The 56,135-nt window shown below is 69.3% G+C and carries 56 protein-coding genes, 2 tRNA genes and 1 riboswitch (2 of these 59 cut by a window edge); of the genes, 42 read left to right on the top strand and 16 right to left on the bottom strand.

Annotation, left to right across the window (positions count from 1 at the left end; translation table 11 throughout):
* The 3 genes from dprA to CXY76_RS17290 form a co-directional block, all read left to right on the top strand.
* Window positions 1-117, top strand: partial view of a DNA-processing protein DprA gene (dprA, locus tag CXY76_RS17300; RefSeq protein ID WP_104166697.1) — the 3' portion only. 1,164 nt of this gene lie to the left of the window's left edge; only the last 117 of its 1,281 coding nucleotides appear in the window; the start codon falls outside the window, past its left edge; the stop codon is at window positions 115-117.
* A gap of 196 nt (window positions 118-313) precedes the next feature.
* A complete protein-coding gene (locus CXY76_RS17295) occupies window positions 314-1,288 on the top strand; it encodes a phosphodiesterase (RefSeq protein WP_199190348.1) in 975 nt (324 codons plus the stop codon).
* Between the two features lie 110 nt (window positions 1,289-1,398).
* On the top strand, window positions 1,399-2,379 hold the full coding sequence (locus tag CXY76_RS17290; protein WP_104166693.1) for a tyrosine recombinase XerC: 981 nt from the start codon (window positions 1,399-1,401) through the stop codon (window positions 2,377-2,379).
* Window positions 2,380-2,459: 80 nt separating this feature from the next.
* Here the strand turns inward: CXY76_RS17290 and CXY76_RS17285 are convergent, their stop codons facing one another.
* Complete coding sequence (locus CXY76_RS17285; RefSeq protein ID WP_233199978.1) at window positions 2,460-3,239, bottom strand: M23 family metallopeptidase; 780 nt, start codon at window positions 3,237-3,239, stop codon at window positions 2,460-2,462.
* Between the two features lie 324 nt (window positions 3,240-3,563).
* Here CXY76_RS17285 and rpsB point away from each other — a divergent pair, with 324 nt between their 5' ends.
* The 9 genes from rpsB (at window position 3,564) to CXY76_RS17240 (ending at window position 10,330) form a co-directional block, all read left to right on the top strand.
* Window positions 3,564-4,490: a 30S ribosomal protein S2 gene (rpsB, locus tag CXY76_RS17280; protein WP_104166691.1), complete on the top strand. Its 927-nt coding sequence runs from the start codon at window positions 3,564-3,566 to the stop codon at window positions 4,488-4,490.
* Window positions 4,491-4,501: 11 nt separating this feature from the next.
* Window positions 4,502-5,329, top strand: a complete 828-nt coding sequence (gene tsf, locus CXY76_RS17275; RefSeq protein WP_104166689.1) for a translation elongation factor Ts — start codon at window positions 4,502-4,504, stop codon at window positions 5,327-5,329.
* A 161-nt stretch (window positions 5,330-5,490) separates the two neighbouring features.
* Entirely contained in the window at window positions 5,491-6,207 is a 717-nt protein-coding gene (gene pyrH / locus CXY76_RS17270) for a UMP kinase (protein ID WP_088456458.1), read from the top strand.
* 31 nt (window positions 6,208-6,238) lie between these two features.
* Window positions 6,239-6,793, top strand: coding sequence for a ribosome recycling factor (frr, locus tag CXY76_RS17265; protein ID WP_104166687.1), 555 nt, complete (start codon window positions 6,239-6,241; stop codon window positions 6,791-6,793).
* A gap of 14 nt (window positions 6,794-6,807) precedes the next feature.
* Window positions 6,808-7,788: a phosphatidate cytidylyltransferase gene (locus CXY76_RS17260; RefSeq protein ID WP_104166685.1), complete on the top strand. Its 981-nt coding sequence runs from the start codon at window positions 6,808-6,810 to the stop codon at window positions 7,786-7,788.
* Window positions 7,789-7,834: 46 nt separating this feature from the next.
* A complete protein-coding gene (locus CXY76_RS17255; protein WP_104166683.1) occupies window positions 7,835-8,383 on the top strand; it encodes a DivIVA domain-containing protein in 549 nt (182 codons plus the stop codon).
* A 104-nt stretch (window positions 8,384-8,487) separates the two neighbouring features.
* On the top strand, window positions 8,488-9,198 hold the full coding sequence (locus tag CXY76_RS17250) for a lytic transglycosylase domain-containing protein (RefSeq protein WP_233199976.1): 711 nt from the start codon (window positions 8,488-8,490) through the stop codon (window positions 9,196-9,198).
* Window positions 9,199-9,253: 55 nt separating this feature from the next.
* Complete coding sequence (locus CXY76_RS17245) at window positions 9,254-9,553, top strand: hypothetical protein (protein WP_104166681.1); 300 nt, start codon at window positions 9,254-9,256, stop codon at window positions 9,551-9,553.
* Window positions 9,554-9,601: 48 nt separating this feature from the next.
* Window positions 9,602-10,330, top strand: a complete 729-nt coding sequence (locus tag CXY76_RS17240; RefSeq protein ID WP_104166679.1) for an alpha/beta hydrolase — start codon at window positions 9,602-9,604, stop codon at window positions 10,328-10,330.
* Window positions 10,331-10,406: 76 nt separating this feature from the next.
* Here the strand turns inward: CXY76_RS17240 and CXY76_RS17235 are convergent, their stop codons facing one another.
* Both CXY76_RS17235 and CXY76_RS17230 read right to left on the bottom strand, forming a co-directional pair.
* Window positions 10,407-11,456 (bottom strand): AI-2E family transporter, encoded by a 1,050-nt coding sequence (locus CXY76_RS17235; RefSeq protein WP_104166677.1) that lies wholly within the window; start codon window positions 11,454-11,456, stop codon window positions 10,407-10,409.
* 69 nt (window positions 11,457-11,525) lie between these two features.
* Entirely contained in the window at window positions 11,526-13,139 is a 1,614-nt protein-coding gene (locus CXY76_RS17230) for a hypothetical protein (protein ID WP_104166675.1), read from the bottom strand.
* A gap of 266 nt (window positions 13,140-13,405) precedes the next feature.
* On the opposite strand from CXY76_RS17230, the gene CXY76_RS17225 reads away from it, so the two are divergent.
* Window positions 13,406-15,214: a hypothetical protein gene (locus CXY76_RS17225; RefSeq protein WP_104166673.1), complete on the top strand. Its 1,809-nt coding sequence runs from the start codon at window positions 13,406-13,408 to the stop codon at window positions 15,212-15,214.
* Entirely contained in the window at window positions 15,211-16,176 is a 966-nt protein-coding gene (locus CXY76_RS17220) for a tetratricopeptide repeat protein (protein ID WP_104166671.1), read from the top strand. The genes CXY76_RS17225 and CXY76_RS17220 overlap by 4 nt, the downstream gene beginning before the upstream one ends.
* 72 nt (window positions 16,177-16,248) lie before the next feature.
* Here the strand turns inward: CXY76_RS17220 and glgB are convergent, their stop codons facing one another.
* On the bottom strand, window positions 16,249-18,465 hold the full coding sequence (glgB, locus tag CXY76_RS17215; RefSeq protein WP_104166669.1) for a 1,4-alpha-glucan branching protein GlgB: 2,217 nt from the start codon (window positions 18,463-18,465) through the stop codon (window positions 16,249-16,251).
* The gene (locus CXY76_RS17210; protein ID WP_199190347.1) at window positions 18,462-20,540 is read right to left on the bottom strand and encodes a maltotransferase domain-containing protein; all 2,079 of its coding nucleotides are present in this window, start codon (window positions 20,538-20,540) and stop codon (window positions 18,462-18,464) included. The genes glgB and CXY76_RS17210 overlap by 4 nt, the downstream gene beginning before the upstream one ends.
* A gap of 92 nt (window positions 20,541-20,632) precedes the next feature.
* Between CXY76_RS17210 and glgP the strand changes: the two genes are divergently transcribed.
* Window positions 20,633-23,221 (top strand): alpha-glucan family phosphorylase, encoded by a 2,589-nt coding sequence (gene glgP, locus CXY76_RS17205; protein WP_104166667.1) that lies wholly within the window; start codon window positions 20,633-20,635, stop codon window positions 23,219-23,221.
* Between the two features lie 9 nt (window positions 23,222-23,230).
* Here the strand turns inward: glgP and ybaK are convergent, their stop codons facing one another.
* Both ybaK and glgX read right to left on the bottom strand, forming a co-directional pair.
* Window positions 23,231-23,725, bottom strand: coding sequence for a Cys-tRNA(Pro) deacylase (ybaK, locus tag CXY76_RS17200; RefSeq protein ID WP_104166665.1), 495 nt, complete (start codon window positions 23,723-23,725; stop codon window positions 23,231-23,233).
* The gene (gene glgX / locus CXY76_RS17195) at window positions 23,722-25,779 is read right to left on the bottom strand and encodes a glycogen debranching protein GlgX (protein WP_104166663.1); all 2,058 of its coding nucleotides are present in this window, start codon (window positions 25,777-25,779) and stop codon (window positions 23,722-23,724) included. Before glgX ends, ybaK begins: the two co-directional genes overlap by 4 nt.
* A gap of 89 nt (window positions 25,780-25,868) precedes the next feature.
* On the opposite strand from glgX, the gene CXY76_RS17190 reads away from it, so the two are divergent.
* The 11 genes from CXY76_RS17190 to CXY76_RS17140 all read left to right on the top strand — a co-directional run bounded on the left by CXY76_RS17190 (window position 25,869) and on the right by CXY76_RS17140 (window position 38,559).
* Window positions 25,869-27,077: a cysteine desulfurase family protein gene (locus CXY76_RS17190; RefSeq protein WP_104166661.1), complete on the top strand. Its 1,209-nt coding sequence runs from the start codon at window positions 25,869-25,871 to the stop codon at window positions 27,075-27,077.
* Between the two features lie 21 nt (window positions 27,078-27,098).
* Entirely contained in the window at window positions 27,099-28,280 is a 1,182-nt protein-coding gene (gene mnmA, locus CXY76_RS17185; RefSeq protein ID WP_104166659.1) for a tRNA 2-thiouridine(34) synthase MnmA, read from the top strand.
* Window positions 28,273-30,594, top strand: coding sequence for an NAD-dependent DNA ligase LigA (gene ligA / locus CXY76_RS17180; RefSeq protein ID WP_104166657.1), 2,322 nt, complete (start codon window positions 28,273-28,275; stop codon window positions 30,592-30,594). The genes mnmA and ligA overlap by 8 nt, the downstream gene beginning before the upstream one ends.
* Window positions 30,595-30,683: 89 nt before the next feature.
* Window positions 30,684-31,688 (top strand): NAD-dependent epimerase/dehydratase family protein, encoded by a 1,005-nt coding sequence (locus CXY76_RS17175; protein WP_104166655.1) that lies wholly within the window; start codon window positions 30,684-30,686, stop codon window positions 31,686-31,688.
* A gap of 144 nt (window positions 31,689-31,832) precedes the next feature.
* The gene (locus CXY76_RS17170) at window positions 31,833-32,063 is read left to right on the top strand and encodes a hypothetical protein (RefSeq protein ID WP_104166653.1); all 231 of its coding nucleotides are present in this window, start codon (window positions 31,833-31,835) and stop codon (window positions 32,061-32,063) included.
* A 198-nt stretch (window positions 32,064-32,261) separates the two neighbouring features.
* The gene (locus CXY76_RS17165) at window positions 32,262-33,722 is read left to right on the top strand and encodes an alpha/beta hydrolase (protein ID WP_104166651.1); all 1,461 of its coding nucleotides are present in this window, start codon (window positions 32,262-32,264) and stop codon (window positions 33,720-33,722) included.
* A 36-nt stretch (window positions 33,723-33,758) separates the two neighbouring features.
* Window positions 33,759-34,055 (top strand): Asp-tRNA(Asn)/Glu-tRNA(Gln) amidotransferase subunit GatC, encoded by a 297-nt coding sequence (gene gatC / locus CXY76_RS17160; RefSeq protein WP_088456438.1) that lies wholly within the window; start codon window positions 33,759-33,761, stop codon window positions 34,053-34,055.
* A gap of 4 nt (window positions 34,056-34,059) precedes the next feature.
* Complete coding sequence (gene gatA, locus CXY76_RS17155) at window positions 34,060-35,607, top strand: Asp-tRNA(Asn)/Glu-tRNA(Gln) amidotransferase subunit GatA (RefSeq protein WP_104166649.1); 1,548 nt, start codon at window positions 34,060-34,062, stop codon at window positions 35,605-35,607.
* Window positions 35,607-37,142, top strand: a complete 1,536-nt coding sequence (gatB, locus tag CXY76_RS17150; protein ID WP_104166647.1) for an Asp-tRNA(Asn)/Glu-tRNA(Gln) amidotransferase subunit GatB — start codon at window positions 35,607-35,609, stop codon at window positions 37,140-37,142. The genes gatA and gatB overlap by 1 nt, the downstream gene beginning before the upstream one ends.
* Window positions 37,142-37,453: a hypothetical protein gene (locus CXY76_RS17145; protein WP_104166645.1), complete on the top strand. Its 312-nt coding sequence runs from the start codon at window positions 37,142-37,144 to the stop codon at window positions 37,451-37,453. Before gatB ends, CXY76_RS17145 begins: the two co-directional genes overlap by 1 nt.
* Window positions 37,450-38,559: a VIT1/CCC1 transporter family protein gene (locus tag CXY76_RS17140; RefSeq protein ID WP_199190346.1), complete on the top strand. Its 1,110-nt coding sequence runs from the start codon at window positions 37,450-37,452 to the stop codon at window positions 38,557-38,559. Before CXY76_RS17145 ends, CXY76_RS17140 begins: the two co-directional genes overlap by 4 nt.
* A gap of 103 nt (window positions 38,560-38,662) precedes the next feature.
* Here the strand turns inward: CXY76_RS17140 and CXY76_RS17135 are convergent, their stop codons facing one another.
* Window positions 38,663-39,298, bottom strand: a complete 636-nt coding sequence (locus CXY76_RS17135) for a TIGR03086 family metal-binding protein (protein WP_233199972.1) — start codon at window positions 39,296-39,298, stop codon at window positions 38,663-38,665.
* A 191-nt stretch (window positions 39,299-39,489) separates the two neighbouring features.
* On the opposite strand from CXY76_RS17135, the gene CXY76_RS17130 reads away from it, so the two are divergent.
* From CXY76_RS17130 to CXY76_RS17090, 9 genes are all read left to right on the top strand, one after another.
* Window positions 39,490-40,524, top strand: a complete 1,035-nt coding sequence (locus tag CXY76_RS17130; protein ID WP_233199970.1) for an LLM class flavin-dependent oxidoreductase — start codon at window positions 39,490-39,492, stop codon at window positions 40,522-40,524.
* 28 nt (window positions 40,525-40,552) lie between these two features.
* Window positions 40,553-41,173 carry a hypothetical protein gene (locus CXY76_RS17125; protein ID WP_104166639.1) on the top strand — a complete coding sequence of 207 codons (621 nt, stop codon included), beginning with the start codon at window positions 40,553-40,555 and terminating at the stop codon, window positions 41,171-41,173.
* An 85-nt stretch (window positions 41,174-41,258) separates the two neighbouring features.
* Window positions 41,259-42,542, top strand: a complete 1,284-nt coding sequence (gene dinB / locus CXY76_RS17120) for a DNA polymerase IV (protein WP_104166637.1) — start codon at window positions 41,259-41,261, stop codon at window positions 42,540-42,542.
* 9 nt (window positions 42,543-42,551) lie between these two features.
* Window positions 42,552-42,878 carry a hypothetical protein gene (locus CXY76_RS17115; RefSeq protein WP_104166635.1) on the top strand — a complete coding sequence of 109 codons (327 nt, stop codon included), beginning with the start codon at window positions 42,552-42,554 and terminating at the stop codon, window positions 42,876-42,878.
* A 615-nt stretch (window positions 42,879-43,493) separates the two neighbouring features.
* A riboswitch (TPP riboswitch) is annotated at window positions 43,494-43,604 on the top strand.
* Window positions 43,605-43,635: 31 nt separating this feature from the next.
* Window positions 43,636-44,304, top strand: a complete 669-nt coding sequence (locus tag CXY76_RS17110) for an ECF transporter S component (RefSeq protein ID WP_104166633.1) — start codon at window positions 43,636-43,638, stop codon at window positions 44,302-44,304.
* Window positions 44,301-45,848, top strand: coding sequence for an ABC transporter ATP-binding protein (locus tag CXY76_RS17105; protein WP_199190345.1), 1,548 nt, complete (start codon window positions 44,301-44,303; stop codon window positions 45,846-45,848). The genes CXY76_RS17110 and CXY76_RS17105 overlap by 4 nt, the downstream gene beginning before the upstream one ends.
* A complete protein-coding gene (locus tag CXY76_RS17100; RefSeq protein WP_369826174.1) occupies window positions 45,845-46,639 on the top strand; it encodes an energy-coupling factor transporter transmembrane protein EcfT in 795 nt (264 codons plus the stop codon). Before CXY76_RS17105 ends, CXY76_RS17100 begins: the two co-directional genes overlap by 4 nt.
* Window positions 46,626-47,243: an ATP-binding protein gene (locus CXY76_RS17095; RefSeq protein WP_158253929.1), complete on the top strand. Its 618-nt coding sequence runs from the start codon at window positions 46,626-46,628 to the stop codon at window positions 47,241-47,243. Before CXY76_RS17100 ends, CXY76_RS17095 begins: the two co-directional genes overlap by 14 nt.
* Window positions 47,244-47,252: 9 nt before the next feature.
* Window positions 47,253-47,513, top strand: coding sequence for a hypothetical protein (locus CXY76_RS17090; RefSeq protein WP_104166629.1), 261 nt, complete (start codon window positions 47,253-47,255; stop codon window positions 47,511-47,513).
* A 25-nt stretch (window positions 47,514-47,538) separates the two neighbouring features.
* Here CXY76_RS17090 and CXY76_RS17085 read toward each other — a convergent pair whose 3' ends face one another.
* The 4 genes from CXY76_RS17085 to orn form a co-directional block, all read right to left on the bottom strand.
* Complete coding sequence (locus CXY76_RS17085; RefSeq protein WP_233200067.1) at window positions 47,539-48,786, bottom strand: D-alanyl-D-alanine carboxypeptidase family protein; 1,248 nt, start codon at window positions 48,784-48,786, stop codon at window positions 47,539-47,541.
* A 94-nt stretch (window positions 48,787-48,880) separates the two neighbouring features.
* A complete protein-coding gene (locus CXY76_RS17080) occupies window positions 48,881-49,231 on the bottom strand; it encodes a metallopeptidase family protein (protein ID WP_104166625.1) in 351 nt (116 codons plus the stop codon).
* A 67-nt stretch (window positions 49,232-49,298) separates the two neighbouring features.
* Window positions 49,299-49,374 (bottom strand) — tRNA-His (locus tag CXY76_RS17075).
* A gap of 46 nt (window positions 49,375-49,420) precedes the next feature.
* Window positions 49,421-50,041: an oligoribonuclease gene (gene orn, locus CXY76_RS17070; protein ID WP_104166623.1), complete on the bottom strand. Its 621-nt coding sequence runs from the start codon at window positions 50,039-50,041 to the stop codon at window positions 49,421-49,423.
* A gap of 62 nt (window positions 50,042-50,103) precedes the next feature.
* Between orn and CXY76_RS17065 the strand changes: the two genes are divergently transcribed.
* The 4 genes from CXY76_RS17065 to nadE all read left to right on the top strand — a co-directional run bounded on the left by CXY76_RS17065 (window position 50,104) and on the right by nadE (window position 51,655).
* Window positions 50,104-50,322 (top strand): SCO4848 family membrane protein, encoded by a 219-nt coding sequence (locus CXY76_RS17065; RefSeq protein ID WP_104167361.1) that lies wholly within the window; start codon window positions 50,104-50,106, stop codon window positions 50,320-50,322.
* A gap of 8 nt (window positions 50,323-50,330) precedes the next feature.
* Window positions 50,331-50,591, top strand: a complete 261-nt coding sequence (locus tag CXY76_RS17060; RefSeq protein ID WP_088456422.1) for a thioredoxin domain-containing protein — start codon at window positions 50,331-50,333, stop codon at window positions 50,589-50,591.
* A 54-nt stretch (window positions 50,592-50,645) separates the two neighbouring features.
* Window positions 50,646-50,718, top strand: a tRNA-Arg gene (locus CXY76_RS17055).
* A gap of 115 nt (window positions 50,719-50,833) precedes the next feature.
* Window positions 50,834-51,655 (top strand): ammonia-dependent NAD(+) synthetase, encoded by an 822-nt coding sequence (gene nadE, locus CXY76_RS17050; RefSeq protein ID WP_104166621.1) that lies wholly within the window; start codon window positions 50,834-50,836, stop codon window positions 51,653-51,655.
* Window positions 51,656-51,718: 63 nt separating this feature from the next.
* Here the strand turns inward: nadE and CXY76_RS17045 are convergent, their stop codons facing one another.
* From CXY76_RS17045 to CXY76_RS17030, 4 genes are all read right to left on the bottom strand, one after another.
* On the bottom strand, window positions 51,719-52,405 hold the full coding sequence (locus tag CXY76_RS17045) for a hypothetical protein (RefSeq protein ID WP_104166619.1): 687 nt from the start codon (window positions 52,403-52,405) through the stop codon (window positions 51,719-51,721).
* A 148-nt stretch (window positions 52,406-52,553) separates the two neighbouring features.
* On the bottom strand, window positions 52,554-53,363 hold the full coding sequence (locus CXY76_RS17040; RefSeq protein WP_104166617.1) for an EI24 domain-containing protein: 810 nt from the start codon (window positions 53,361-53,363) through the stop codon (window positions 52,554-52,556).
* 21 nt (window positions 53,364-53,384) lie between these two features.
* On the bottom strand, window positions 53,385-53,708 hold the full coding sequence (locus CXY76_RS17035) for a hypothetical protein (RefSeq protein ID WP_104166615.1): 324 nt from the start codon (window positions 53,706-53,708) through the stop codon (window positions 53,385-53,387).
* Between the two features lie 81 nt (window positions 53,709-53,789).
* Window positions 53,790-54,797 (bottom strand): aldo/keto reductase, encoded by a 1,008-nt coding sequence (locus CXY76_RS17030; protein WP_104166613.1) that lies wholly within the window; start codon window positions 54,795-54,797, stop codon window positions 53,790-53,792.
* A 198-nt stretch (window positions 54,798-54,995) separates the two neighbouring features.
* Between CXY76_RS17030 and CXY76_RS17025 the strand changes: the two genes are divergently transcribed.
* The 3 genes in view from CXY76_RS17025 to ettA are tightly spaced (at most 46 nt apart) and all read left to right on the top strand, a layout consistent with a single transcriptional unit that may run on beyond the window.
* Window positions 54,996-55,490, top strand: coding sequence for a single-stranded DNA-binding protein (locus CXY76_RS17025; protein WP_104166611.1), 495 nt, complete (start codon window positions 54,996-54,998; stop codon window positions 55,488-55,490).
* A gap of 46 nt (window positions 55,491-55,536) precedes the next feature.
* Complete coding sequence (locus tag CXY76_RS17020) at window positions 55,537-56,037, top strand: hypothetical protein (RefSeq protein ID WP_233199968.1); 501 nt, start codon at window positions 55,537-55,539, stop codon at window positions 56,035-56,037.
* Window positions 56,038-56,042: 5 nt separating this feature from the next.
* Window positions 56,043-56,135, top strand: partial view of an energy-dependent translational throttle protein EttA gene (gene ettA, locus CXY76_RS17015; protein ID WP_104166609.1) — the 5' portion only. Its footprint extends 1,590 nt past the window's final position; the window shows 93 of its 1,683 coding nt (coding positions 1-93); it begins with the start codon at window positions 56,043-56,045; its stop codon lies beyond the right edge, outside the window.

Genomic DNA, 56,135 nt, shown 5'->3' with positions numbered 1-56,135 from the left:
GCCGACATCGCCCGGCGCTCCGGCCTGTCGACCGTCGCTGTGCTTGGGGCGCTGGGAACCCTCGACCTCGAGGGCTCGGTGCGGGAGCGGGCGACCGGCTGGGTGCGGGTCACCTGAGCGGCGGGCCGGCGTCGTCGGTCAGCGCAACTGTTGCCGCACCGGACAAATGGCGCCGGCACACCGGGCGCAATTGTCCGCAACGGCAACAGTTGCACGGGGCATGCCGGGCCGGTCAGGCCGGGTCCGGTCGGTGATTGCGCTTAGGGTGATTCGTGACGGCGCGACAAGCGTCCGCGAATGTGAGGGGTCAGCCATGACGGGAACAACACCGACCGACAGGCAGAAAGCGGCCCTGCCGGGTCCTCCGGCGCAGATGGGCCAATACCCGCGGGCCTCCCACCTCATCGCTCACCTCAGCGACACCCATTTCCTCGGCACGGGCCCTGACGGCTCCGGGCGGCTGTTGTACGACGCCGTCGACACCGACAGCACCGTGCATCGGGCGATGGCGCAGCTGGAGGCCTCCGGGCTGGCCATCGACGCCCTCGTCTTCACCGGCGACATCGCCGACCGCGGTGAGCCGGACGCGTACCGCCGGGTGCGCGACATCGTCGAGGCATCCGCCGAGCGGATGGGCGCCGCGCTGGTCTGGGTGATGGGCAACCACGACGAACGCTCGGCGTTCCGCACCGAACTGCTGCGCCTTGAAGCCCACGATGCCCCCGTCGACAGAGTCGTCGACATCAACGGGCTACGGGTGATCTCCCTGGACACCAGCGTGCCCGGCTACCACCACGGCGAGGTCACCGCCGGCCAACTCGCCTGGCTGCGCGACGTGCTGAGCGAACCGGCCGAGCACGGTTCCCTGCTTGCCCTGCATCACCCACCAGTGCCCACTGCCCTGCCCCTGATGACCATTCTGGAACTGCGCGACCAGCCGGCGCTCGCCGAGGTGCTCGGGGGCAGCGATGTGCGCGCGATCCTCGGCGGTCACCTGCACTACGCCACCACGGGCCTGTTCGCCGGGATCCCGGTGTCCGTCGCCGCGGCCACCTGCTACACGATCGACGCGGCGGCCCCGCCACGCCAGCTCACCGGCGTCGGCGGCGGCCAGTCGATCAATCTTGTGCACGTCTACGCCGACCAAGTGGTGCACTCGAATGTTCCCCTGGGCGCCTTCGACGTGGTCACCCGCTTCGACCCGGCCTACCTCGACCGGATGGAGGCACTCAGCCCGACCGACCGCCTGGAGGCGTTCTCCCGGCACGCTGCACAACCCGCAGGGTAGCCAAGACCGGGGGACTTGCAGAACGAGTGTGCCCAGCGGGAGCGCGGGCGAATGACACCGTTTCCCGCGTCGGTGCCGGCATCCTGCCCGGCTCGCGACATGCTGGAGACATGCATCTCGACCCGGCGATCGACGGCTTCGCCCGCTATCTCGCCACCGAACGCGGTTTCTCCGTGAACACGGTGCGCGGGTATTGCGCCGACCTGTCCGGGTTGGCCACCTTCGCCGAAGACCAAGGGGTGGACACCGTCGACGGCCTGACCCTGGAACTCCTGCGCGACTGGCTGTGGACGGGAACGCAGGCCGGGCTGGCGCGAGCCACCATCGCCAGGCGCTCCGCCTCGGCACGCGGGTTCACCGCCTGGCTCACCCGGGACGGGGTGCTGCCCAGCGACCCCGCCGTGCGGCTGCGGTCGCCGAAACCGGGCCGTACCCTGCCCCGGGTGATCAATCGCAACCAGATGCAGGAGCTGCTGGACCGGCTCGAGGCCGCTGCGGCCACCGATGATCCGGGAGCCGTGCGCGACCTTGCCATCATCGAACTGCTCTACGCGTCCGCACTGCGCGTCTCCGAACTCGTCGGACTCGATGTCGGGGACGTCGACCTGTCCCGCTTGACCGTGCGCGTCACCGGTAAGGGTGACAAGGAACGCGTCGTACCGTTCGGCGTGCCGGCGCAGGCCGCCATCGTGCGGTACCTGCGTGCGGCGCGTCCGGCGCTGGCCACCGCTGCCGCAACTGGGTCGCCTGGGTCGAAATCCGCTCAGTCCGGGGCGCCGGCGGGCGGGCCGGCCGGTCCACGGGCCACCGACCCGCACGCCCTCTTCCTCGGCAGCCACCGGCAGCGCCTCGGGGTGCGTGCCGTGTACCGACTGGTCGCGGCCCTGCTCGAGTCGATGCCCGGCACCGGTCCCGCCGGCCCGCACGCCCTGCGTCACACCGCGGCCACGCACCTGCTCGACGGCGGCGCCGACCTGCGTGCCGTGCAGGAGATGCTCGGCCATGCCAGCCTCGGCACCACCCAGATCTACACCCACGTCTCGGCAGAGCGCCTGCAACAGAGCTACCGGCTCGCGCACCCCCGCGCCTGACGTCCGCGAACCGTGAGAAAAGCACCTAAAACTCGCGGTTTTAGGTGCTTAAGTCACAGTTCGCGAAGGGGCGTGCGGCGTCAGCGGGCGGGGTGTGGCACCGGACCGGTCGGCGGGAGGGGCAGTAGCACCGCGCGCGCCAGTCCGCCGAGGAAGAGCATCGGCGAGATGTATTGGCCGTGGCGGCGCACCCCGAAGTGCACACACCGCGCCGTGCAGTGCGAACCCGTCGCCACGATGCCAACGACCTGACCTGCCAGCACCCGATCGCCCTCGCTCACGGTGGCGGTGACCGGCTCGAAGCTGGAGATCAGGTCCTCGCCGTGTTGGATCGAGAGAACGGGCCGGTCCACGACCCTGCCCACGAAGGTGACCACGCCGTCGGCGGGGGAGCGAACCGGGTGGCCCTCGCCGGCAACGAGGTCGATGCCGCGGTGCCCAGCCGCATACCGGCTGGCCGGCGCCTCGAAGGGGCCCACCACCTCGCGCGGTGGCCCGACGGGCCAGGCCCAACCGGCGGCCGCAGCAACGGGCGCACCGGGCGCCGCCGCAACCGGCGCCGGTACAACCGGCGCCGCCGCAACGGGTGCCCCTGCAACAGCCGCCGCCGCAACCGGCACCGCCGCAACGGGCAACGCCGCAACGGACAGTCGTGCTGAGGCCGGCGGCGCAGGAATGGACGCCGGAACCGGCGAGCCGGGCGAGCCCGTGGCGCCGGTGAGCATCGCGGCCACGACGGCACACACCGGCACCGCCGCGAAACGGAATCGGGCCGGCGCCGGGCCCCGGCGGGGCCGGAACCAGTGCAGGCGAAAACGGGTGGGGGCGAGGTGTCCGTCGGGGCGTCCTGTCCGTGTCATGGCTCCACCATCGATCGGTGTCGAGGTCGGGAGGCGCGCCACCGGACCGGCTGTGCCAAACGCGGAGCAGAGCCGGCTGTGGAGGAGCGGCTGCGGGGCAGCGCAGTGGTCAGCGGGCGGGGTCGGCCGGGTGCTAGAGTTCTCTGAGCAGCGCTTTGTGCGCTGACTACGCGTGCCCATTCGGCCAACACATCCACTCGGTCCTGACTTTTCACGAAGTCGGGCGGTTGTGCGCCGGGCACCAGGAGTAGTGATCATCCGATCACGACACAAACCGATGGGCGTTTTCTGCTGTGCAGAAACGTCGGATAAGGAGTACGGCTCATGGCCGTCGTAACCATTCGCCAGCTGCTCGACAGCGGCGTGCACTTCGGGCACCAGACCCGCCGTTGGAACCCGAAGATGAAGCGCTTCATCTTCACCGAGCGTTCCGGCATCTACATCATCGACCTGCAGCAGTCGCTCGGGTTCGTTGACAAGGCCTATGACTTCGTCAAGGAGACGGTTGCCCACGGCGGCACCATCCTCTTCGTCGGAACCAAGAAGCAGGCGCAGGAATCGATTTCGGAGCAGGCGCAGCGCGTCGGCCAGCCGTACGTCAACCAGCGCTGGCTCGGTGGCCTCCTCACCAACTTCCAGACCGTCTCCAAGCGTCTGGCCCGCATGAAAGAGCTCGAAGAGCTCGACTTCGAGGACACCGCCAAGAGCGGTTTCACGAAGAAGGAAATGCTCATCAAGAAGCGCGAGCTCGTCAAGCTGCACAAGAGCCTCGGCGGAATCCGCAACCTGACCAAGACGCCGTCCGCGCTCTGGGTTGTCGACACCAACAAGGAGCACCTCGCCATCGACGAGGCGCGCAAGCTCGGCATCCCCGTCATCGCGATCCTCGACACCAACTGCGACCCCGACGACGTTCAGTACCCGATCCCGGGTAACGACGACGCCATCCGCTCCGTTGGCCTGCTCACCCGCATCATCGCGGACGCCGCAGCCGAGGGCCTCATCCAGCGTCACCAGAAGCCGGAAGAGGGCGCCGAAGTCGAGCCCCTCGCCGCATGGGAAGCCGAGCTGCTCGCAGCTCCGGCCGAGACCACGCCCGAGCAGTCCTCCGCTGACACCGAGAAGGTCGCCGACGAAACCGTCGCCACCGAGCAGGTTGCAGAAGAGACGCCCGCAGCAGCAGAGCCCGCAGCGGCCGAAGCCGCAACCGAAGAGGTTGCAGCCGACGCTCCCGTAGCTGACACCAAGTAAGGACAACAGGTATGGCAAACTTCAACCTCGAATCCGTCAAGATCCTGCGCGAGCGCCTCGGCACCGGCATGGTCGACACCAAGAACGCACTCGTCGAAGCTGATGGCGACATCGAGCGCGCGGTCGAGATCCTGCGTCTCAAGGGTGCAAAGGGCAACGCCAAGCGCGCTGACCGTTCCACCTCTGAGGGCCTCGTCGCCGCCAAGGTGATCGGCAACACCGCTTACCTGCTGGAGCTCGCGTGCGAGACCGACTTCGTCGCCAAGGGCGAGAAGTTCGGCGCTCTCTCCGAGAAGGTTCTGGACGCGGTTTCCGCAGCCGGCGCCACCACCGTCGAGGAGGCGCTTGCCGCCCCCGCCGACGGCCAGACCGTGGGTGAGCTCATCAACGGCGAAGCCGCGATCATCGGCGAGAAGTTCGAACTTCGCCGTGTCGCAGCCGTCACCGGTGACAACTTCGAGATCTACCTGCACAAGACCAGCAAGGACCTGCCCCCGCAGGTCGGCGTTGTTCTGGGCTACACCGGTGAGGATGCCGCGACCGCTCGCAGCATCGCTCAGCACATCTCGTTCGCGAACCCGGAGTACCTGGCTCGCGAAGACGTTCCCGCAGAAGCCGTCGAGGCCGAGCGTCGCATCGTCACCGAGATCTCCGAGAACGAAGGCAAGCCGGCCGCCGCGCTGCCCAAGATCGTCGAGGGTCGCATTCAGGCGTACTTCAAGCAGGTTGCCCTGCTCGAACAGGACTACGCCAAGGACAACAAGTTGTCCGTCAGCAAGGTGCTCGCTGACGCGGGCCTGACCGTCACCGGCTTCGCCCGGTTCAAGGTCGGCGCGTAACCAGCATCGCAGCATGAGACAGAAGGAGATCGGATCGCCTCGGCAATCCGGTCTCCTTCTTCTCTGCCCGGCTCCAGGCGGGCCGCGGCAGGGGTATAGCCCACCGGTGCTCAACCGGTAGTTTTAGAATCACGATCCACAACGGAAGGACGCTCACGGGCATGTCAGATACAGGTACCAAGCGCAGAGTCCTCCTCAAACTGTCGGGCGAAGCATTCGGGGCAGGAAGCCTCGGCGTCAACCCCGACGTCATCAGCAGCCTGGCCCGGGAAATCGCCGAGGCCGCCAAGAGCGTCGAGATCGCCATCGTCGTCGGCGGAGGTAACTTCTTCCGCGGCGCAGAGCTCTCCCAGCGCGGCATGGACCGCGGACGCGCCGACTACATGGGCATGCTGGGCACCGTGATGAACGCCCTGGCCTTGCAGGACTTTCTGGAACAGGCCGGCGCGGAGACCCGCGTGCAGTCCGCCATCGCCATGACCCAGGTCGCCGAGCCGTACATCCCGCGCCGCGCCGAGCGTCACCTCGAAAAGGGCCGCGTCGTCATCTTCGGCGCCGGCGCCGGACTGCCCTATTTCTCCACCGATACCGTGGCCGCCCAGCGCGCCCTCGAAATCGGTGCCGAGGTCGTCCTGGTCGCCAAGAACGGCGTCGACGGTGTCTACTCCGACGACCCGCGCACGAACCCCGACGCACACAAGATCCACAGCATCACCTACCAGGATGCGCTCCAGCGCGGACTCAAGGTCGTCGACTCGACGGCGTTCAGCCTGTGCATGGACAACAGCATGCCCATGCGCGTGTTCGGGATGGCTCCGCACGGCAACGTGACGGCCGCCATTCTCGGCGCCGAACTGGGAACCCTCGTCTCCAACTAGGATTATTGAAGCCACCGAAGAAGGAGTCACCGTGATTGCGGATGTCCTGTCCGATACCACTCAGCGCATGAACCGCGCGCTCGAGGCCGCCAAAGAAGACTTCGCCACCGTGCGAACGGGTCGAGCGAACCCCCAGATGTTCCAGAAGATCCTGGTCGACTACTACGGCACGCCCACGCCGCTCGGCCAGCTGGCGTCGCTGCAGAACCAGGAAGCACGCACGCTCCTGATCACCCCGTACGACAAGAGCGCCCTGCGCGACATCGAGAACGCCATCCGGGACACCCCGAACCTCGGCGCCAACCTCGGTAACGACGGCATCGTCATCCGGGCATCACTGCCCGAACTGACGAACGACCGCCGCAAGGAGTACGTCAAGATCGTCAAGACCAAGGGCGAGGACGCAAAGGTCTCGGTGCGAAACCTGCGCCGCAAGGCCAAGGACGAACTCGACGCGCTCAAGAGCGAGGTCGGCGATGATGACGTTGCCCGCGGCGAGAAGGAGCTTGAGCAGATCACGAAGACTCACATCGACGCGATCGACGACGCTCTCAAGCGCAAGGAAGCCGAACTCCTCGCTATCTAGCGGAGGCTAAGCGAATGACGGACCAGCCAGGGCCCACCCAGCCACCCCAACGGGGTCGCGGCACCGGCCGCGCCGAGTTTCGGGCACAGGTGCAGTCCACCAAGGCTGACATCGAACGCCAGGTGCAGGCCACCAGGGCGCAGCTGGATGCGACGAACGAACGCATCGAGGCGCGCACGGGGCGCAACCTGATTCTGGCGACCCTGATCGGTCTGGTCCTGGGCGGCGCGATGCTCGTGAGCCTCATCTTCATCAAAGAGCTGTTCATGATCGTGGCCTTCGTGGTCGTGGGCTTCACGGCCTTCGAACTGGCCGAAGCTCTGCGCCGGGGCGGCCGGAAGGTGCCCCGGATCCCGGTGCTGGTGTCGGCGGTAGCCGTCGTGCCCGCCGCGTTCTACTGGGGCGCCGGCGGGCAATGGCTCGCCACGCTGGGCGGCATCCTGCTGATCACCCTGTGGCGGCTGGCCATGCTCGCCTTCCCCCGGCACCGCGCGCCGGGCAGGCTGGTGCTCGCCGACATCGGCGGCGGATTCCTGATCCAGGTCTACGTCGTGTTCCTGTCCAGTTTCGCCGTGCTGCTGGTCACCCAGGACGGCGGCCAGTGGTGGACGCTCGCGTTCCTGCTGCTGGTGATCTCCGCGGACACCGCCGCGTACGCCGCCGGTCTCTCCTTCGGCAAGCACCGGATGGTGCCGTCGATCAGTCCCAAGAAGACCTGGGAGGGGTTCGCCGGCGCAGCAATCGTGTGTGTGGTCGTCGGCATCCTGCTGGCCATCTTCATGCTCGGCGAACCGTGGTGGTTCGGTCCGATCTTCGGCGTCGTCATCCTGATCACCGCCACCTTCGGCGACCTGGCGGAATCGCTGATCAAGCGGGACCTCGGCATCAAGGACATGAGTTCCTGGCTGCCCGGGCACGGCGGGTTCCTGGACCGCCTGGACTCGATCCTGCCGTCGGCGGCTGCGGCGTACGCGCTCTATCTGATCTTCGCCTGACCCGGCCGCTTTCGACACTCGGCGTCCGGTGGGGCAGAATGAGGCGGTGAGCACTACGTTTCCGCGAACCAGCAAGAAGACGCCCGGCTACAACCTCAAGCAGGTCGAGGAGTTCCTCGAGTCGACACGTCAGGCGTACGACGATGCTGGGGGGACCGACCGGCTGACCGCAGCCGACATCCGTCACACGGCCTTCGCCATGCAGAAGGGCGGCTACTCACCCGCCCACGTCGACGCAGCCCTGGAGCGTCTTGAGGACGCCTTCGCGCTGCGGGAGCGGGAACGCGCCACCGGCGAATCCGGGTCGCAGGCCTGGCTCGACGAGGCCCGGCAGACCGCGCAGGTGCTCATCAACCGCCTCGGACGACCGGCGGGACACCGGTTCGCCCGCACCAGTGTCTTCAGCACCGGCTACAACAAAGCCGATGTCGACCGCCTCGCCGCGAAGCTCGTCACCTACTTCCAGGACGGCCACCCGGTCACCGTCGACGATGTGCGCACGGCAACCTTCCGCCCGCAGCGGACCGGCTACAGGGAGGCCCAGGTCGACCTGGTTCTCGACAGCGTCGTGGACGTGATGCTCGCCGTTCGGTGACACACGCGTGTCGTTACCTGGCCGTTACCCGCGAAGTGGGTTAGGGTCGAAACATCGTGGGTAGACATCTCAATATTTCCGCGCCTGTTTCGGGCGCGATGCCGGTGAGCACACCGGTCACCAAATCGCTTCGTGCACCCTTCGGGTCCCTGGCCGTGCAGACGCCCTCCCGGCCGATCCCGCGGAGCATGCACCGCCCGCGGTCACGTAGCCACGTGGCGCTGTCGCTGTTCGCTTTCACCGCCGCGGCCGCCTTCATGCTCGTCACCGTGGTCGACCCGTACTCCGGGGCGACGGCGTCACCGTACTTCCAGGTGCCCGGCGCCGCCTCCGACCGGTACAAGGGTGAGGCCGCCCAGTCCCTGCTCGTGGCCAGCACCGTGGCCAACGCCGTCGTCATCGACAGCTACACCATCAACGAACCCGAGCCGGAACCCGCGCCCGTGCCCGTGGCGGCCGCGTCGTCGTCGCCGTCCGGACCCGTCAGCGCCGCACCGGCCGCCGTCCCCGACCCGGGCTCCGCCCAGGCGTACGCCTACGGCGCCGTGGCATCCCGCGGCTGGGGCGAAGACCAGTACAGCTGCCTGGTGTCGCTGTGGAACAAGGAGTCCGGCTGGCGGGTCAACGCGGCCAACTCCAGCAGCGGGGCCTACGGGATCCCGCAGTCACTGCCCGGTTCGAAGATGGCCTCGGCCGGTTCCGACTGGGAAACCAACGCCGGCACCCAGATCGAATGGGGCCTGGGCTACATCAGCGGCCGCTACGGCACCCCGTGCGGCGCCTGGGGCCATTCCGTCGACGTCGGCTGGTACTAGGTCACCCGACCGATGGCCCCCAGGGGGCCGGTCGAGCCAGGGTTAGACTTGAACCATGCCGCGCAGCAACCGCCCCAAGGGCCGCAGAGCCGGCACCGGCGAAGACGAGACCGATGACCTGTCGCGCATGCTCGCCGGCTGGCGCCGGACCGAGATGAAGCGCGACGGGACCTGGCACGTGCAGCCGATCAGCGCTGCCCAGGCGGGCAAGACCTATCTCTGCCCCGGCTGCCTGCTCGACATCAACCCCGGGGTGGCCCATATGGTCACCTGGCGGGGCGACGGCGTGACCGGCGATGCGGCTGACCTCGCCGCCCGACGCCATTGGCACCTGCACTGCTGGAAGATCAAGTAACCCGAGCGTTTCCCGCACGCGTTCACACCCCCGACGAGGAGCACCACCATGGCCGGACCAGTCGAGATCCGCGGCGGCATCGACCTGCCCGCAACCCGTGAGCAGATCGAACTGCACACCGAGGACGGCCTCACTCTGGTGGGCGAGCTGGCCACGCCGGTGGACCGGCCCGCCGTCGCCACCCTGGTCACCCTGCATCCGCTGCCGACGCACGGCGGCTTCATGGACTCGCATATTCTGCGGAAGGCCGCCGGGCGCCTGCCGGCGCTGGCCGACCTCGCCGTGCTGCGCTTCAACACCCGCGGTACCAGTTCACCGCGGGGCACCAGCGGGGGCAGCTTCGGACACGGCGACGCCGAACGTGCCGATGTAGCCGCCGCCATGGCTTTCGTATTGGAACGCGGCCTGCCGGCCCCCTGGCTGGTCGGCTGGTCGTTCGGCACGGAGCTCGCGATCAAGTACGGCCTGGACTACCCGATCCGCGGCGCCATCCTGCTGTCGCCGCCGCTGCACCGGGCGACGGATGCCGAGTTGGCGGCCTGGGCGGGCGACGAACGCGAACTCGTGGTTCTGGTGCCGGAGCATGACGACTACCTGCGGCCCGACGAGGCCCGCACCCGGTTCGCGAGCGTACCGAACGCCCGGCTGATCAATGTGGACGGCGCGAAGCACCTGTGGGTGGGGGAGAGCCAGACCCGCCGGGTACTCAACGAGATCGTCGCCGTGGTGAACCCGGCGGCCGGCCCGCTACCCGAGGAATGGCCCGGCGAGCTCTGAACCGGCGCGTAAGCGACCTACTGGGGCTCGAGGCCCCGGGAGTTGCCCGCCAGCCTGACGGGCGACTCCGGTGGCGTTACAGCTCGTTCTGGCGGGGGATCACGACCTGCTTGATGATCATGATGACCGACGCCGCGACCGGGATCGCGATGAGGGCGCCGAGGATGCCCAGCAGCGACCCGCCGGCCAGGGCTGCCACCACCACGACGGCACCGGGAACGGCGACGGCGCGGTTCATGATGTTCGGGCTGAGCACGTAGGCCTCGATCTGCATGTAGATCAGGTAGTAGATGCCGGCGGCGAGCACGGTGAGCCAGGAGCTGCCGATGCCCGGAATCATGGCCGTGCCGACGATGATGACCGAGCCCGTGATCGTGCCGACCAGCGGGATGAGCGAGAACAGGAACGCGATCACGGCCAGCAGTGCGGGGAACGGGGCGCCGATGATCGACAGGAAGATGAAGCTGAAGACGCCGTTGCAGGCGGCGAGGGCGCCCTGGCCCACGATGAACCGGCCGACGGCCGTGGTGATCTGCTCGCTCAGGTCGGCGAAGCGTTCCCGCTTGGAGGCGGGTACCAGCTGGTAGGTGGCTCGCTTCATGGTGTTCAGTGACGCCGTGAAGTACAGGGTGAGGATCAGGATGATCAGGCCGCCGAACAATCCGCTGACGATCGCGACGCCGGACTGGACGATGGTGGACGTGATCTCCGTCAGATTTCCGCCGAGGTATTCCGTGACCGCCTTGACGATCTCCTGAACGTCAACCGCCGGGAACTGCTTCTGCAGGTCGACGAGGAAGGTTGCCGAATTCACCGACTTGACCAGTGCGGGAATGCGCTCAGACAGGTTGGCGATCTGGTCGGCGATGATCGGCACGATCGCGAAGATCACGCCGGTCAGGGCGCCCAACACGGCAACGAGCACCGTGAGGATGGCCGCCCACCGCGGGAACTTCTTCTTCTCCAGCCACGAGACGGCCGGGTCGAGTCCGAGGGCGAGGAACAGGGCCGCCCCGATGTAGGTGATGATCGTGGACAGCGAGACGATCGAGCTCAGGATCAGTATCCCGAGCCCGACACCCAGCGTTCCCACCAGGCCCAGCCGGAAGGCGTTTTGGATCTTCACTGTTGTCTCCACTTGCTCGGCCGGGCCTCGCCGGCCGCGAGACGCGGACCGGCTACGGCGTTGTCGTGACTAGTCCTGGTCAGCGTTCACTTTCTCCGCTTGGGTCAGGACGCTGCGCAGGCTCTCGAAGTAGCCGGCGACCGAGTCGCGCTCAATCCTAATCTGCGCCAGACGGTCTTCAGCGTCGGTGACGAGTTCACGCGTGCGTGTCTCCGCGTCGGCGACGAGGGCGGCCGCGCGATCCTCGGCATTGCGCACGATGCGTTCGGCTTCATCGTCGGCCTTCGACTTCGCCGTTTTCGCGTCGGCGCGGGCACCGGCGTCCAGTTGTTCGTTGAGGGCGCGGAGTTCCACGGTGCGGGCATTGGTGTCGGCGAGCTGTGCCGAGGAGTCGTCCAGGTACCGCTGCGTCTGTGCGACGGCCGCCTGGTGCCGGGCCAGGTGGTCCTGCTCCGCTTCGTCCTTGCGGGCCTTGAGTTCCACCTCGAGGTCGGCGCGGATCTGGTCGATTTCGCGTCGCAGCTTGGCCGCCTCGTGCTCGCCGCGCTTGCGGGTGGCGGTGAGATGGTTGTCCAGATCGATTCGGGCCTGCTCGCTGTCGGCGTCGAAGTCGGCCTTGGTCTGCTCAAGTTCACGGGCGAGGTCGGCCCTGGCCTGCTCGATCTCCGCGGCGAGGTCGGCATGTGCCTTGTCGAGGTCGCGGTTCACGGCCGCACGGTCGCGGTCCAGCTCGCGGTCGAGGTCGGTGTGCGCCTGCTCACCCTCGATGGTGAGGGCCGCGCGGGCCTGTTCGATCTGCCGGGCGAGGTCGGTGCGACCCTGCTCGATCTCGACAGACAGGTCCGATCGGGCCTGTTCGGTCTCGTGGGCCAGATCGATCCGGGCCTGCTCGGTCTCCCGGGCCAGGTCGATGCGATCCTGCTCGGTCTCGGCGGCGAGGTCGATGCGAGCCTGTTCGGTTTCGCGGGCGAGGTCGGCACGCTGTTGGTCCAGTTCATGGGCCACTTCCGCGCGCGTCAACTCTGTTTCCCGGGTGAGGCCGGCGGCGATTTCTCTCGCTTCGGTGGCCTCGCGCTGGGCGACGACCCGCACCTCAGCGGCCTCGCGTTCCGCCTCAGAGCGAATGGCGGCGACCTCACGCTTGACAGTGGCACGAAGCTCCGCCGCCTCGGTGGCGACAGCGCCGCGGATCGCCGCGGCCTCCTGGAGGGCATCCTGCGTGAGCTGTTCGTGGGTCTGCCCCGCCCGGGTGAGCAGGTCATCCGCCTCGGTCTGGGCGTCGGTGAGCAGTCGGCCGGCCTTGACGGTGGCGTCGGAGACCGACCGTTCGGCGTGTTCGGAGGCTTGGCGCTTCAGCGCGTCGATCTCGGCGCCTGCGGAGGCGCGCAGCTTTTCGGCGTCGATGTCGGCCTGGGCGATGACCCGGGTCGACTGCTCTTCGGCGACGCGCAGGGTGTTCTCAAGCTTGGTGCCCAAGCCGGAGAAGGTAGGACTGCCGACCTCTTCGATCTCGGCATTGAGATCGTCGATCCTGGCACCCAGCCGTTTGACTTCCTTGGCCGACTCCGTGCTCTGCGCGTTGGCCTGGATCAGGTCGCGCCGAAGCCCCTGGATGGCCTTGTCGACCTCGTCCTTGTCGTACCCCCGGAATACCTGGGTGAAGTCAGCCTCGTCGGTCGCCACGTTGTCTCCTCGTTAAATGTGCCTGACCCCGTGTCAGATACAGACGGGGCAGCTCGTGCAATTTTAGTGCCCGAAGAAACCGCTCCCCATCCCGCCTTCGGGGAGAGAAGGGCGGAGAGAGCAGAAACACCCCAAAACCGCTATTAGGCAGCTCTCAGGAGCGTCCAGTATCGTAAGACGTCCGTGTCTGTTGCTTCCCGGCCCCGACAAGCGGTGGTATGCGTTGTGATTCGCAGCCATCGGCAGGCAACACAGGAGGGTTTTACGTGCGTTTCGTCTTTGCCATTCTGGCATTCGTCCTCGCCGCGCTGATGATCGCATTCGGCATCGCGCAGCGAACAGTCTTTCTCGAACCTGCTTCCACGAGCCTGAGCACCACGGTCGACGACGGTGCGTCGTACGCGGTCATCGACGGCAGTGCCCTGGGCGCGTTCCCCGGCAGCCAGACCATTACGGTTTCCGGCTCCGACAGCGTCTTCGTCGCCTACGCCCGCACCGCGGACATCCAGGCTTGGATCGGCGGCGACGACTACTCGGCGGTGAGCCTCGATGCCGACACCAAGAAGCTGACCGTCACCCCGGCGACGGGAACCGCCGTCGCGGCGCCGGAGGAAACCGAAGCGGCCCCGTTGGTCACCGACCCCGCCGGCTCCGACCTGTGGCTGGAGGAGTACGCGGGCGACCGGTCGGTGACCACCACGATCAGCGCGCCGGAGGGCATCTCGGTGCTCATCGCCTCCGACGGAACAGCCCCGGCACCGACGGACATCACCGTGGCCTGGCCGACGGACAACGCGACGCCGTGGGCCGGTCCGCTGATCGTCGGGGGAGCTCTCATCGGCCTGATCGGCTTCGTGATCTACCTGCTGGGACTGTTGCACTTCCGCCGGTCCCGCCGCCCGCGGCGCAACCTGCCGCGTGGGCCGCGCATGCCCAGGCTGCCCCGGGTGCCGCGCCCCAAGACCATCAAGGCGAGCGAGATCACCGGTCCGCGCCGGTCGATCGGCCGGTCCATGATCGCCGTCCCCCTGGTTCTGGTCTCCGGGCTGGTGCTCAGCGGATGCTCGCCTGAGTTCTGGCCGACCGCCGCTCCGGAGTCCGCCGCCACCGCAACGGCCACGCCCGCGCCTAGCGCCGAAGACACCGAGGCGCCCGTCGCCGACGAGGCTCCGCAGCCCGCGGTGACGGTGCCGCAACTCGAGCGCATCGTCGACGACATCGTTGCGCTGACGGCCGAGGCCGACGCGAACCTGGACGCCGACAGCCTGGCCACCCGGTTCACCGGCCCCGCGCTCGAGCAGCGTCTGGCCAACTACAAGGTCCGCGCCGCCGACGCGTCGTACGCGGCGACCGTGGCGCTACCGGATTCCCCGCTGACGCTGACGCTTCCCCAACAGACCGATACCTGGCCGCGCGTGGTCATGACGGTGCTGCAGTCGGCCGATGAGGCCTCGGTGCCCACCATGGCGCTCATTCTCAAGCAGGAATCTCCGCGGGAGAACTACCTGGTCGACTACGCCGTGCAGCTCGAGGCATCCGCCAAGGTTCCGAGCGTGGCCCCGGCCACCATCGGAGCACCGCTGATCGCCCCCGACAACAAGTTCATGTCGATGGCACCCAACGCCGTCGGGCCGGCCTACGCCGACATCCTGCTGAACGGCGAAGCGAGCCCCTCGTTCCCGCTCTTCGAAGCCAAGGGCGACACCGCCCGTACCCAGCTGGGCCTGGAGTACAAGCAGAAGCAGTTGGAAGAGCTCGAGGACACCGGCACGATGGAGTTCACCAACGCCGTCGGAAGCGGCGAGATCGTTGCCCTTGCCACGAACGACTCCGGCAGTATCGTGGCCGTGAGTGTCAACGAGATCACCACGGTGACTCCCGTTGCGGGCAAGGCCACCATCACCCCGAAGGAGGGCCCGAGCAAGGCGCTCTCCGGCATCGCGGAGACCACCAAGGGCATCCAGAGCACCTACAGCGAGCAGCTCCTCTTCCACGTGCCTGCCGCCAATTCAACCGACAAAATCGTTCTCCTTGGCTTTAGTCAGGGACTGATCAACTCCGTGGAGCTTCCATGACCGTTGTCCCCCCAGCCGGCTCAAACCTGCGCGGCGCCGTCGACCTGTCCTCGCTCGTGAACCGCCCGCCGGCGGCCGCGCCCGGCGTGAGCACCGGGACCGCGCCGGATGGTGCCGTCGCCGGTGTCGTTCCGGTACCGAATCTGGTGCTCGAGGGCACCGACACGAACTTCGCCGAGCTGCTGGAACTGTCGAAGTTCGTGCCGGTGATCGTGGACCTGTGGGCCACCTGGAGCGAGCCGGCCACCCAGCTCACCCCGGTGATTGAGAATCTGATCCGGGAGTACAACGGCCGTTTCGTCCTCGCCACTGTGGACATCGACACCAACCCGCAGCTCGCCCAGGCGTTCCAGGCCACGTCGGTGCCGACCCTCGCCGCGGTCATCAACGGTCAACCCGTGCAGCTTTTTGACGGGGTACTGCCCGTGGTGCAGATCCGCGAGGTTCTCGAGCGGGTGCTCGAACTCGCCGCACAGCACGGTGTGACCGGGGTGGCCGAGGCCGCCGAGGCCACGGACGGCCCGCCGGCCGAGCCCGTCGAACCCGAACTGCCGCCGCACCACCGCGAGGCCTACGAGGCCATCGAACGCGGCGAGTACGCCACGGCCATCGACATTTACAAGCTGGCCCTGGCCCGCGACCCCCGCGACACCATGGCCGCCGCCGGCCTTGCCCAGGTGAGCCTGCTGGCCCGTCTGCAGGGCAAGACCATCGCCGAGGTGCGCTCCGCAGCCGCTGACGACCCGTCGAACCTCGACGCGCAACTTCTCGTCGCCGACCTGGACCTGTCCGGCGGCCACATCGAGGACGCCTTCGACAGGCTGCTCGGCCTGTTCCCGGCGCAGGATGCGGCGGGCCGGAACGTCATCCGCCAGCGCATCCTCGAGCTGTTCGAGGTCGTCGGCACCGACGACCCGCGGGTGCCGCCGGCCCGCAAACGCCTCACCGCGCTGCTCTACTGACAGCGGGTACGCGAAAGCGCCCGTGTGGCGACCTCAGGAGACTGAGGCGACCGCACGGGCGCTTTCGTGTGGTTAGCGGCGCAGGCGCAGCCAGAGCGCGCCGAGCGGCGGCAGGGAGAGGGTGGCGGATGCCGGCCGGCCGGCCCACGGCTCGGCGAATGCGGTCACCTCACCGAGGTTGCCCACCCCGGAGCCGCCGAAGTTCTCGGCATCCGTGTTGAGGATCTCCTCCCAGGCGCCGGGCAGGGGCAGTCCAACCCGGTAGCCGGTGTGGGGCGCACCGGAGAAGTTGTACAGGCAGACCACCGGTGTGCCGTCGTGGTCCCAGCGCACGAAGCTGACCACGTTCTCCGCCGCGGCACCGCCGTCGAGCAGTTCGAACCCGCCGGGTTCGTTGTCGCGCTCCCAGAGGCTGGGCGTGTCCCGGTACACCCGGTTGAGCTGGCCGACCAGGTTGAACAGGCCGCGGTGGCCGGGCTGGTCCAGCATCCACCAGTCCAGGCCGCGCTCTTCGCTCCACTCCGACCGCTGCCCGAATTCCTGGCCCATGAACAGCAGCTGCTTGCCGGGGTGCGCCCACATGAAGGCCAGGTAGACGCGCACATTGGCGAGCTGCTGCCACGGGTCGCCCGGCATCTTGGCGATCAGGGAGCCCTTGCCGTGCACGACCTCGTCGTGGCTGATCGGCAGCAGGAAGTTCTCGCTGAACGCGTAGACGAACGAGAAGGTGATCTCGTTGTGGTGGTAGGCGCGATGCATCGGGTCTTCGCTCATGTACTCGAGCGAGTCGTGCATCCAGCCCATGTTCCACTTCAGCCCGAAACCCAGGCCGCCGCCGGAGGTCGCCGCGGTGACGCCGCCCCAGTTGGTGGACTCCTCGGCGATCATGATCGTGCCGGGGTTGCGCTTGTACGCCGTGGCGGTGATCTCCTGCAGCAGGCTGATCGCCTCGAGGTTCTCCCGGCCGCCGAACTTGTTGGGTTCCCACTCGCCGTCCTTGCGTGAGTAGTCCAGGTACAGCATCGAGGCGACAGCGTCCACGCGGAGGGCGTCGATGTGGAACTCCTCGAGCCAGTACAGCGCGTTCGCGACGAGGAAGTTGCGCACCTGCATCTGACCGAAATCGAAGACGTAGGTGCCCCAGTCCATCTGCTCGCCGCGGCGCGGGTCCGGGTGCTCGTACAGGGCCTGACCGTCGAAGCGGGCCAGGGCGAACTCGTCCTTGGGGAAGTGGCCGGGCACCCAGTCCATGATCACGCCGATGCCGGCCTGGTGCAGCCGATCGATCAGGTAGCGCAGGTCGTCGGGGTGGCCGAACCGGCTCGTCGGCGCGTAGTAGCCGGTGACCTGGTAGCCCCAGGAGCCGCCGAACGGGTGCTCGGACAGAGGCATGAACTCCACGTGCGTGTAGGCGAGTTCTTCCAGGTAGCCGATCAGCTCATCGGCCAGGGCCCGGTAGCCCAGCCCGGGCCGCCAGGAGCCCACGTGCATCTCGTAGACGCTCATGGCCCGGTCGTGCGGGTCGGTGGCGCTGCGCTCGGCCAGCCAGGCGGCATCCTGCCAGGTGTAGGCGGTCTCGCCGACCACCGACGCGGTCAGCGGCGGCACCTCGGTGTAGCGGGCCATCGGGTCGGCCTTCTGCACCCACTCGCCGGCCTGGGTGAGGATCTCGAACTTGTAGTTGGAGCCCGCGGCCAGGCCGGGCACGAAGAGTTCCCAGACGCCGGTGCTGCCCATGTTGCGCATCGAGTGCAGAACGCCCGACCAGGTGTTGAAGTCGCCGATCACGCGCACGGCGCGGGCATGCGGAGCCCAGACCGAGAACGAGGTGCCGTTGACGGGCTTGGTCACGCCGGTGAACGTGCGCACGTGGGCGCCGAGCACGTCCCAGAGGCGTTCGTGCCGGCCCTCGCCGATCAGGTGCAGGTCAAGCTCACCCAACGTGGGCAGGTAACGATAGGGATCGTCACTGATCCAGGCCGGAGCGCCCTCGTAGTGCGCTTCGATCTCGTAGTCCTGCGGGCCGATCGTGCTGACGCCCTGCCAGATGCCGTAGCCCAGGTGGGACAGCTCGACGCGGGCGCCGGTGGACAGCACCGCGACGACCTCGTTGGCCAGCGGCCGCAGGGTGCGGATGACGGTGATCGGGTCGGTGACGTGCGGCAGGTCCAGCAGGTGCTGGCCGAGTACCTCGTGCGGGTTGTAGTACGAGCCGACCGAGACCGTCTCGAGGATGTGCGCGGAGAAGGTGGGCAGTTCGTCGGCGGGGCGGCCGGTGGCGTGTTTCATTCGGCCAGTCCGTTCTGGTTCGGTACCTGTGGGATCCGCACGTGCAGGATGTGCACCGGTTCGGTGAAGGCGTCCAGGCGCACGAAGTTGTCCGCGGACCAGGTCCACACGGCGCCGGTGATGAGATCCTCGACCTCGAAATGCGAGCCGAGGGGGAGGCCGAACCTGGTCACATCCAGGTGCACCACGGTCTCGCGCACCGAGTGCGGGTCGACGTTGGCGACGATGATCAACGCGTCGGTGCGACCGTCGTCGGTGAACTCACCGGACAGGTACTTGCTGTAGACGAGAATCGAGTCGTCGTCGCTGGCGTGGATGTCGAGGTTGCGCAGCTGGCGCAGGGCGGGGTGGGCGGCACGGATACGGCCCAACCGGGCGAGGAACGGCGCCAGCGACCTGCCGAGCGCCTCGGCCTTCGCGAAGTCGCGGGGCCGGAGCTCGTACTTCTCGTTGTCGATGTTCTCTTCAGCACCGGGACGGGCGACGCTCTCGTACAGTTCGAAGCCCGCGTACAGGCCCCAGGTGGGCGCCGCCGTGGCGGCCAGGGCCGCACGGATCTTGAACGCGGCAGGCCCGCCGAACTGCAGGTACTCGGAGAGGATGTCGGGGGTGTTCACGAACAGGTTCGGGCGCAGGAAATCAGCGGTGTCGTGCGCGAGGCCGTCGAAGAACTCCTCGAGCTCTTCCTTGGTGTTGCGCCAGGTGAAGTAGGTGTACGACTGCTGGAAGCCGACCTTGGCCAGGCCCTGCAGCAGCGCCGGCCGGGTGAACGCCTCGGCAAGGAACACCACGTCGGGCGATTCCCGGTTGATGGTGCCGATCAGCCACTCCCAGAAGTCCAACGGCTTGGTGTGCGGATTGTCGACCCGGAAGATGTTCACGCCCACCTTGACCCAGTAGCGCACCAGGCGCAGCACCTCGGCACGGATGCCGGCCGGATCGTTGTCGAAGTTGATCGGATAGATGTCCTGGTACTTCTTGGGCGGGTTCTCGGCGTAGGCGATGGTGCCGTCGGGCAGCGTGGTGAACCACTCCGGGTGCTCGGTGACCCAGGGGTGGTCCGGCGAGGCCTGCAGGGCCAGGTCGATGGCGACCTCGACGCCCTCGGCGCGGGCCGCGTCGAGGAAGAAGCTGAAGTCGTCGATCGTGCCCAACTCGGGGTGGATGGCGTCGTGGCCGCCGGCCGCCGAGCCGATCGCCCACGGCGAGCCGGGATCGTTCTCACCGGCGTCGAGGGTGTTGTTCGGGCCCTTGCGGAAGGACCGGCCGATGGGGTGGATCGGCGGCAGGTAGAGCACGTCGAAGCCCATCGCGGCGACGCCGGGCAGGCGCGCGGCCGCGGTGCGGAAGGTACCGCTCTGCCAGCTGCCGTCGTCCAGTCTCACGGCGCCCTCCGAACGGGGGAAGAACTCGTACCAGGAGCCGACGCCGGCGCGGGTGCGTTCGACCCGCACGGTGCGCTCGGCGGAGAACGAGTCGAGGCTGGCGAGGGGGCGCACCGCCGCGGCGGCGGCCAGGGCGGGATCGGTGACGACGGCCAGCCGGGCCTCGAGCCCAAGCTTGGGGTTGGCCAGGGTCTTGGAAGCGCCCGCGAACAGCCGGCGTTCGACGGCGGGACGCTTGAGGTCCCTGCCGGCGGAGGCCAGCAGCGTCGAACCGATCAGGAACATCAGCTCGACGTCGACGCCGGCGGGGATCTTGATCGCGGCGTTGTGCACCCAGGTGGCGAAGTCATCCGCGTAGGCGCGCACCCTGTAGGTGTACGAGCCCTGCAGGTCCAGTCGCACGAGGGTTTCGTACCTGTCGGTGCCCGGGGCGCCGGGGCGCATCGGATGCTGGGACGCGGTGCCGTCCGGCGCCGTGAGATGCAGCATCACGCCGATCGCGTCGTGCCCCTCCCTGAAGGCGGTCGCACCGAACGGCACGACCTCGCCGGCGAAAGCCTTCGCCGGCCAGAGATTGTCGTTCAGCTGCGGGGACAGGTCGAGGACGGGGATTCGACCGACTTTGGTCGGAACATCCGCGGTGCTCGGCGTTGAGAGGGCGGTACCGGTTCGTTTTGGTGTCTTAGCCACAAGACGACCGTAGCGCGAACGGGGGCCGAACCGGTGGTCACACGCGCGTCGGACGTTACCCAGTGGGCGCGTCGCGCCCTAAAGTAAGGTTCGTGAAGGCGATCCGTAAATTTACCGTCCGTGCAGTCCTGCCAGAGTCGCTTGCCGCGCTCGACGAGCTGGCCGGCAATTTGCGCTGGTCCTGGCATGAGCCCACCCGGCAGCTCTTCGAGCACATCGCCCCGGAGCTGTGGCGGAGCATCGGCACGGACCCCGTCGCCCTCCTCGGCGCCGTCGACTCGGCCCGCCTGGCGGAACTCGCGCTGGACCGCGACTACGTCGCCGGCGTCAACGTGGTGCGCGACGACCTGCGCGCCTACCTCAACGAACCGCGCTGGTATCAGGGCCTGAACGGGCCCAAGCCGGCGTCGATCGCCTACTTCTCGCCCGAGTTCGGCATCGCCGCCGCGCTGCCGCAGTACTCCGGCGGCCTCGGAATCCTGGCCGGCGACCACCTCAAGAGCGCCTCGGACCTGGGTGTCCCGCTCGTGGGCGTCGGCCTGTTCTACAAGGCCGGCTACTTCAGCCAGGCGATCTCCACCGACGGTTGGCAGCTGGAAAGCTACCCGCTGCTCGACCCCGACGGTCTGCCCCTGTCCGTGCTGCGCCGCGCGGACGGCTCGCCCGTGCAGGTGTCCCTCGCGCTGCCGGACGACCGCACCCTGCACGCCAGGGTCTGGGAGGCCAGGGTCGGCCGCATCCGTCTGCTGATGCTCGACACCGACATCCCGGAGAACACCGACGAGCTGCGCCAGGTGACCGACAGGCTCTACGGCGGCGGCGGCGAACACCGCCTGCTGCAGGAACTGCTGCTCGGCATCGGCGGCGCCCGTGCCGTACGCCTGTGGAGCAACCTCAACGGCCGTGACGAGCCCGAGGTGTTCCACACCAACGAGGGACACGCCGGATTCCTCGGCCTCGAACGCATCTCCAGCCTCATCGGTGAGGGCCTGAGCTTCGCCGAGGCGTTGCAGGTGGCCCGCGCCGGCACCATTTTCACCACGCACACCCCGGTGGCGGCGGGCATCGACAGGTTCGAGACCTCCCTGGTGCGCCGCTACTTCGAGACCGACCTGCTGCCCGGTGTGGCCGTGGACGACCTGCTGGGCCTGGGAGCCGAGAGCTACCCGGGCGGCTCACCTGACGTTTTCAACATGGCCATCATGGGCCTGCGGCTGGGACAGCACGCCAACGGCGTCTCAAAGCTGCACGGCGAGGTCAGCCGGCGCATGTTCAGCGGCCTCTGGCCGGGCTTCGACGCCAGCGAGGTGCCGATCACGTCGATCACCAACGGGGTGCACGCGCCCACCTGGACCGACCCGGCGCTCAAGGCCCTCGCCGCGAACCGGCTCGGCACCACCGACACGTCCACGGCCGACTGGGCGTCGCCGGTGGTGAGCGACCAGGACCTCTGGGAGGTGCGCGGCGATATGCGCCGGCAGTTCGTGGAGGACGCCCGTCGCCGGATCGGCGCGGCCTGGCTGGTGCAGAACCCGGGCGGCCTGGTGCCGGCGTGGATCAACCAGGTCTTCGACCCCAACGTGCTCACCATCGGCTTCGCCCGCCGGGTGCCCACCTACAAACGCCTCACCTTGATGCTGCACGACCCCGAGCGGCTGCGCGCCCTGCTGCTGCACCCCGACCACCCCGTGCAGATCGTCATCGCCGGAAAGTCGCACCCCGCCGACGAGGAGGGCAAGCGGCTGATCCAGCGGATCGTGCAGTTCGCCGCCGACCCTGAGCTCCGCACCCGCATCGCGTTCCTGCCCGACTACAACATCGGCATGGCGCAGCTGATGTACCCGGGCACCGACGTGTGGCTGAACAACCCGCTGCGCCCGCTCGAGGCCTGCGGCACCTCCGGGATGAAGGCCGCCCTCAACGGTGCCCTCAACCTGTCGATCCTGGACGGCTGGTGGCCGGAGTACTTCGACGGCCAGAACGGATGGGCCATTCCCTCCGCCGACGCGAGCACCAACTCCGCCGAACGTGACCGCCTCGAAGCCGAGGCCCTCTACGAGCTCATCGAGCACCAGGTGGCGCCGCCGTTCTACGAGCGCAACGCCGACGACGTGCCCGAACGCTGGGTCGCCAACATCCGCCGCACCCTGGCCGGGCTCTCGCCCGAGCTGAACGCCGGCCGCATGGTGCGCGAATACGTGGAGAAGCTGTACCGGCCCGCGGGCGCCTCCGCGGCCCGGCTGTCGGCCCACAACTACCGGGCGGCCCGCGAACTGGCCCTCTGGAAGGCCCGCATCGTGGGAGCATGGCCCGGTGTGGCCGTCGAGCACGTGGAGTCCGGCGGAGTCGCCCCCGTGCCGCAGGTCGGCGACGAACTCCGCCTGCGCGCGCACGTGCAGTTGAACTCTCTCGCGCCGGAGGACGTGACGGTTCAGGTCGTCTACGGCAGGAGCTCGGGCGGCGACGACCTCACCGACGTCAGCACCCAGGCCCTCGAGCCGATCAACGACGCCCTGGGGCAGGACGCCACCGAGACCGTGACGCCCGGCGCGCCCACCCTGTTCACCGGAACCGTCGAACTCGACAGGGCCGGCGGCTTCGGCTACACGGTACGGGTCGTACCGCGCCACGACCTGCTGATCAGCGCCGCCGAAATGGGGCTGGTGGCCGTCGCCGGCTGAGCCGCTCCGTCACCGGTCCCGGCCGATTGCGGCCAGGATGGCGCCGGTGACGGTGATGAGGTCGCCGGGGGAGACCTCGAGGTCGAAGCCGCGGCGGCCGCCGGAAACGAAGACGGAGTCGAAAAGCTCGGCCGTCTCGTCGAGCACCGTGCTCAGCCGGGTCTTCTGCCCGATCGGGCTGATACCGCCCACGACGTAGCCGGTCTTGCGCTCGGCGGTCTTCGGGTCGGCCATGACGGCCTTCTTGGCGCCGACTGCGGCAGCCAGGGCTTTGAGGTCGAGCTGACCGGAGACGGGCACGATGGCCACGACGAGGGATCCGTCGGCGTCGGCGAGGAGGGTCTTGAACACCCGGTCGGGGTCCAGCCCGAGCTTGTCCGCGGCCTCGAGGCCGTAGCCGGCCACCGCCGCGTCGTGAGGGTAGTGGTGAGCGGTGAACCGGATGCCCGCGCGCTGCAGCGCCACCGTGGCCGGTGTGCCACCGCCGGCATCCGGTTTGGTCATGCCCGGGCTTCTTCGGCCCTCAGCAGCAGCATCGAGGTTCCGCCCATGGTGAGGCGGGCTCCCGGCATGTGCGAACTCTGCACCTCGCGGATGTCGTCGTGGCTGGAGTCCCAGAGCACCGTGTAACTGGAGACACCGGAATGGAGGGGCAGCGTGACCTCGGCGGGGGTCTCCAGGCCGTGCACGATCAGCAGGATGCGGTTGAACGCCTCGTGTTCGGGGGTGCTCGCCGCGAGGTACTGCAGGGTGCGTTCCTGGGGGGAGTTCCAGTCGGTCTCCGACATAGACGCCCCGGCGGCGTTGTACCAGTCCATCTGGCTGGCGCTGGGCGTGGTGTACCCCGGGCGGCCGAAGCGCACCGGACGCAGCGCCGGGTTCTCCCGACGCAGGGCGAGCAACTGCCGGGTGATCCGGTGCAGGTCCTGCTGCCAGTCGTCGAAGTTCCAGTCCAGCCAGGTGAGCTCGCTGTCGTGGCAGTACGCGTTGTTGTTGCCGCGCTGGCTGCGACCGAACTCGTCCCCGGCGGTGAGCATCGGCACGCCCGCGGAAAGCAGCAGGGTGCCCAGCAGGTTGCGCATCGCCCGCCGACGGGTTCGCAGCACCGTGACGTCGCGAGTAGGACCCTCGACGCCGTGGTTGAACGAGTTGTTCCCGTCGGTGCCGTCCCGGTTCGCTTCGCCGTTGCCGACGTTGTGCTTGACGTTGTACGCGGTGAGGTCGGCCATGGTGAAACCGTCGTGGGCGGTGATGAAGTTCAGCGAGGCGACCGGGCCGCGCTCCAGCGAGAAGGTGTTCGCCGACCCGGCCAGGCGGGAGGCGAACCGGCCGATGCCGCTGTCGGAGGTGGAATGATTGCGCACGGCGGCGACGTCGGTGAGCCAGAAGGAGCGCATCCGGTCGCGGTACCTGTCGTTCCACTCGGTCCAGCCGGTCGGGAAGTTGCCGGTCTGCCAGCCGCCCATCCCCACATCCCAGGGTTCGGCGATGAGCTTCACCCCGGCCAGGTCCGGGTCGTCGCGGATGGCGGTGAGCAGCGGGTGGTCCGGCGTGTAGTGCACGTTCTCGTCGCGGCCGAGGGTCGCGGCGAGGTCGAACCTGAACCCGTCGATCTGCAGCTCGTTGGCCCAGTACCGCAGGGAGTCCAGCACCAGCCGCATCGGCACCTCGTGGCCGAAGTTGACGGTATTGCCACAGCCGGTGACGTCGATGTAGTGGCCCTTGGCGTTCTGCCGGTAGTAGGTGGCGTTGTCGATGCCGCGCAGGCTGGTGACCGGCCCCGCCGGGCCCTCTTCTGCGGTGTGGTTGTAGACGACGTCGAGGATGACCTCGAGGCCGGCCTCGTGCAGCAGCTTGACCATGCCCTTGAATTCGCGCAGCACCGCCTCCGGCCCCTCGGCCTGGGCGGCCTGGGTGGCATAGTCGGCGTGCGGGGTGAAGAAGTTGAGGGTGTTGTAGCCCCAGTAGTTCGACAGGCCCTGCTTGATCAGGCGCTGTTCGGAGACGAAGGACTGCACGGGTAGCAGTTCCACGGCCGTCACGCCCAGGTTCTTGAGGTACGCGATGGTGCTCGCGTGGGCCAGCCCGGCGTAGGTGCCGCGGAGTTCCACCGGCATGGCCGGGCTGAGCTTGCTCAAGCCACGCACGTGCGCCTCGTAGACGACGGTGTGATCCATCGGGGTGTTCGGCTTGACCGACCCGGCCCAGTCGAAGTCGCCGTCGACCATGGTGGACTGCCACTGGTCGGGGCCCACCCGGGCCAGTCCCCGCGCGTACGGGTCGATCAGGGTCTTCTCGGGGTGGAACGAGTGCGTGGGACCGGCGGGGCCGGAGACCCGGATGCCGTAGCGGCGTCCCGCGGTGAGGGTGCGGGACCGGCCGACCCAGACGTTGTGGGCGTCGCGCACCATCGGTACGGTGCGCACGATCCAGTTGGGGTCGGTGTGGTCGAAGATGCACAGCTCGATCGACTCCGCGTGCTCCGACCAGACGCGGAGCTCCCCACCATTGCTCGTAGCGCGGACGCCCAGATTACGGAGGGAGTCAGCTGAAGTCATGAGATCTAGAGTAATGAGTGCGGACGGTGTATAAAGACCAGCCCCCGCCGGCCCGTCCATGGGGCCCGAACCAGCCAGGAGGCGAGCACATGTCGCTGCAATTCGACCACGCGTATCTCGACCACGCGGCGACGGCACCCATGCTGCCGGCCGCCATCACGGCCTACGCAGAAGCCATGTCCGTCGTCGGCAACCCGGCGTCCATCCACAGCCAGGGCCAGAACGCCAAACGGATGCTCGAGGAGGCCCGCGAACGCGTCGCCGCGAGCGTGCACAGTGACCCCATTGAGATCGTCTTCACCGGCAGCGGCACCGAATCGGTGAATCTGGCCATCAAAGGTCTCTACTGGGCCCGGGCGCCGCGCACCCGGATCCTGGTGCCCGGCGGGGAGCACCACGCCACCGTCGACACCGTGGAGTGGCTCGCGCACCAGGAGGGCGCCCGGGTGCAGTGGATCCCGCTGGACGCGCTGGGTCGCATCGACCTCGCCGCCCTCGAGGCTGCCATTGCTGAGAACCCTGAGGATGTGGCGCTGGTCACCCTGCTGGCCGCCAACAACGAGGTGGGCACCCTGCAGCCCGTCGAGGAGGTCGCGGCGCTCGCCGCGGCCGCCGGCATCCCGGTGCACGTGGACGCCATCTCCGCCTACGGTCACGTGCCGATCGACTTCGCCGCCTTGCACGCCGTCGGGGTGTCCGCCCTGAGCGTTTCGGCGCACAAGATCGGCGGGCCGGTGGGCATCGGCGCCCTGGTGCTGTCCCGCACGGCCACGGTCGTGCCGCTGATCCACGGCGGCGGTCAACAGCGCCAGGTGCGCAGCGGCACCCAGGACGTGGCGGCGGCGGTGTCGTTCGCGGTGGCGGCCACCGCGATGACGGCCGACCTCGAGGCCGAGAACCGGCGGCTCAGCCTGTTGCGCGACGCCGTGATCGCCGGGGTGCAGTCCGCGGTGCCGTCCGCCGTGTACAACGGCGATCCCGACCCGGCCGGGCGTTTGTGCGGCAACGCCCACTTCACCTTCCCCGGCTGCGAGGGTGACTCGCTCCTGTTCCTGCTCGACGTGGCCGGGGTGTCGGTCTCCACGGGATCCGCCTGCCAGGCCGGCATCCCCGAGCCCTCGCATGTGCTGCGCGCCATGGGCCGGAGCGAAGCCGAGGCCCGCAGCGCCCTGCGGATCACCCTGGGCCGCACCTCGACCCAGGCCGACGTCGATGCCCTGATCAGCGCCCTTCCGGCTGCCTGGGCGCAGGCGATCGGCGCGGGGATGGCCGACACGGCGCCGCGTGCGTACACTTAACCAGTGAAGATTCTGGCAGCAATGAGCGGTGGGGTGGATTCCGCCGTGGCCGCAGCCCGCGCGGTCGAGGCAGGGCACGAGGTGGTCGGGGTTCACCTGGCGCTGAGTCGCATGCCCGGCACGCTCCGTACCGGCAGCCGCGGCTGCTGCACCGTCGAGGACTCGATGGACGCCCAACGGGCCGCGAACATCATCGGCATCCCGTACTACGTGTGGGACTTCTCCGAACGGTTCAAGCTCGACGTCGTCGACGACTTCATCGCCGAGTACGCCGCCGGCCGCACCCCCAACCCGTGCATGCGCTGCAACGAGAAGATCAAATTCGCCGCGCTGCTCGAGAAGGCCCTGGCGCTCGGCTTCGACGCCGTCTGCACCGGCCACTACGCCTCGATCGTGACGGATGACGACGGCAACCGGGAGCTGCACCGCGCCAGCGCCTGGGCCAAGGACCAGTCCTACGTGCTGGGCGTGCTCACCAAGGAGCAGCTCGCGCACTCGATGTTCCCGCTGGGCGACACGCCGTCCAAGGCCGAGGTGCGTGCCGAGGCCGCCGAGCGCGGCTTCTCGGTGGCGAACAAGCCCGACTCCTACGACATCTGCTTCATCCCCGACGGTGACACCCGCGGCTGGCTCGGCGAGCGGGTCGCCCCGGAAACCGGCGACATCCTGGACCGCGAGGGCAACAAGCTCGGGCAGCACGAGGGCGCCGTGGCGTTCACCGTGGGCCAGCGCAAGGGTCTCTCGATCGGCACCCCCGCCGCCGACGGCAAGCCGCGGTTCGTGCTCGAGGTGCGCCCGGTGTCCAACACGGTGGTGGTGGGGCCCAAGGAGGCCCTGGCGATCAAGGAGATCGCCGGCACCAAGTACACCTGGGCCGGACGCGCCCCGGAGCACCCCGAGATCGAATTCGCCTGCGACGTGCAGATCCGTGCGCACGCCGACCCGGAGCCCGCCGTGGCCCAGGTCATCAGCGTGCCCGCCGACCCGACCGCGACCCCGCCGACCGAGGCGCACACCGAGCTGCGCATCCTCCCCACCGAGCCGCTGACCGGCGTGGCGCCCGGCCAGACCGCCGTCGTGTACGTGGGCACCCGGGTGCTGGGCCAGTGCACCATCGACCGCACCGTCAGTGCCGTGCCGGTCACTCCGATCGACGACGTTGCAGTTCCGGTTCCCGCCGACTCCGCGACGATCAATGCCTGACGCCACGGGAGCGTCACCCGCGGCCGCGCTGGCCGCGGCCGGCGACGAGGCGGCCGGTCTCACCACCCGCATCCTCGAGGCCCGTGACGCGTACTACGAACGCAACGAGGTTGTCGTCTCCGACTCGGAGTACGACGGCCTGATTCACCGTCTGGAGGAACTCGAACGGCTCTTCCCCGAGCTGGCCAGCCAGGACAGCCCCACCCAGACCGTGGGCGGCCGGGCGGAGACCACCCTGTTCGACCCCGTGCAGCACGCCGAGCGGATGCTCAGCCTCGACAACGTGTTCTCCATCGACGAGTTCGAGGCGTGGGCGGCCAAGGTGCAGGTGAGCGCCAACCGGGCCGTGCACTACCTCTGCGAACTCAAGATCGACGGCCTGGCCATCAACCTCCGCTACGAGAACGGGGTGCTCGTCAGCGCCGCCACCCGCGGCGACGGCGTGGTCGGCGAAGACGTCACCGAGAACATCGCCCTGGTGCCCGGCATCCCCGCGCGCCTCGGCGGCACCGGGCATCCGCCGCTGATGGAGGTGCGCGGGGAGGTCTTCTTCCCCGTCGAGTCATTCCGCGAACTCAACGCCGCCCAGAGCGCCGCCGGCGAGAGGGTGTTCGCCAACCCCCGCAACGCGGCCAGCGGCTCGCTGCGGCAGAAGGCCGAGAGTAAGAACGCCGACCAGCTGGCCCTGATGAAGGCCAGGCTCGGCCGGCTGCGGATGCTCGTGCACGGCATCGGCGCCTGGGCCCAGCCCGGCGCCGAGTCCCAGTCCGCCGTCTATGACCTGCTCGCCGGCTGGGGGCTGCCCACCAGCACCCACTTCAAGGTCGTTTCCGAGCCTCGCGAGGCATCCGCGTTCATCGAGTACTTCGGCGAACACCGCGGCAGCGTCGAACACGAGATCGACGGCATCGTCATCAAGGTCGACGAACTCGCCCTGCACGACGAACTCGGCGCCACCAACCGGGCGCCGCGCTGGGCGATCGCCTTCAAGTACCCGCCGGAGCAGGTCAACACCAAACTGCTCGACATCGTCGTCAGCGTGGGCCGCACCGGCCGGGCCACCCCGTTCGCAGTGATGGAACCCGTGCGCGTCGCCGGCTCCGTCGTGCGCCAGGCCACCCTGCACAACCAGGACGTCGTGAAGGCCAAGGGCGTGCTGATCGGCGACACCGTCGTGTTGCGGAAGGCCGGCGATGTGATTCCCGAGGTGCTCGGCCCGGTCGTGGAACTGCGCGACGGCACCGAACGCGAATTCGTGATGCCCGCCGAGTGCCCGGTGTGCGGCACCCCGCTCAAGGCGGCCAAGGACGGCGACATCGACCTGCGCTGCCCGAACGCCCGCAGCTGCCCCGCCCAGGTCGGCGGCCGGGTCGAGCACATCGGCTCCCGCGGCGCCCTCGACATCGAGGTGCTCGGCGAGGTGACCGCGGCGGCGCTCACGCGGCCGACCGTGCCGGAGATTCCGCCGCTGGACACCGAGGCCGGCCTGTTCGACCTCACCCTCGAGGACCTGCTGCCCATCAGTGTCGTCGTGCGGGACCCCGAAACCGGCCTGCCCCGCGAAGACGATGACGGCACCGTGCGCCAACGCACCCCGTTCAGCCGCAATCCCACCCCCGCCGAGAAGAAGGCGGGCCTGACCGGCCCGCAGCCCTCGTCCAACGCCGTGAAGCTCCTCAACGAGATCGAACTGGCCAAGACCAAGCCGCTGGCGCGCATCCTGGTCTCGCTCAATATCCGTCACGTCGGACCGGTGGCCGCGCGGGCCCTGGCGAACCACTTCGGGTCGCTGGACGCGATTCGTGCGGCTTCCCGCGACGAACTCGCCGAGGTCGACGGGGTGGGCGGCATCATCGCCGACGCCGTCATCGACTGGTTCGCGGTGGACTGGCACCGCGAGATCGTGGACCGATGGTCCGCCGCCGGGGTGCAGTTCACGACGCCCGGGCACCCCGGGCCCGGAGCGGCCGCCGCGGCCGGGGGAGTGCTCACCGGACTCACCGTCGTGGCGACGGGGTCACTCGAGGGCTTCACCCGGGAGGGCGCCTCCGAGGCGATCATCGCCGCCGGCGGCAAGAACGCCTCCAGCGTGTCGAAGAAGACCGACTTCGTGGCCGCCGGCCCCGGGGCCGGCTCCAAGCTCGCCAAGGCCGAGGCCCTCGGGGTGCGCATCATCGACGCCGACCAGTTCCGGCTGTTGCTCGAACACGGCCCGGCCGGACTGCCCGATGCCGCCCCGGCGGATGCACCGGCGGCGCCTGATGCGGAACCAGAGTCCGTCGCCGTGGCCGAGCCCGGCCGCGACACCGACTAGGCCAACACCGGCTGGCGCATCAGCCGCTCGGCTGTGCCCAGAGCGAAACTCCCTTGCCGCGGGCACCGGGAGTTGGGTTAGCTGGCCCCATGCGATTCCTCATCCTCGGCGGTACGGCCTGGCTCGGCAGCACCATCGCGACGGCGGCGATGCACCACGGCCACAAGGTCACCTGCCTGGCCAGGGGTGATTCCGGGAACGCACCGGCCGGCATCCGGTTCGTGCGGGGCGACCGGGACCGGGCGGGGGCGTACGCGCAGGTGGCGGCCGAGGACTGGGATGTGGTCGTGGATGTGTCGCGGCAGCCCGGGCAGGTCTCCTCGGCCGTGGCGGCGCTCGGCGACCGGGCCGCCTCGTACACCTTCGTGTCCTCGGGCAATGTCTACGCCGACACCTCCACGCCGGGGCAGGACGAGAGTGCCGGGCTGCTGGGGGCGTTGGCGGGTGACGTGATGGAATCCATGGACACCTACGGCGAGGCAAAGGTGGCCTGTGAAGAACGGGTGCTCGACGGATTCGGCGCCGACAGGTCGCTGATCGCGCGGTCGGGGCTGATCGGCGGCCCCGGTGACGTCTTCGACCGCACCGGCTACTGGCCGTTGCGCTTCAGCCAGCCCGCCGCCACGGACGGCAGTGTGCTGGTGCCGGACGTGCCCGGCCTGTTCACCCAGGTGATCGACGTGCGCGACCTGGCCGAGTGGATCGTCGACGCCGCCGAGGACGGCGCCAGCGGGGTGTTCAACACGACCGGGGAGGCGGTGACGCTCGCCGAACACCTGGCCGTGGCGAGGGGCGTCGCCGGGCACACCGGCCCGGTCGTGGGCGCGGACGCCCGGTGGCTGCTGGATCACGACGTCGAGCCCTGGTCCGGGGCCCGGTCGCTGCCGCTCTGGCTGCCGCTGCCGGACTTCGCCGGTTTCAACGCCCGTGACAGCAGCGCCGCCCGCGCCGCCGGACTGGTCACCCGCCCGCTGGCCGAGACCCTTGCCGACACCCTGCGCTGGGAGCGCCTCAGAGTGCCGCAGGGCCCACGCCGGGCGGGACTGGCCGACGCCGACGAGGTCGCCCTGCTGGCCGAACTCGCTGCCGGCTGACCGGCCCGGGCCCGCCCGCCCGCCGGCCCTGGCCAGGCAACTGTTGCCGAAGCGGACGTCTGCGTCCGGTGTGCCGGGTGCAGATGTCCGGACGGGCAACAGTTGCGATCGGGACGGGAACGGGGCCGGGTCTAGGCTGCGACCATGACCCCCATCAAGGATGATGACCGTCCGACCGACGTACCCACGGTTCCGGAGCTCCTCCAGCCCAGCGAACCGCCGTTCCAGGCGCTGTTTCCGAATCTGGACCGGGTGTCCCGATCCTCCTGGCACAAGGGAACCGTCAGCCGCCGACGCATCGGCCGCGCGACGGGGGTCCTGGTCGGTGTGATCGTGGTCATCGCGGCATTGGTCGTGGGCAGCGTCATCCTCTGAGTCTGGGTAGCTGTCCGGGTGTACTCGAGCCGGAAACCCGCCGGAAACCCTGGTGTGAAATTGCTCCCGAATGCCCCGGATCGCCCTGAATGAGGGGCAGTGGCGGCGCCCGCGGCTCGATAGGCTGAGAGCGCATGACTTGCCAGGGGCGTCGAGTCTGTTTGCTGTTCATTCGTTCGGGAGGGGACGGGACGCATCGTGCTATTCGAGGCCGCTGCACTGCTGACTGCCTCGCTCGCCCTCGTCGGGGTGGGCGGGCCCGTCGTAGTGCCCGAATTCTCGCGCGTGAGCGTCAGCGCCAGCGTCCACGAAACCGTTCCGGCCCGGATCTCCGACCGTCAGAGCGACCTGGGCGCCTCGCCGGCCTGGTCACAGCTCGAGGCGCAATCGACCGCCGCCATCGACATCGACGTGGCCACCCTGCGCACCATGACCGGGTCGAACCTGCTCGTGGGGATGTCCCACCTGGCCGTCCCGGAGCTGAGGCGCTTCGCGGCCGAGTATCCCACCCGCATCGACACGCTGCTCACGACCCCGCCCGAAGCCACGGTGGTGTCGGCCTGGTGGACGCTGCTTGACCCCACACAGCGGGACGCCCTCACGAGCGCGACGCCGCGGCTGGTCGGCAACCTCGACGGCGTACCGCTGGTGCAGCGCAGCCGCGCCAACGAGCGCTACCTGGACGAGTCACTCGCCGAGGCCAAGCGGGCACTCGACAGCCATTCGTCGGATGCAGAGCACTCCCTTGCCAGCCGCCAGGTGGCCATGCTCAGCCAGGTCCAGCTGGCCCTGAAGCCCAGCGACGGCGGGCCCAAACGCAGCCTGATCCTGCTTGACCCCAGCGGGTCTGGCCGGGCGGCCATCGCCCTGGGCAACCCGGACACCGCCGACTACATCGGCTACCTGGTGCCGGGGATGAACTACCTGGTCGAGCCGCAGATGGTCAACTGGACCACCGTGGCCGATGACGTCTACCGCGAACAGCGCGCGGTCCTGGCCGCACAGGCACAGGAACCCGCCGCCAGCAAGACCGCATCCGTCACACACCCCATCACCCCGGCATCCGCCACGGGCGCCCGGCTTGTCGCGGGGTACCCGGATGCCGCGGCGACCACCGCGAAGACCGTGGCCACGATCGCCTGGATCGGTTACGAAGCGCCCGACCTGTTCTCCGTCGGCGGACGAGACCGCGCCATCGCCGGCTCCTCCTTCCTCGAAACCTCGTGGGCCGGCGTTCGCGCCAGCCGGGGAGCCGACCAGCCGTTCATCTCGGTGTTCGCGCACTCCTACGGCTCGACGGTCTCGCTGATGGCCCTGGCCAACGGGTCGGTGCAGGTGGATGCTCTCGTCGTCGTCGGGTCCCCGGGCAGCGAGATCCAGTCCGCTGACAAGCTCAAGGTCGCCAACGGAAACGTCTTCGTCGGCAAGGCCGACTGGGACCCGGCGGTGAGCTCGGCGTTCTTCGGCAGCGACCCCGGCGCGTCCTCGTACGGCGCCAGGGCCCTCGGCGTCGACGGCGGGACCGACGCCGTCACCGGCGCCTGGCTCGACGGATCCCTCGGCCACAACGCCTATTTCGAGCCCGGAAGCGAGTCCCTGCACAACATGGCGCTGATCGGCACCGACAACGCGGACCTGGCCACCGACGGCGACGAATAGAATTGGAGCTTCCGCTTCGATTTTCTTGGGAGTTTCATGTCTGAAATCACGGCCGAGCAGGTTGCGCATCTGGCCAACCTCGCCCGGATCGACCTCAGCTCGGCAGAAATCGATCGCCTCACGGTCGAACTCGGCCAGATCGTCGACTCTGTCGCCCGGGTCGCCGAGGTCGCGACACCCGACGTTCCGGCGACCAGCCACCCGATGCCGCTGACGAATGTGTTCCGCGACGACGTCGTCGTGCCGTCGCTCACCGTCGACCAGGCGCTCTCCGGCGCCCCCGATCGTGCCGGCGACAAGTTCCGCGTGCCCGCCATCCTGGACGAGGAGTAACTCAGTGACCAGTCTTATCAACCAGACCGCCGCCGCCCTGGCCGGCCTGCTCGCCGACGGCTCGGTCAGCTCCGTCGACGTCACCCGCGCCCACCTCGACCACATCGATGCCGTCGAGCCCGACGTGCACGCGTTCCTGCACGTGGCCCGCGACGCCGCCCTGGCCACGGCCGCCAGGGTCGACGCCCGTCGCGCCGCCGGCGAGAAGCTCGGCCCGCTGGCCGGCGTGCCGATCGCCATCAAGGACGTGCTGGCCACCCACGACATGCCCACCACCTCAGGGTCGAAGATCCTGGAGGGCTGGATCCCGCCCTACGACGCGACCGTCGTTCGGCGCATCCGCGATGCCGACCTGATCCCGCTGGGCAAGACCAACATGGACGAGTTCGCGATGGGCTCGTCCACCGAACACTCCGCCTACGGCCCCACCCACAACCCGTGGGACCTGGACCGCATCCCCGGCGGCTCCGGCGGTGGCTCCGCGGCCGCCGTCGCCGCCTTCGAGGCGCCGCTGGCGCTCGGCAGCGACACCGGTGGGTCCATCCGCCAGCCCGCCGCCGTCACCGGCTCCGTCGGCGTCAAGCCCACCTACGGCGGCGTCTCCCGCTACGGCGCGATCGCGCTGGCCTCCTCGCTCGACCAGGTGGGCCCGGTCACCCGCACGGTGCTCGACGCCGCCCTGCTGCACGACGTGATCGGTGGGCACGACCCGCTGGACTCCACGTCGCTGACGGATGCGTGGCCGTCGATGACCGCCGCCGCCCAGGCCGGGCTGGCCGACGGTGCCCTCAAGGGGGTGCGGATCGGCGTGATCAAGGAGCTCAACGGTGCGGGCTTCCAAGCCGGCGTCAAGCAGCGCTTCGAGGAGACCCTGGCGCTGCTGTCCGCGGCCGGTGCGATCGTCAGCGAGGTGAGCGCCCCGAACTTCGAGTACGCGGTGTCTGCCTACTACCTGATCCTGCCGGCCGAAGCCTCCAGCAACCTGGCCCGCTTCGACTCCGTGCGCTTCGGTATCCGGGTCAACCCCGAAGACGGCCCGCTCACCAGCGAACGCGTCATGGCGGCCACCCGCGATGCCGGCTTCGGTGATGAGGTCAAGCGCCGCATCATCCTGGGCACCTACGCGCTCAGCGCCGGCTACTACGACGCCTACTACGGCAGTGCCCAGAAGGTGCGCACGCTCATCCAGCGCGACTTCGCCGCCGCGTTCGACAAGGTCGACCTGCTCGTGTCGCCCACGGCGCCCACCACGGCGTTCAAGTTCGGCGAGAAGACCGAAGACCCGATGGCAATGTACCTCAATGACATCACCACCATCCCGGCCAACCTCGCCGGCATCCCCGGCATGAGCCTGCCGATGGGTCTCGCGCCCGAGGACGGCCTGCCGGTCGGCCTCCAGGTGATGGCGCCCGCTCGCGCGGACGCCCGCCTGTACACGTTCGGCGCCGCCGTCGAGCAGCTGCTCGAGGCGCACTGGGGGCACACCCTGCTCAGCCAGGCACCCGCGCTGGCCAACATCGAAATGTTCGCAACCGAAGGGGGAGCCGTCTGATGGCGAAAGCCGAATTGATGGATTACGACAAGGCCCTCGAACTGTTCGAGCCGGTGCTCGGCTTCGAGGTGCACGTCGAACTCAACACCAAGACCAAGATGTTCTGCGGCTGCGCCAACGAATTCGGTTCCGGTGCCAACACCAACACCTGCCCCACCTGCCTGGGCCTGCCCGGCGGGCTGCCGCAGGTGAACCGCCAGGCCATCGAGTCCTCGATCCGCCTGGGCCTGGCCCTCGGCTGCGAGATCGCCGAGACCAGCCGGTTCGCCCGCAAGAACTACTTCTACCCCGACACGGCGAAGAACTTCCAGACCTCGCAGTACGACGAGCCGATCGCGTTCAACGGCCAGCTCACCATCGAGCTGGAAAGCGGCCGCCAGGTGACCGTCGACATCGAGCGCGCGCACATGGAGGACGACGCCGGCAAGCTCACCCACATGGGCGGCGCCGCCGGACGCATCCAGGGCGCCGACTACTCGCTGGTGGACTACAACCGCGGCGGCGTGCCGCTGGTGGAGATCGTCACCCAGATGATCGAGGGAGGCGAGGCCGACTCGCCCGAGATCGGCAAGACCTACGTCGCCGCGATCCGCGAGATCGTCAAGGCGCTCGGCGTCTCGAACGCACGGATGGAGGAGGGCAACGTTCGTTGCGACGCCAACGTGTCGCTGCGTCCGCGCGGCTCGAACATCCTGGGCACCCGCACCGAGACCAAGAACGTCAACTCGCTGCGCAGCGTCGAACGCGCCGTGCGCTACGAGATCCAGCGCCAGGCCGCGCTGCTACACGCCGGCGGCACCATCACCCAGGAGACCCGGCACTGGCACGAGGACACCGGCACCACCTCCGCCGGCCGGCCCAAGAGCGACGCCGACGACTACCGCTACTTCCCCGAGCCCGACCTGGTGCCCGTCGCCCCGTCGCGCGCCTGGGTCGAAGAGCTGCGCGCCACGCTGCCCGAGCCGCCCGCGGCCCGCCGCAAGCGGCTGCAGGCCGCTTGGGGTTTCGTGAACCTCGAGTTCCAGGATGTCGTCAACTCCGACCTCCTCGACGTGCTGGAGGCCACCATCGCCGCCGGCGCGCCCGCCCAGTCCGCCCGCAAGTGGTGGACCGGCGAGATCGCCCGCCTGGCCAACGCCGCCGGCGTCTCCGCCGAGAGCCTGGTGACGCCGGCGCAGGTCGCCGCGCTGATCGAACTCATCACCGACGGCACCCTCACCGACCGCCTGGCCCGCCAGGTGCTCGAGGGCGTCATCGCCGGCGAAGGCACACCCAGCGAGGTCGTCGCCAGCCGCGGCCTCGCCGTGGTGAGCGACGACGGCCCCCTGATCGCGGCCATCGACGAGGCTCTCGCCGGCCAGCCCGACGTGCTCGCGAAGATCCGCGACGGCAAGGTGCAGGCCGCCGGCGCCGTCATCGGCGCGGTCATGAAGGCCATGCGCGGCCAGGCGGATGCCGCCAGGGTGCGCGAGCTCGTGCTCGAACGCGCCGGCAGTGCGGCGGCGGAGCCGGCCCCGTCGGAGTCAGCGGAGTAATGGCCCTCTGGAAGCGCCGCCCCGTGGACGCCCCCGCTACAACGGGGGCGACCGCGGTGTTCGGCGTCGGCATGCAGGTGGTGGTGCGGCTGGACCGCAGCCGCTACCCGGACTCGATGGTGGAGGACCCGATCGGGGTCATCACCGCTCCCGGCGAACTCGTCGGCTCGGCGCTCTACGCGCCCGTCGTGGGTAAGGAGGCGGTGTGGGTGGTGCATTTCGAGGAACCGTTCTACGGCCTCGACGGCACCGGTCCGCACGAATCGGCGCGCGTGTCGCAGGGCTCGCTCGAGGCAGCTCCGGAGTCGTGATCGCCGTGGCCGACGTCAACCCGCCCGCCGAGGCCGACATCCGTCGGTGGCGGCGTTACCTGGCCGATGAACAGGCCGAAGCCGCCGTCTACCGTGACCTGGCCGGGCGGCGTTCCGGGGAGGAACGCGAGATTCTGCTGGCCCTCGCCGAGGCCGAGGGCCGGCACGAGGCGCACTGGCGCGACCTGCTGGGCGATCGGGTCGGCGCGCCCCGGAAGGGTGCGCTGCGCACCCGGGTTCTGGGCCTGCTGGCCCGCCGGTTCGGTTCGGTCTTCGTGCTCGCGCTCGCCCAACGTGCCGAGGCCCGCTCGCCCTACGACGGGGATGCCGACGCCACCAGCGCCATGGCCGCCGACGAGAGCATCCACGAGGAGGTCGTGCGCGGCCTGGCCGCCCGCGGCCGCCAGCGGCTGTCCGGCACCTTCCGGGCCGCGGTGTTCGGCGTCAACGACGGCCTGGTGAGCAACCTCGCCCTGGTGCTGGGCATCGGGGCGACCGGGGTGCCCACCGCCACCATCCTCTTCACCGGCATCGCCGGGCTCCTCGCCGGAGCCCTGTCGATGGGTGCGGGGGAGTACGTGTCGGTGCGCTCCCAACGCGAGCTCCTCGAGGCGTCCACCCCGAACCCCGCCCCCCGCAGCGTGCTCTCGCACCTGGACGTGGCCGCCAACGAACTGACCCTCGTCTACCGCGCCCAGGGCATGACGCCCGAGGAGGCCGAGGTGCACGCCCGCGAGGTGCTGCGCACCGTGGCCGTCGCCACCGGTGCGCTCGATGTGAGCCGGTTGGACGCCTCGACCGTCGCCGAGGTCGACGAGCACGAGGCCATCGGCACCGGCATGGGCGCCGCGATTTCCAGCTTCTGCTTCTTCGCCTCCGGTGCCCTGTTGCCGGTGCTGCCCTATCTGTTCGGCATGCAGGGCATCGCCGCGATCATCGTCGCCGCGGTTCTCGTGGGGCTGGCGCTGCTGGCCACCGGCGCCGTCGTCGGCCTGCTCTCCGGCGGTCCGCCGCTGAAGCGCGCGCTGCGCCAACTGGTGATCGGCCTCGGTGCCGCCGGGGTCACCTACCTGCTCGGCCTGCTCTTCGGCACCACCGTCGCCTAGCGGCCCACACAACTGTGCCCCGTGCGGGCAAATGGCCCCGGTGTGCCGGGTTCACTTGTCCGTACGGGGCACAGTTGGTGCGCGCAGGCTGGCTGGGCGTCGGTCAGCGGCGGTCGTCGCGGCCGGTGAGGGCCAGCAGACGGGACTGCAGCGGCGCATCCTCGGGCATCGGCACGGGGGAGTCGAACAGGCCGCTGGCCTCCAGCGCGTCCCGCTGCGGCTCGAACACCGTCCAGACGGCCTCGATCAGCGCGTCGTCCAGGACCTCGTCGGCCGCTGTGGCACGCGCCAGGTCCCAGGAGTGGATCGTCACATCGGAGACCTGCTCGCGCAGGTAGTCCAGCACCGTGACGGTGTCGTAGGAGAGCTGCACCGAGGCATCCGCCGAAGCAGACTGCCAGGCCGCGGTGGCCAGCGAGGAGTGCGTGTGCCATTCGGCAGCGAGGTCGTCGCCGAGCGGGTCGACGCGGCGCCGGGCCTGCTCGAGGGTCAGTCCGGCCAGCAGCGGTGGGATCCACTGCTGCTCCTGAACGACGTGGCGCACCAGATCGCCGACGGTCCACTCCTTGTCGGGGGTCGGGGCGTTCCAGTCGTCGACGGCGGCAATGCGCCGGCCGAATTCACGGTGGGCCTGCTTCTGCAGGGTGTACCAGTCAAACGCCGGGGCGGCGCTGGTGTCGGTGGTTTCGGCGGCGGTGGTGGCAGGCCTTGTTGTTTCAGGCGCAGTGGTTTCAGGCACAGTGGGCTCACTTCGTTGATTGTCATGCGGCATCCGCCCAGACGGGAAAGTCCGTGCTGGGTGCAACGACAATGTGCCCATCGGCATTCCGGTCCGCGGGAAAATCAGCGGCGGGAATTCCCCCCGAGAAGCTAGGTTCGACAGAGAACGCCGCCGGGCTGTGCCCTCGGCCCTACCGAAACGAGGTCACCGTGCCAGCTTCCAGTTCCCCGGGCGCCATTGCCGTCATGCTGCCGCGGGACCTGCCCGCTGCGCAGTTCGTGGCCTACGCCCGCCGCGCCGAGGAGCTGGGTTTCGATGAGATCTGGGTAGTGGAGGACTGCTTCTTCCGCGGCGGCATCGCGCAGGCCGCGGTGGTGCTCGCCGCCACCACGACCATCGTCGTGGGAATCGGGATCCTGCCCGCCGCGGCACGCAACCCCGGCTTCGCAACCCTCGAGATCGCGACCCTCGCCGAGCTCTTCCCCGGCCGGCTGCAGGTGGGCATCGGGCACGGCATGCCCGGGTGGATGCGGCAGACCGGCAGCTGGCCGGCCAGCCCGCTGGCCATGCTCGCCGAGAACATCGACCTCATGCGCGCCCTGCTGCGCGGTGCGACCGCCACCGCAGCGGGCCGCTACGCGCAGGCGGATGCCGTGGCCCTGGCCGGCGTGCCGTCCACGGTGCCGCCGATCCTGGCGGGCGTGCGCGGACCGAAGTCCCTCTCGCTGGCCGGTGCCTGCGCCGACGGGGTGGTGTTGGCCGAGCCTGTAACGCCCGAATACCTCGCGGCGGCGATCACCACGCTCGACGCCGGCCGCGACGCTCCGCCCGAGGGCTTCGGGTTCCCCGACCTGCGCCCACCGTTGGGCCGCCGGCACGTCGTGGCCTACAACGCGGCCGCCGTCGACGAGGACCCCGCCGTGGCCCGGGACCTGGTGCGCCCGGCGCTCGAGTGGATCGGTGACCCCGATTGGGCCCCGCACATCAGGGTGCTGCCGTTCGCGGAGGAATTCGCCGCACTCCGCTCGGACAGTGGCAGCCGAGCGGACTTCGCGGCGGCGCTGCCGGAGAACTGGGTCGACCAGCTGGCGGTGGTCGGCACCGCCGCGTCCGCTCGCCGGCGCATCGACGAGCTGCACGCCGCCGGGGCCACGAGTGTCGTCCTGATCCCGGCCGGTCCTGACCCTGTGAAAGCGCTGGAGTCGCTGGCCGCGGTCCTGTCGGTTCGGACTGGTGCCGCTTAGGCTGAAACCAAAGCGAAGGAGCAGACTCATGGGATTCCTCGATCGCCTCCTGGGCCGACCCGAACAGCCGGAGCCGCCGCGCGCCGCGGCGGCCCCGCAGCGCACCGACGACGAGATCGCCGTCGAGCGCTACAGGTACCTGCTGCGCACCGCACCGCCGGAGACCATTGAGCAGGTGCACACCGAAGCGTTCAGCAAGCTCACCGACGAGCAGCGCGACCTGCTGTTCCAACAGTTGACCGAGAACGCGATGGAGGGTGAGCGCCCGGCCAACGCCGAACCGGCCACTCTGGCCAAGTCCGCCACCCGGGCCGAACTCCGCCAGCCGGGCACCCTGGACCGGGCCTTCGGCGGCGATGCGGCCGGCGGCCGGCAGGGCCCCGGCTTCGGCAGCATGCTCGGCGCCTCCCTGCTCGGCACCGTCGCGGGCTACGTCGTCGGCTCGGCTCTGGTGAGCGCGTTCCTGCCCGATATGGGCGGCGGGGCGGATGCGTCGGGCGAGTCCGGCGACACCGGCACCGACTCGGGCACAGACTCGGGCACCGAGACCACGGCGGACTCCGGCAGTGACTTCGGCGGCGACTCCGGCGGTTTCGGCGATTTCGGCGGTGGCGGCGACTTCGGTGGCGGTGACTTCGGCGGCTTCTAGCCGACCGCCGGCCGCGTCGAGCCTGTACTCTCGAAGGTAGCTTCGAGTTGATTCCGGCCGGGGCATCGGAAAGGTGTGGTGCGGCATGAGCAGGCAGGATGGCAGCGACCGGCAGACCACCGGCGTCGACGTCGACGACAGCACCGCCACCATGCTGCACATCGACATGGACGCGTTCTTCGCGTCCGTCGAACTGCTCGACCACCCCGAACTCGTGCACCTGCCCGTCGTCATCGGCCACCGCTCAGGCCGGTCCGTGGTGACTGCGGCCAACTACGTCGCCCGCAAGTACGGGGTCAATTCGGCCATGCCGATGGCCATCGCCCTGCGCCGCTGCCCGGCAGCCATCGTGCTCGAGCCGCACATGGGCCGGTACGTGGAGGTGTCCCGCCAGGTGATGGGCATCTTCACCGATATGACACCGATGGTCGAACCGCTCAGCATCGATGAGGCGTTCCTGGATGTCGCGGGCGCCCGACGCGTGCACGGCTCCCCGGCCGAGATCGGGCAGAAGATCCGCGCGCGCGTGTTCGCCGAGACCGGGCTCACCTGCTCGGTCGGTGCCGCGTCGACCAAGTTCGTGGCGAAGCTGGCCTCCGGACGAGCCAAGCCCGACGGGCTGCTGGTGATCCCCGCGGAAGACACCATCGCATTTCTGCATCCGCTGCCCGTCGGCGCCCTCTGGGGAGTGGGAGCCACCACCGAACAGGCGCTGCTCGGGCTCGGTCTGCGGCACGTGAGCGACATCGCCCACGCCCCCCGCGAGATGTTGCAGCGCGCCGTGGGCGTCGCCACCGCGCAGAAACTGCACGACCTGTCCTGGGGCATCGACCCGCGCACGATCAACCTCGAGCGCGAGGAGAAGAGCGTCGGCCACGAGGTCACCTTCGAACACGATGTCACTGATATCGCTCGGTTGCGCAGCGAACTCCTCCGCCAAGCGGATGCGGTGGCCGCCAAGCTGCGCGGCAACGGCCTCGTCGCACGCACCGTGGTGCTGAAGCTGCGCTACGCCGATTTCAGCACGGTGACCCGGTCCCGCACCCTGGCCGAGCCCACCAACGTGGGACGACGGATCTACGAGGAAGTCGCCGCGAGCTTCGACGTGCTCGCGGCCCGCGGCATCCGGGTGCGCCTCATCGGGGTGCGGGCCGAGCAACTCGGCACCGGCGACGGCGCCGGAATGGGCCTGTGGGACGATGACGACGACTGGCGGGAGGCCGAGCTGGCCGTGGACACCGTCACCGCCCGGTTCGGCCGGGGGATCGTGCGGCCGGCCTCGCAGCTGGGCGGCGGGAGCGCGCCGAAGCGGGACGTGCATCCGTTCGGAACGCCGAACGCCGGGACACCGAAGAGGGAGGGGGAGTAGCCTCACACCATGACTAATCTCGCCTTGAAGCTCGCAGAAAACGCTCGATCCATCGGCGTCCGGTCGGCCTACGGAGACCCCGTGCAAATCGAGGGCGTCACCATCGTTCCCGTCGCCCTGGTGCAGTACGGCTTCGGCGGTGGGGGCGAAGGCGACGAATCCGCGGCGGCCGGCGGTGGCGGCGGCGGTATGGCCATCCCGATCGGCGCCTACGTGAAGTCCGGCGGCGCGGCCCGCTTCGAGCCGAACGTGATCTCGCTGCTCGCCGTGGGCATCCCCTTCGTCTGGGTATCCGGCAAGGCCATCGCCCGCATCATCCGCGCCCTCAAGCGCTAGCAGTCGCTGGTCGGGCTCCTCGCGCCCAGGCGGCCCGCCCTGCAGTAGCTTCCCGCCTCGTCGGTCGAGCTTGTCGAGACCTGGTGACCGGTCCTCGTCAACGAGTCCGGGTCGCGGGATCTCGACAGGCTCGATCAGCGGATGGGTCGAGTTCCTCGAGGCCGGTGACCGGCCCTGCGCTCGGTTCCCGCCTCGTCGGTCGAGCTTGTCGAGACCTGGTGACCGGTCCTCATTGACGAGTCCGGCTCGCGGGATCTCGACAGGCTCGATCAGCGGACGGGGCGAGCTCCTCGTGCGCCGAGGTGACCCGTCCTGCGGTCGGTTCCCGCCTCGTTGGTCGAGCTTGTCGAGACCCGGTGACCGGGTCTCCCAACGCGTGCGGCTCGCGGGATCTCGACAGGCTCGATCAGCGGACGGGGTCGAGCTCCTCGTGCGCCGAGGCGACCGGCCCTGCGCTCGGTTCCCGCCTCGTTGGTCGAGCTTGTCGAGACCTGGTGACAGGGTCTTCCAACGCGTGCGGCTCGCGGGATCTCGACAGGCTCGATCAGCGGGTGGGTGGAGAAACGTCGCGCGGCGACTCACAGTGCCCGGATGGGGCCCAGGAGTTCTATACTCGAAGCTGAACACGGGAGTCCGGTGAACCGGGCTGAGAGGAAGCTACTTCAGCTTCGACCGTCGAACCTGATCTGGATCATGCCAGCGCAGGGAGGCTTCTCAATCCCGTGCCCAGTATTCCTCTACGGAAAGGGCACGTACAGTGCACGCATCAATCAACACCCTGTCCACCAACACTCCGACCCCGTCCGCGTCGCGTAAACCGCGGGTGCTGAAATGGAGGGTCGTCGACATCGTCGTGGCCAGCGTCATCGGCGTCGCCAGCGGCGTGATCTTCTGGGCGTGGGGCCTGGCCTGGTCGCCGCTCAGCGCCCTGCTGGCCTTCACCCCCGGGCTTGAAGGACTCCTGGCCGGCGGCTGGCTCTTCGCCGGCGTGCTCGGCGGACTCATCATCCGCAAACCCGGTGCGGCCGTCTACACCGAGGTCGTCGCCGCCGTCGTGTCGATGCTCATCGGCACCCAGTGGGGCTTCTCCACGCTGATCTGGGGCGTTGTCGAGGGCCTGGGCGCGGAGATCGTGCTGGCACTGTTCTTCTACGCCAACTGGCGTCTCGGCGTCGCCCTCCTGGCCGGCGCCGGCGCCGGCGTCGCGGTCGGCCTGCTCGACACCACCTTCACGAGCTACGCGGCCCTCGACATCGGCTACAAGGCCGTCTACTTCGTCTCCGCCGTCGTCTCCGGCACCGTGCTCGCCGGGCTGCTGTCCTGGCTGGCGGTGCGCGGGCTCGCACGCACCGGTGCGCTCAGCCGGTTCGCCGCCGGCCGCGAATCGGGCCCGACCGACCGGGCAGTCAGCCAGCCCGCCCAGTGACCGGCGCCAGGGTCACGGCGTCCGGCTGGGGCTGGCGGCACGCCGGCCGGGCCCGCCCCGCAGTCTCCGGGCTTGACCTCGACATCCGCCCGGGGGAGCGGGTGCTCGTCCTCGGGCCCAGCGGCGCCGGCAAGAGCACGCTGATGCATGCCCTCGCCGGCGTGCTCGGCGACGACGAGGACGGCGACGAGACCGGCGAACTCCTCGTCGACGGCCGCCGGCCCAGCGAGGCCCGCGGCCGGGTGGGCCTCGTGCTGCAAGACCCGGACTCCCAGGTCGTGCTCGCCAGGGTGGGCGACGACGTCGCCTTCGGCTGTGAGAACCTCGCCGTTCCGCGCGCCGAAATCTGGCCGCGGGTCGGCCAGGCCCTCGCCGACGTGGGCCTGGACCTGCCCCTGCGACACCCGACGAGCGCGCTCAGCGGCGGCCAGAAGCAACGCCTGGCCCTGGCCGGGGTGCTCGCCATGCGACCGGGCCTGGTGCTGCTCGACGAACCCACCGCCAACCTCGATCCCGAGGGGGTGGTCGAGGTGCGTGACGCCGTACTGCGCTCGGTCGAGGCCTCCGGCGCGACCCTTATCGTGATCGAGCACCGCGTCGCGGTCTGGCAGCACGTCGTTGACCGCATCGTGGTGCTCGACCCGGCCGGCGGGATCCTCGCCGACGGACCCACCGACAGCGTGCTCAGCGCCGAGGGCGAGCGGCTCGCCGCCGCGGGGGTCTGGATTCCGCGGTTCCCGCCCTCGATGCCCGACCGGCGCGGCGGCTCCCACGACCCCGGCGCGGAGGTCCTGCTCAGTGCCGACGATCTCGCCGTCGGGCGGGTGCCGTTCGCCCGCAAACGGGCCGTCGTCGTCGCACACGGCCTCAACCTCGCCGTGCAGGCCGGCACGGCCACCGCCATCACCGGACCCAACGGCACCGGCAAGTCGACCCTGGCGCTCACCCTGGCCGGGCTTCTCGCCCCCGCGGGCGGGCGACTGGCCGCTGCGGATGCGCTGGCCGGCGGCCTCGGGTCCGCCCCACACGCCTGGCGCTCCCGCGACCTGCTCGCGCGCATCGGCACTGTCTTCCAGGACCCTGAGCACCAGTTCCTCGCCGGGACCGTGCGGAACGAGCTCGCCATCGGCCCCCGCGCCCTCGGGCTGGGCGGGGCCGAGCAAACGGAGCGGGTGGACGAGCTGCTGCACCGGTTGCGGCTGGATCACCTCGCCGACGCGAACCCGTTCACCCTGTCGGGCGGCGAGAAGCGCCGGCTGTCCGTGGCGACGGTGCTGGCCACCCGGCCCCGGCTGCTCGTGCTCGACGAACCCACCTTCGGGCAGGATTCCCGCACCTGGGCCGAGCTGGTGCGCCTGCTCGCCGAGTTGCTGGACACCGGCACCGCCGTGCTGGCCGTCACTCACGACGAGCAGTTCGTGACCGCGCTGGCCGATGCGCGCCTCAGCCTGGTGCCGTCGACCGGACCGGCGACCGGCCACTGTGTGACCACGAGCCGTGTCACCGCCGGGCTGCGCGCGTCCGCCGGAACGGACGCGTCGTGAGCCTGATGACGCCGGAGATCCGGCCCAGCGCGATCGCCAGGGTGAACCCTGTCGCCAAGCTTGCCGTGGCGCTGCTGATCAGCGGCGCCCTGATGCTGTCCATCGACTGGGTCTCGGCCGCGGTCGCCCTCGCGCTCGAGGCCGTGCTGCTGGCCTGGTGCGGGCTGAGCGCCCGCCAGTTCTGGCTGCGCACCGCGCCGGTGTGGATTGCCGTTCCCTTCGCCGTGCTCACCACGGTGCTCTACGGCAAGGACTCCGGCGCCGAGCTGTTCAGCGCCGGCATCGCGAACGTGACGGAGGGGTCGGTGTCGCTGGCCCTCGCTATCGGGTTGCGGATCCTGGCCATCGGCATCCCTGGGATCGTGTTGTTGGCCACCACCGACCCCACCGACCTCGGCGACGGCCTCGCGCAGGTGCTGCGCCTGCCGGCCCGGTTTGTGCTCGGCGCCCTGGCCGGACTGCGCCTGGTGGGCATGTTCATCGACGATTGGCACTCCCTCGCCCTCGCCAGGCGCGCCCGCGGGGTGGGCGACGGCGGCGGTCTCCGCAGCCGGGCACGCCGGTTCGGCGGGCTCGCGTTCGCTCTGCTGGTTCTCTCGGTGCGACGCGGCAGCAAACTCGCCACGGCCATGGAGGCCCGGGGGTTCGGCAGCGACGTACCGCGCACCTGGGCCCGGGAGTCGGTCTTCGGCGTGCGCGACATCCTGGTCGTGATCCTCGGGGCGGTCATCGCCGCCGCGGCGATCACCGCGGCCGTACTGGCGGGGACGTGGCATTTTGTGCTCGCCTGACCTGGTCGCTCCGGTGCTCGACGCCGTCAGGGCGTTGGGCCGGAATCCGGTGGGCGACCGGGCCGTGATCCTCATCGACGGTCCCAGCGGCGCGGGCAAGAGCACCCTCGCCGACGCCGTGCTGGCCGCCTGGCCGGGGCCGGTGCGGCCGGCACTGGTGCGCCTCGACGACGTCTACCCGGGCTGGGGCGGCCTGGACGCCGCCATCGATCAGGTCGGCCGGCTGGTGCTGGGCGCCCGGCACGCCGGTCGCCCTGCGGCCTGGCAGCGGTACGACTGGGCGGCGGCGGGTCCGGCCGAATGGCACGGCGTCGACCCGGACCGGCCGCTTGTGATCGAGGGCTGCGGCGCCCTGGCCCGGGCGCACGCTTCCCTCAGTGACGTGAGGGTGTGGCTGGATGCCGACGACGGCATCCGCAAGCAGCGGGCGTTGGCCCGTGACGGCGGCGGATTCGAGGCGCACTGGGACCAGTGGCAGCAGGACTGGGAGGCGTACCGCACCCGGGACCAGCCCGAACGCTGGGCCAGCGTCCGCCTCACGGGCACGCCGCCGGGCGCGGACGCTCCGGCGGCGCCTGACCCGAAATCCGGGCCTCCGCAGTAAGTTGGGGTCATGACTACCCCGCAGAGTGAGAACACCGAGTACACCGTGGAGTTCGTGGACGGCCCGCTCGAGGGCCAGACCGACAGCCGCGTGCTCCTGCACGGCAAGCATGACGCCCGGATCAGCATGGTCGCTGCCGTTGACAGCATGGAATCGCTGTTCTGGTACGACGAGGTCGACAGCCGGGAGGTGCAGGGCAAGCTGCACGTGCGCTACGCCTTCGACTCCTCGGACAGCGACCCGATCGAATCGAACGACGAGCCGGACTGAACCCGCGCTGACGCCCGCCCGTAAATCACCAGGTGGCGACGAGCGCGCTGATCACGGGGATCGGGTGCAGCAGGCGCCAGCCCGGGCCGGGGTCGGTCAGGCTGCTCTCCAGCTCCAGCGTTGACGAGACGCTCTCACCGAACGCATCCACCGTGACCCGGCCGACCTTGTTTCCCGCACGCCCCGTCGTGACGTCGTCGAGCGTCACCGCGGCCTCGGTGGGGGCGGCGGCCTGCCAGCCGAATCGGGTCTTGGGGGTCGCGACGACGGCATCGGACGAATCGCCCCACGCCGTGGTGAGGGACGCGTACGCGTCACCCTCCGTCAGGACCGGCAGCTCCGTCACCCCGGCCCGCGCGGAGGCCATCAGGGCCGTCAGGTCGGCGCTGAGGGTGTCGTAGTCCGGCTCGCCCAGGAAGGCACCCGCGAAGGTGAAGGCCTTGTCCCCGGCGGCGACGGTGGCGGTGAACAGGAAGCAGACCCCGCCGGAGTCGGTGTAGCTGCGCGAGATGCCGGTGATGCCCTCTTCGGGCAGGTAGTCGGTGGTGTTCTTGACGCCGCGCTGACCGACCAGGGCGGATGCCGGCTGGGCGATGATGTCGGCGATCACGGGGTTCGTGGCGGCCAGTCCCGCAACCCGGGCGAGGTCGGTGCCGGTCCCGGCACTGCCGTCGAGGAGGCCATTGGCGTCGGCAACCGTGGTGTCCGGCATGCCGTTGGCGGCCAGCCAGGCGTTGGCGGCGGTGAGGTAGGCGTCGACGGAACCGAACGCCCAACGGGCCAGGGTGTCGGCGTGGTTGTTGCTGGAGCCGAGGATCATGGCCTGCAGCATCTCGCGTTCGGTCCAGCTCTCGCCGGGGAACACGATCACGGTGCGGGCGTCCTCCGCCGTGTAGTCGAGGTAGTCCTGGTAGTCGGCGGTGACCAACGAGTAGGCCGGACCGGGTTCGCCGGCCGCGAGGGGCTTGGCGTCGAGCACGACGAGGGCCGTGATGATTTTGGCGGCGGATGCCATCGGCACCGGTTCGCTGCCGCCGCCGACGGAGATGGTGTCCACGCCCAGCGTCGCGGGGGCGGGCTCGGCGGCCGTGTCGTCGGTCGCGGTGTCGTCCGCTGCGGTGTCGTCCACCGCGGTAATGGCGAGGAGGCCGCTGGTGCCGGCGGCAGGCAGCACCGGGGTGGATGCCGGCACGGCGGCATCCGGCGCGGTGAGGGTGACCGCGGCGACAGGAAGGGGGCCGAGCAACGTGGCGGGCCCGTACACCCCGATCATCAAGATCACGAGAGTTCCCACCGAAATACCGATGACACGGCCAGGGCGAAATCTACTCATGGTTCAGGGTAGCCGACGGCGCTCAGGCTCGGGCTCAGGCCCAGCCGAGCTCGTGCAGCCTGTCGTCGTCAATCCCGTAGAAATGGGCGATTTCGTGCACGAGGGTCACGTGAACCTCGTCGCGGAGCTCGTCGAGGTCGGCGACGATGGCCAGCAGCGGCTCACGAAAGAGGATGATGCGGTCGGGCATCTCACCAAAGCCGTACTGGCCGCGTTCGGTGAGGGCGACGCCGTCGTAGAGGCCCAGGGTGTCCAGGGTGCCGTCCTCTGGACGGTCCTCGACCACGAAGATCACGTTCTCGAGGCCGTCGACCATGTCGTCGGGGAGCAGGTCGAGCTCGTCGATGACGAGGCGTTCGAAGTCGTCGTGGCTGAGCATGAGCATCCACTCAGCATGACAGGTGGTGCACGCAAAAAGTCCCGGCCTGAACAGGCCGGGACTTTTGTTTACTTGGGGTGAGTAACGGGGCTTGAACCCGCGACCTCCTGGACCACAACCAGGCGCTCTACCAGCTGAGCTATACCCACCAAGTGCCGCTTCGCTCTCTCAAGCGAAGGCAACTCAAGAATTCTATTACACGTTTTGGGTGAAGATGTTCACAACGGCCGTTGCGTGCGATTTTGCTTCCGCACTCGTGGGTCCGGGGTCGGCCACGAAGACGCTCTGACGGTAGTACGCGAGCTCCCGGATCGACTCGAGGATGTCGGCGAGGGCGCGGTGGCCGCCGTCCTTGGCCGGCGCGTTGAAGTACGCCCGCGGGAACCAGCGGTGGGCGAGTTCCTTGATCGACGACACGTCGACGTTGCGGTAGTGCAGCTGCTTGTCCAGGCGCGGCATGTACCGGGCCAGGAACGCCCGGTCGGTGCCGATCGAGTTGCCGGCCAGGGGAGCGCGCTGGTCTTCGGGAACGAAACGCAGCACGTACTCGAGCACCTGGTACTCGGCCTCGGCCACGCTCACACCGTTGGGGATCTCCTCGATCAGGCCGGAGGAGGTGTGCATGTTGCGCACGAAGTCGCCCATGTTCGCCAAGGCGGAAGCATCGGGCTTGATCACGATGTCGAGGCCGGGGTCGAGAATGTTGAGGTCGAAGTCGGTGACGACCACCGCAATCTCCACCAATTCGTCATTGTTGATGTCGAGCCCGGTCATTTCACAATCGATCCATACCAACCGGTCACTGCTGTTTGTCATGGGGCGAGTCTAGCGGTGGGCCCCGACACGGCTCCCTGCCCGCCGCTCGTAGACTGATGGTGATGCTTACAACACTCGCCATCCTGCTGCTGCTCAACGCCGTCTGGAACGTCGTGGTCTGGCCACGCTTCTACAAGAGGGTCAGTCAGGACGACCGGGCGCGGGATGCGTCGGGCAAACCGACCTCGTTCCTGATCGTGCACGCGGTGCTGGTCGGGGTGTCGCTGCTGCTGGCCGCCGTCTCCGCGGTTGTGGCCGTTCTCGCACTGGTCAACGGTTAGGAGCCGTCATGGAACTCATTTTCTTCTCCTCGGCCTTCTGCGAGCCGTGCCTGCAGACCCGCGCCGTCCTGGCCGAGGTCGAACGACTGGTGCCGGCCGCCACGGTGCGCGAGCTCGACGTGGCGCACGACAATGCCGAGGCCGAGGCGGCCGGAATCCGCAACACTCCCACGATCATCGTGCAGAACGCCGCCGGCGACGAGGTGTTCCGCGCCACGGGTGTGCCGACCCTCGCCCAGGTTCTCGTCGCCACCGCCAAAGCACTCTAAGCGCTCCGCCGCCGGGGCAGCGGTCCGGACTGCGGTATCGTTGAATCGCTATGCGCCCCCGTAGCTCAGGGGATAGAGCAGGAGCCTTCTAATCTCTTTGTCGCAGGTTCGAATCCTGCCGGGGGCACAGCACAACCCCGCCGGTCACGCCGGCGGGGTTGTTTTTTGGGCGAGCGGGTGACCGGGCGGATGTGCAGGCGTCCTGCAGGCATCCTTCCACCGCGACTTGATAGATTCGTCAGATGCGAGAACAACAGGTGCGAATCATCAAGGAACTGCACGTGACCCCGGACATCGACCCTGCCGCCGAGATTCGGCGCCGCATCGACTTCCTCAAGGACTACCTGCTCGCCAGCGGGGCGAAGGGCCTGATCCTCGGGATCAGCGGGGGACAGGACTCGTCCCTGGCCGGGCGCCTGTGCCAGTTGGCGATCGAGGAGCTCACCGTCGAGGGGCACACCCTTCGGTTCCTGCCGGTTCGCCTGCCGTACGCGGTGCAGCGCGACGAGGACGACGCGCAGCTTGCCCTGGAGTTCATTGCGCCGGAATCGAACGTCACATTCAACATCCAGCGTGCGGTCGATGGCTTCGAGGACGAATTCGCCGTCAGCACCGGGGCCCCGATGCCGGACTTCGACAAGGGCAACGTCAAGGCACGCGCCAGGATGATCGCGCAGTACGCTCTCGCCGGTGCCCACGGCCTGCTCGTGGTCGGCACCGACCATGCGGCAGAGGCCGTGACCGGGTTCTTCACCAAGTTCGGTGACGGCGGCGCCGACCTGCTGCCGCTGACCGGTCTGACCAAGCGCCAAGGCCGTCAGCTGCTGATGGAGCTCGGTGCCCCGGAGCAGCTCTACCTGAAGGCGCCGACCGCAGACCTGCTCGACGACAACCCCGGTCAGACCGACGAGGCGAACCTGGGGATGCAGTACGAGCACATCGACGACTTCCTCGAGGGCAAGCCCGTCGACGACCACGTGGCCGAGGCCATTGTGCGGCGCTACCTCAGCACCGAGCACAAGCGCCGGGTGCCGGCCTCCCTGTTCGACGACTGGTGGAAGTAGCCCCGATCCACAAAAAACCCCGGTCCGCGCGAGCGGACCGGGGTTTTTGGGTGCGTACCAGACTTAGGGACGCGGCAGCGGCGCTGGACGCACTTCGAGGGCCTGCACGTCATCGAGAAGGCGCTGGGTCTCCGTTGATGGCGACGCGGCCGACGGCGATCCGGCGCCGGGGCCGGCCGCGGCGGGAACGTAGCCGAGCGGCTGCCCGACCGGTGCCTTCGCCGGTGACGTGGGAGCCGTGAACTGGTCGTGGTGCTGCTGCGCCACCCAGGCATCCTGCTCGGCCAGGAGGTTCTTCTCGGTGGAGGAGTTCTGGGCCTTCCAACGCTCGAGATCACCCTGGAAGATCTTGCGGGCGCGGGACGGCTTGTTCTGCCAGTCGACGAGGCGGTCGCGGAACTCCACGAGCGCCGGCTCGAGCTGGTAGCCGAAGGTCGCCGAGGTGCGCTTGAGCTCGGCCAGCTGGTGAGCCGCCCAGTCCGCAGCGATACTCGATCCCTTGATCGGCAGCAGTCGGATCTGGATGTCGGCCATGCCCACGGCACGGTCGTTCATCACTTGCTCCTGCGGCGTCAGCGAGTTCCATACGGATGCCTCGGTCGCGGCATCCACGATCGATCCGATGGCCGCGGCGCGCAGCTCGCGGTCATGCTGGGCGAGCAGGCGCGCGATGGCACCACGTGCAATCCAGGCCGCCAGAAGGCTGGCCACGATTATGGCGACGATCAGCACGATTGCGCTGAAAATCATGGGCTGGTTCCTGGTCGCTGTGAGCCAGGTTACGAAATCATTCCACCACTGCATGTGCGGAAGGTTACCTCGCGGGCGGTCCGATCAGCGGTAGCCCTGACGGCGTGGCCGGATATGCCGTCACAAACGGTCCCGGCCGGGTGGGCCCTCAGAGTGCGGGTGGTGCGGTAAGCCTGTCGATGGTGTCCCGGCTGAGCATCGCCGCGCCGGCAACGGCCGACGGCATCGCGACGACCGCCAGGAACGGCACCAGGAAGAGCAGATAGGACGCCGCTCCGAATCCGATCGCGACGGCGCGGCGGGACCGCAGTGCGCGACGCCGTTCGCGCAGGCTGAAACCGCGGGCGTCGAAGGCGAAGCCGGTGAGTTCGACCACCAGCAGCCAGCCGCCGAAGAGAGCGCCGAACACCGCCACCGCAATCGGGCCGACGAGGGGGATGAACCCTGAGGCCAGGAGCAGGATGCCCACTCCGATGGCGGGAATGAGCAAGCGGAGGCCATCGAGGATGCTCCGGCCGACGGCCCGGAGGAGGCTCTGCTTGAGCTCGGCCGGTGCGCCGCCCAGCCTGGTCTCGACCTCGCGCCAGATGCGCTCGTAGAACGGGTCGCCGACCACGAGGGTGACGGCGGTGAAGGTGTACACCGCGAAGAGGGCGGCCACGATCACGAAGACGAGGGCCGCTGCCACCCGGGTGCTCAGGATCAGCGGTTCGGCCCAGCCCGAGGCGAAGGGGGTCGCCCACACCACGATGGTGTTGAGGTTGACGATCAGGAAAACGATGCCGACGAGGTACACGAGGCCCACGACGAGGGCGGGGACCGCGCCGAGCAGCATCAACCGTGGCGAGGTGATCCACATGCCGAAACCCCGACCGAGGTAGCCCACCCCGGCCAGGAGGTCGGGAACCAGCCCGCGACGGGCCGGAACAGCGGGTACGGGTTTGGGTTGCGGCAGCATCGTGTCAGCGTAGCGGCGGAATCAGCGGAAGCAGTCGGCCGCGTCATCGATGCGCCAAAAGGCGCCGAGGTCGATGCGCCGGGTGGGCATCACCAGGCGCCGGGCGAGATACCGTTCGCCGTCGGCGTGCGTCTCACGCTCGATGTGGCCCAGGACCGCGCCGGAACGATCGACGACGCGCCACAGTCCGTCGCGCACGGCGACCAGGCTGGGACCGTTGGACCGGGCCGGGCTGACGGCGTGGGCGATGGTCGTCGGCCGTGCCGTCGCGGAAAGGGCGGGCCTGGATTGCGGGGTCCTGGGCGCGGCGGTCCTGGGTTGTACAGCCATGGTGACAGTGGTCATGGTGTGCTCCAATGCGAGGGCGGATGCCGTTGGCCTTACCGTAGAACCGGCCACCGACATCCGCCCCGCGAGGACCGGCGGTTAGTTCATGCCGGTGCCGTGCACCGCGTGCGGCTCGATGGCAGCGATCTCATCGGCGTCCAGTGCCGGCGCCTCGAGCGCGGCAACGGTCTGCTCAAGCTGGCCGATGCTGCTGGCGCCGACGAGCACGCTGGTGACCTGCGGCTGACGCAGGATCCAGGTGACGGCGAGCTGGGCCAGGGTCTGGCCGCGGTCGGCCGCAATGGCGTTCAGGGCCCTGGCGCGCTCGAGGTAGGTGGGGTTGAGCGAGCTCTCGTTCAGGAACCGGCTCGTGGCCACCCGGGAGCCCGACGGCACCGCTCCATCGAGGTAGCGGTCGGTGAGCAGGCCCTGGGCGAGGGGGGAGAAGACGATGCTGCCCATGCCGAGGTCGTCGAGCACCGGGAATAGGCCCTCTTCGATGTGCCGGTCGAACATCGAGTAGCGCGGCTGGTGGATCAGCAGGGGGATCTTGTGCTCGGCCAGGGCGGCGTAGGCCGCCACGGTCTGCTCCGGGCTGTAGTTCGAGATGCCGGCGTACAGCGCCTTGCCCGATTGCACGGCAGTGGCCAGGGCGCCCATGGTCTCCTCGATGGGGGTTTCCGGGTCGGGGCGGTGGGAGTAGAAGATGTCGACGTAGTCCAGTCCCAGCCGGCCGAGGCTGGCGTCCAGCGACGACAAGAGGTACTTGCGCGAGCCGAAGTCGCCGTAGGGGCCCGCCCACATGTCGTAGCCGGCCTTGCTGGAGATGATCATCTCGTCGCGGTACGGGCGGAAGTCCTCCGCGAAGATGCGGCCGAAGTTGGTTTCGGCGGAACCGGGAGGCGGACCGTAGTTGTTGGCCAGGTCGAAGTGCGTCACGCCCAGGTCGAAGGCCCGGCGCAGGATGCCCCGCTGGGTGTCGATGGAGCGCTCGTGGCCGAAGTTGTGCCACAACCCCAGCGACAGCGCGGGCAGCTTCAGGCCGCTGCGCCCGGTTCGGCGGTACGGCATCTCGGAATATCGGTTCTCTGCGGCAGTGAAGGTCATGACCTCACTCTAGATCCGCGCTTCCTCCCCAAGGCCGCTGGGGATCGGGTTGTCCACACTCTGGGCGGCCGGCCCCGGAGTCGGCGCCGGGACGCGGAGGGTGAGTGCAGCGCGGCCCGGGAACACGAACCCGGCACGAGGACTGCTCCCGGGTCGCGTTCGACATCGCCACCGCCTCGTGCCGCCCAGGAGACTCCCGTGACCGACACCATCGCCCTGACCGGAATCGTTGCCACCACCCCGCGCCATCTCGTCACCAGTTCCGGCCTGGCCATCACCTCATTCCGGTTGGCCTGCCGGCAACGCCGTTTCGACAGGGTGAAGAACGCCTGGGTGGACGCCGACACCAATTGGTACACGGTCTCCACGTTCCGGCAGCTTGCCCACAATGTGGAGCGGTCGGTGCACAAGGGCGAGCCGGTGCTCGTGACAGGGCGCCTGCGCATCCGGGATTGGGAGAACGAGGACCGTGCCGGCACATCCGTTGAGGTGGAGGCCGACGCCGTGGGCCACGACCTGACCTGGGGGACGACTGCCCTGGCGCGCAGCATCGCGCCGGCGGCCGCCGAGCAGCGGGAGGGTGACCCGGCGGGCGGTGCTGCGGGTGAGGCCGTGACCGCGCAGGCCGAACCCGGTACCGGGCAGGACGAACCTGACGCGGGGCAGGGGGAATCGGAAACACAGTCCGCCTAGACTCGACTTCTCGGTCGCAGCGTGCGGCGGTGGGGGAGGACTACGCGTGGCCCGGATCTTGGACGCACCCGTTCGGCGCAGCCGCAGAGCGACGACCTGGGCAGCGTGTCTTGTCCTCGGACTGGGTCTGGCCGGCTGCTCCGCCGCCCCCGTGGACCGCGCGGAGCCGACACCGACCGGGTCTGCGACGGCAGACGCCACCGAGGCTGCGCCGCCGGCGCTCGTACCGGAGGGCACAGCCACCGAGAACCTGCCCTACTTCGACTCGGTCATCACCGCGGCCCTCGCCGCCGACCCCGACGTGGCCGGCCGAAGCTACATCGACGCCCTGGTCGCCGCCGGGTTCGACAAAACGATGATGGAAGTCACCGCCGACTCCACCACCACGGGTGAACCGGCGGACTCCATCCAGTTCTCCGTGAACATCGCCGGAGAGTGCCTGCTCGGCCAGAACGGCCCGTCCACCGGCGGCTACCACAGCGTCGTCGCCCCCCTGCTCGCAACCGGAACGTGTCTCGTCGGAGCCACGCGCCAAATAGACTGGTAAACACTATGGCTGAATTCATTTACTCGATGGTGCGTGCGCGCAAGGCAATCGGCGACAAGCTCATTCTCGACGACGTCACAATGTCGTTCTTCCCCGGA

Source organism: Cryobacterium sp. N22 (genome assembly GCF_002929555.1).
Classification (GTDB): domain Bacteria; phylum Actinomycetota; class Actinomycetes; order Actinomycetales; family Microbacteriaceae; genus Cryobacterium.
This window is presented reverse-complemented; position numbering and strand designations above follow the sequence as displayed.

What these genes read in the sequence shown, in the direction of transcription:
- CXY76_RS17090 (WP_104166629.1), top strand. Translation starts at nt 47,253, where the DNA reads ATGACTACCCCGCAGAGTGAGAACACCGAGTACACCGTGGAGTTCGTG.
- CXY76_RS17290 (WP_104166693.1), top strand. Translation starts at nt 1,399, where the DNA reads ATGCATCTCGACCCGGCGATCGACGGCTTCGCCCGCTATCTCGCCACC.
- CXY76_RS17285 (WP_233199978.1), bottom strand. Translation starts at nt 3,239, where the DNA reads ATGACACGGACAGGACGCCCCGACGGACACCTCGCCCCCACCCGTTTT.
- gatC (WP_088456438.1), top strand. Translation starts at nt 33,759, where the DNA reads ATGTCTGAAATCACGGCCGAGCAGGTTGCGCATCTGGCCAACCTCGCC.
- CXY76_RS17125 (WP_104166639.1), top strand. Translation starts at nt 40,553, where the DNA reads ATGGGATTCCTCGATCGCCTCCTGGGCCGACCCGAACAGCCGGAGCCG.
- ligA (WP_104166657.1), top strand. Translation starts at nt 28,273, where the DNA reads ATGCCTGACGCCACGGGAGCGTCACCCGCGGCCGCGCTGGCCGCGGCC.
- CXY76_RS17085 (WP_233200067.1), bottom strand. Translation starts at nt 48,786, where the DNA reads ATGATCGGGGTGTACGGGCCCGCCACGTTGCTCGGCCCCCTTCCTGTC.
- CXY76_RS17145 (WP_104166645.1), top strand. Translation starts at nt 37,142, where the DNA reads ATGGCCCTCTGGAAGCGCCGCCCCGTGGACGCCCCCGCTACAACGGGG.
- CXY76_RS17115 (WP_104166635.1), top strand. Translation starts at nt 42,552, where the DNA reads ATGACTAATCTCGCCTTGAAGCTCGCAGAAAACGCTCGATCCATCGGC.
- glgB (WP_104166669.1), bottom strand. Translation starts at nt 18,465, where the DNA reads ATGAAACACGCCACCGGCCGCCCCGCCGACGAACTGCCCACCTTCTCC.
- CXY76_RS17295 (WP_199190348.1), top strand. Translation starts at nt 314, where the DNA reads ATGACGGGAACAACACCGACCGACAGGCAGAAAGCGGCCCTGCCGGGT.
- pyrH (WP_088456458.1), top strand. Translation starts at nt 5,491, where the DNA reads ATGTCAGATACAGGTACCAAGCGCAGAGTCCTCCTCAAACTGTCGGGC.
- dinB (WP_104166637.1), top strand. Translation starts at nt 41,259, where the DNA reads ATGAGCAGGCAGGATGGCAGCGACCGGCAGACCACCGGCGTCGACGTC.
- glgX (WP_104166663.1), bottom strand. Translation starts at nt 25,779, where the DNA reads ATGACTTCAGCTGACTCCCTCCGTAATCTGGGCGTCCGCGCTACGAGC.
- CXY76_RS17260 (WP_104166685.1), top strand. Translation starts at nt 6,808, where the DNA reads ATGACGGACCAGCCAGGGCCCACCCAGCCACCCCAACGGGGTCGCGGC.
- CXY76_RS17175 (WP_104166655.1), top strand. Translation starts at nt 30,684, where the DNA reads ATGCGATTCCTCATCCTCGGCGGTACGGCCTGGCTCGGCAGCACCATC.
- gatB (WP_104166647.1), top strand. Translation starts at nt 35,607, where the DNA reads ATGGCGAAAGCCGAATTGATGGATTACGACAAGGCCCTCGAACTGTTC.
- ybaK (WP_104166665.1), bottom strand. Translation starts at nt 23,725, where the DNA reads ATGACCAAACCGGATGCCGGCGGTGGCACACCGGCCACGGTGGCGCTG.
- CXY76_RS17030 (WP_104166613.1), bottom strand. Translation starts at nt 54,797, where the DNA reads ATGACCTTCACTGCCGCAGAGAACCGATATTCCGAGATGCCGTACCGC.
- CXY76_RS17065 (WP_104167361.1), top strand. Translation starts at nt 50,104, where the DNA reads ATGCTTACAACACTCGCCATCCTGCTGCTGCTCAACGCCGTCTGGAAC.
- CXY76_RS17045 (WP_104166619.1), bottom strand. Translation starts at nt 52,405, where the DNA reads ATGATTTTCAGCGCAATCGTGCTGATCGTCGCCATAATCGTGGCCAGC.
- CXY76_RS17220 (WP_104166671.1), top strand. Translation starts at nt 15,211, where the DNA reads ATGACCGTTGTCCCCCCAGCCGGCTCAAACCTGCGCGGCGCCGTCGAC.
- CXY76_RS17190 (WP_104166661.1), top strand. Translation starts at nt 25,869, where the DNA reads ATGTCGCTGCAATTCGACCACGCGTATCTCGACCACGCGGCGACGGCA.
- CXY76_RS17170 (WP_104166653.1), top strand. Translation starts at nt 31,833, where the DNA reads ATGACCCCCATCAAGGATGATGACCGTCCGACCGACGTACCCACGGTT.
- mnmA (WP_104166659.1), top strand. Translation starts at nt 27,099, where the DNA reads ATGAGCGGTGGGGTGGATTCCGCCGTGGCCGCAGCCCGCGCGGTCGAG.
- CXY76_RS17240 (WP_104166679.1), top strand. Translation starts at nt 9,602, where the DNA reads ATGGCCGGACCAGTCGAGATCCGCGGCGGCATCGACCTGCCCGCAACC.
- CXY76_RS17080 (WP_104166625.1), bottom strand. Translation starts at nt 49,231, where the DNA reads ATGCTCATGCTCAGCCACGACGACTTCGAACGCCTCGTCATCGACGAG.
- rpsB (WP_104166691.1), top strand. Translation starts at nt 3,564, where the DNA reads ATGGCCGTCGTAACCATTCGCCAGCTGCTCGACAGCGGCGTGCACTTC.
- CXY76_RS17035 (WP_104166615.1), bottom strand. Translation starts at nt 53,708, where the DNA reads ATGACCACTGTCACCATGGCTGTACAACCCAGGACCGCCGCGCCCAGG.
- CXY76_RS17245 (WP_104166681.1), top strand. Translation starts at nt 9,254, where the DNA reads ATGCCGCGCAGCAACCGCCCCAAGGGCCGCAGAGCCGGCACCGGCGAA.
- nadE (WP_104166621.1), top strand. Translation starts at nt 50,834, where the DNA reads ATGCGAGAACAACAGGTGCGAATCATCAAGGAACTGCACGTGACCCCG.
- CXY76_RS17060 (WP_088456422.1), top strand. Translation starts at nt 50,331, where the DNA reads ATGGAACTCATTTTCTTCTCCTCGGCCTTCTGCGAGCCGTGCCTGCAG.
- CXY76_RS17040 (WP_104166617.1), bottom strand. Translation starts at nt 53,363, where the DNA reads ATGCTGCCGCAACCCAAACCCGTACCCGCTGTTCCGGCCCGTCGCGGG.
- tsf (WP_104166689.1), top strand. Translation starts at nt 4,502, where the DNA reads ATGGCAAACTTCAACCTCGAATCCGTCAAGATCCTGCGCGAGCGCCTC.
- orn (WP_104166623.1), bottom strand. Translation starts at nt 50,041, where the DNA reads ATGACAAACAGCAGTGACCGGTTGGTATGGATCGATTGTGAAATGACC.